This is a genomic window from Bacillus sp. FSL E2-8868, assembly GCF_038005505.1.
Classification (GTDB): domain Bacteria; phylum Bacillota; class Bacilli; order Bacillales; family Bacillaceae_G; genus Bacillus_A; species Bacillus_A mycoides.
On the sequence record NZ_JBBOTI010000002.1, the window covers coordinates 1,787,077 to 1,844,747 of the forward strand.

Sequence of the window (57,671 nt, forward strand, 5' to 3'; positions counted from 1 at the left end):
GGTTAACCGCGTTAAACACAATGTTGTTCTCTCTTCTTCATTTCCCATGTGGAACAACACTAGTTAACATATATAAAGAAACAAAAAGTGCAAAATGGACATTCTTATCGTTCGCAATCCCTACTGTTATTGCCATTGTTGTTACATTCCTCTCTACACAATTGGTACATTGGTTAGGACTTCTATAAAAAAACAAAGCATACATAGAAGGTATCCCCCTTCACATATGCTTTGCGCGAAAGAAACCTGAAATTATTCAGGTTTCTTTTTTTCTTTCCACGGCTGCGCTCCATACGTTGTGAGTTTTTTATGAATAAAGTATATGGCTCCCGGAAGAACCGCCATTAATATCGTGCAGCTAATTCCTAATCCAGTAAACAAATTTAATCACCCTTATTTCACTCTCTTTGGTAAAGCTGAACCTGAATGTGCAATCGTTGGATGAACATGAACAGTAATTTCAGCATTACTAAAGTATTTTTCACCTTGATCCCAATTCTTATCTATCTTCTTCCATTCTTTATAATTATGCCGCTTATATACTTCTCCTAACGCTAATACATCTACCTTATATTTTTTTTGAACAAGCTTAATCGATTTTTGGATACGCTTCTCCATTTCCTCCGCAATGGTTTTCTTTAATCGCTTTTCATTCATAATTTGTTTATGATCACTAAAATGCAACTCTGCTAAGGTCCCTTCCAAAGATAAATGGATATCAAACTTCGGTTTTGTAGCATTTTCCGTAGATACTTTAATCTTTCGGTGCATCTTATGAATTTCGTATGTAACAAGCTGACCTTGTTTACGGATAGTATAGAACCCTCCAATTTTTTTACCTATTACATAATTCATTCCTAATGTTTCTTCTCCATTCAAACTGCCTACACACTTATTATCTTTTCCACGAAACAACGCTGCCCCGTTCATTTGTACCCCCTGCTTTGTTAGTTCGAGAATAGGTAATACGAAACTTTGGTTAGCAATCATTTTTTGCTGTACCTCACCAATTCTTGCAGCTTCAATCATTTGAGCATTTTTCGGAGGATGCTCAGCTAACATATCAATATACTGCGCTGGCAAATTTTCAGGCTTGGCACTCTGCTTTAAAATAGCTTCTGCATTTTTCTTAGAAACGAACAAACGAATATTTCTTCTCATTTCATGATCGCGAATATATACATCTAACGTATTTTGTAAAACATATGGATTCGCTAGTAAATCTTTAGAAAAAATTATCACTTGTATATGCGGAAAGAATAATGAGCGACTAATTTTTTTAGCGATAATTCGTATTTGCTCAAAGACACTATCTGCTTTCGCACTAACATTAATATAATTTTCGCTATCTCCATCCCCTTGTCCACCTTGTTGCGACAATTTACTTGGGAGCACCATCTGATACGTCCCTTTCATAATTGGATTCGATTGTTTTTCCTTCACGATATCGTAAGCCGCCCCTACTACAAATCCCCTTTCTTCTATCTCCTCCAGCTCAGAGCACCCACTAATAGATCCAGCTAAAAACATAATTATTATAATTTTAAGAAGGTGTTTCATTTCCACCATTCCTTCTTTTTATTTTATATACAATAAAAACTAGCAAAGGTGCTGACACAACAAACCCCATATCTATCCAAGCTAAATAAGTCCCATAACTTGATAAATCATTCGAATTGCCAGGTATCATATTCACCATAAAAATAATAGGAGCACTCACAAAAATAAATACGTGTTTCTTCACTTTCGGAAACATAGCACAAAATAATAAAGATGCGACGTCATAATACATTGCTGTAGTGTTATAAATAGTAATAATCCAAGTAGTAAAAAAAATGGCATCAAATCTTTCTAAAAAACCTCCACCAATTTCAATTTCTTTACCCAATTCAATTGTTGGATACGTCAATCCACGGGTTGTCATATACGAAAAAACGCTAATACAAGTTACATAAATTAAAATGTATGACAGCACATTTACCATCACTGCTTTTGCAACTGCCATTGGCGCTTTTTTCGCTGTCTTATCGTTCAACATCACAGCATAAAACAGAGCTACCTCAAATCCGATAAATGTGAAAATGGAATTTTTAACTCCTACAGCATATTGACTTGCGTTCGTTTGAAAAGCTGGTAGTAAATTGTTTATTTCCATTAAATTCACATTCAATAAAGAAAGCAACACTATCGCAATGAACACGATAGGTAAGAATAGAACATTTAACCTTACTAAAGCCGCTCTCGATCCTGCTACTCCATAAATAACAACTAATAAGAAGAAGAAAGAGAGTAGCTGTATTGGTGTATCACTAAATAAATATGTTTGTGAAATAATTGCAATCATTCGCGATTCATATGCGGTCAAAGCAGCAAATGTTAATACTAAAATGCTACTAATTGTGTATGCAACAGGCTTCGTCAAATGTGCACTTGTATATTGAACAAAGTTTTGTTTTGGGAATAAAATAGCTATCCTCGTTACAAACCAACCTAAAATTGCACATATCAATCCACCCAAAAGCAAAATAATCCAACCATCCGAAAATAAAGTTTGGTCAGCAATATCTCGAGGCATAGATAATGCACCTATACCGATAATTGTTGACGATACCGCAAAACCAAGTTCCCGAGATCCAATTTCTTCATCCCCATATTCAAATGGTTTCAATTACTCTCGCTCCTTTGGACGTAGTGTAGAGTCTTTCGTTTGTAAATATTCTGGTCTCTCTTTTAACATTGATTTTGGTAGGCGAACCAATTCTTCTTCCCAATCTTTATAAAAAGCAGGAGCAATAGGTGTTGTATACGGTACCCCAACACTCTTTAAATTTGTAATATGGATCGCCAGTGCAATAAGAGCTAAAATGATTCCGTATAACCCAAAAGCAGTTGCAGCTAACACGAAGACGAAAAGTAAAATTCGAAATGTAATCGTAATGCTATATACAGGAAGTGAAAATGTAGCAATTGCGGTAACCGCAATAATAATTACTAAAAACGGATTTACAATCCCCGCATTTACTGCCGCTTCTCCAATTACAAGACCGCCTACGATGCCAATTGTTTGTCCCATCGGTTTCGGAAGCCTAATCCCGGCTTCTCGTATTAATTCCATCGTTAATGCCATCATTAACGTTTCTATATAAGCAGGAAACGGCACCCCTTCTCTCGCTCCCGCAATGGAATAAGCTAGTTTAGATGGAATAAGCCCTTGATGATACGACACAAGCGCTACGTACATGGCAGGTAATAAAACAGCAGCGATACCTGATCCCATACGTAATATTCTTAATAACGTTCCAATTACCCAACGCTCATAATGATCTTCTACAGATTGAAAAATATCAACAAACACTAGTGGAGCTATAAGAGCAAATGGTGACCCATCTACTAAAATGGCCGCTTTCCCTTTCGCCAATGCAGCCACTATATTATCTGGTCTTTCTGTATTTAAAAACTGCGGAAACGGCGATAAATTATTATCTTGAATTAATTGTTCAATCGTTCCTGTCTCAAAAATGACATCTGTCACTATTGATTGAAGACGCCGATCTAGCTCGTTTACGATGTAAGGGTTAATAATATCCTCTATATATACTAGGGTTACTTCTTTCTGCGATCGCTTCCCCATAATATAAGATTGAAACCGTAACTTCGGATCACGTAAACCACGGCGAATTAACATTTTATTCACATTAATATCTTCATTTAACCCAACCCTCGGTCCACGAATTAAATCTTCTGTCACTGGCGGTTCTAGACTTCTTTTCTCCCAAGCCCTACTGTTAACAACAATAGCCGTTTGAATATTATCAATTAATATGACTGTATCTCCTGCTAAAACCGCATTTATAATATCTGGAAAAGTCGTCTTCATACCGACTTCTGCAATAGAAATAAAACGATCCAATAATATCTGAACCACAGCTGCTTCATTTGGTATTTCTTCATATTGAAGTGTACGAACTACATATTTATAAACATTATCCTTATCTGTCAATCCACATAAGAAAACAACCGCACAACGTGTAAAACTACCAGCAAGAGCAACTTCTCTAATTGTTAAATCATTAGGTGAACCTAACTCATCTCTAATTTCCTTCATAACTTCAAACAAGTTACCTTTTAGCTCTAACAATTTCCCCACCTAACTTCCTTTTCAACAAGTTTTTAGTTAGATTCCGCTAATAGAAGAAAATATATACAAAAAAGAGCTATCTCTTTTCAAAGATAGCTCTAACACGCGAATTACTTTTCTACCATTATATTGTCTTGCTTTATAGATACACTTTTCGTGAATCCACTAACGATATACATCACAATCATATTCATTAACAATGCGACTATACCTACATTTAAATCCTTTATATATTGCGGAAAACTCGGAAACATCGTAGCTATAGTTGAACCAGATAAGGTAATATATGCAACAATTAACAACCCAATCCCCATTCCTGCAATCGCTCCTTGCTTCGTAATAATCTGCCGTGGAAACAAACTACATACAAGTGCAGGGAAAAGTTGCGTAACTATACTGTATCCCATTAAAAGAAGAGCACCTATCGTCTCTCCACCTTTAAAGGTAAATAATACGGCAATAAGCGTCACGACAGGTACAAATAGCTTAGCTGCTTTTGCAACTTGTTTATCAGAGGCGGATGGTACCATCGTTCCATAAATATTTTTTGCTAATAATGTAGAAGCGGCCATAACAAGCATGGAACCGGGAACTAGTGCTGTTAATACCCCCGCACTACCAATAATCCCAATAAACCAAGGATCAAAAGTTTGAAGAGCAAGACGGAATAATGAAAGGTCTACATCCGCTCCCTTTAACCCTGGAACTTGTAAAATAGCAGCAAAACCTGCAAAGAACACAAAAAGCAAAACTAAAGAATAGAGAGGCATAATTGCTGCATTTTTCCTAAATACTTTTTCACTTTTCGCTGAGAAAGCTGAGGCAAATGTATGAGGCCACATATAAAAACCGAGAGCCGTTAATATAATAGTAGAAACAAACCAAGAAATACTCATTCCCTTTTCAGGTAAAGATAAAAAACCTGGTTTTGCAGCTTCTACAGCTTCAAACATCGGTTGAAATCCTCCGTAATAGTGATACGGTAAATATATACCTAAAAACATAACGATAAATAGTATCATAATGTCCTTCAAAGCAGCTGTCCAAGCCGATCCATGTATACCTGAAACCATTACATAAATAGTTATAACAATAGCACCAATCCATACCGCAATAACAGGTGTCACTCTTCCATAGGAAGCTTCCGAAACGATAATTCCTAATCCCTTTAATTGCAAAACAAGATACGGGATAATCGAAATAACACCAATAATTGAAACAATTACCCCAAGCGTCTTACTCCTGTATTTCTTCGCAAAGAAATCTGATTGTGAAATGAGGTTATGTTCTTTTGCATACTTCCAAATTGGAGGCAATAAGAAATACGATAAAATATAAGCTAATGCACCATACCCTAAAATATAAAATGTAGGAGCTCCTTTACTATAAGCCCAGCCACTTCCTCCTAAAAATGTGAACGTCGTATAAATTTCCCCTGCCATAAGGAGAAAAACGAAAATAGTTCCAAATCCTCTTCCTCCAACTGACCATTGTTCTAAATTCATATCTTTTCCATGTTGTGCCCGAATTCCTAAAAATAGTGCGAGAAACAAAAATATAATAATGATAAATAATGCAGTCATTTTACGTCCCCCTTATTAGCAGGATCGAATACGTACACAAGACCCATACAAAGAGACGTAATGAGCACTGATAATAGTACCCAAAATAATAAAAATGGCATCCCCCATACGTAAGGAGTGACTGAATTTGCAAATACTGGTCCAACTACTAAACAAAGAACTGGAATAAGTGCTAGCACGTGTATTTTTTTCATCTCATTCTCCTTTACTTATAAAATTCATAATGGATGATACAAAGACTTCCACTCCAATTGGTAATGCGTCTTCGTCAATTGTAAAACGAGGGTGATGATGCGGATATATAATTCCCTTCTCTTCATTTCCTGCCCCTATAAAAAAGAACGTCCCTGGTGCCTTTTGTAAAAATGCTGAAAAATCTTCCCCTGCCATCGTTGGCTGTAAACGAACAACTCTTTCTCTTCCATACAGCTGTAATGCTGTATGTTCAATAAGCTCTGTAACTTCATAATCGTTCACAACTGGGCGATATCCATATTCATAAGAAAATGTATACTTAGCACCGTAGGATTCTGTAATATGTTTTACAATCCTTTCAAGCTTCTTCTTTGTTTCTTCTCTTAATTCATGCCTTAAACTTCTCACTGTCCCTTCAACCTCCGCTTGTTCCGGGATAACATTATGAGTTGTCCCAGAATGAAATTGCGTAACAGATACTACGAGAGAATCTAACGGATTCGTGAGGCGAGATACAATTTGCTGAATTTGCGAAACTACTTGCGCACCAATGGCGATACTATCAACTGTTTCATGCGGAATTCCAGCATGCCCACCTTTTCCCTCTATCGTAATTTTAAAAACGTCCGGCGCCGCCATCGCAGGACCATAAATTACACCTACTTTTCCAACCTCTAATGACGCCCAAAGATGAGCACCAATAATGTAATCCACACCTGTCATCACTCCCGCTGCGACCATTTCCTCTGCACCGCCCGGAAAGTTTTCTTCTGCATGTTGAAATAAAAAGCGAATCTCTCCTTTAACTTTCTCTCTTTCCTCTACCAACTTATGTACTACACCAAGCAATATTGCCATGTGACCATCGTGACCACACGCATGCATCACACCTGGATATATAGAAATAAAATCAAACTTATTTTCTTCATGAATAGGAAGAGCATCCATATCAGCACGAACCGCGATAGTTTTACCAGGCTGCCTACCAATTAACCTTGCCATTACACTATATTTAGTAGGCCTTGAGACTTCTAAATACGGGATTTCCCGAAGTATGTCGGATACAAATTGAGATGTTTTTTCCTCTTGAAAAGATAACTCTGGATACTTATGAAAATGCCTTCTCCACTCAATCAACTGATTCTTTGATAAAACAAGTTCCTTTGCGACATCCATTTCTCTTCTCCCCTTCTTTACCAAGTTAAATGTTATTATAGCGTGAATCGTTAACTTCTGAAAGAATTTTCAGAAGTTTCTATAATGAATATTCAAAAAGAAAAAGCCATCTCAAGATGACTTTTCATTTTATAAAATAGTAATTGCTTGTTTCCCCATTTGCTCCCATGCCTTTTCAAATTCAGCACGAGGAACAGCTTTTCGTGGATTGTTTGCAAGAGGATCATTTACGTATACAAAGTTTTGATCATATCCAATTACTACAACACTATGCTCATAATATGTAATTTTCACTTTACCTGAACTCGTATTCCATGTTTCAAAACTACTTTCGGCTAATGGTTTAAACGTTGTATTAATAATTACCCATACTGGAGAACCAGAACTAATTACTTTATATAGATCTTGCACGTCTCTACCCGTTAAATTAATTACTTTTTCAGGAACATACTTTTCTGCTAAATTAAAAATCGGTTGATTATATACACCGTATCCCGGCTCAGCTTTCGTGTAAATATTTCCAACGAATCCCTCATACGGATTTCCATGCAAACCATCTTGTTTAAATGGAACGCGATGAATTTCACTAGCAAGTTGCATCTTATCTACTTGTACACCTTTATGTTGTAGTAGCATAGTTAAACTTGTCACTTCACAACCTCTAGGTAATTCAGGTAACTGTCTAATAAACGGAACCTCTGTAATCATTGCACTTTCTTTCATCTCAGAGAAAAGGTCTAACCGAAATTCTTGTGCCTTTTTCATAATTTTATCTTTCTCGAAAAAGAACACGACAGCAAATATAATACCGAAAATAAAAATATATTTTAACTTTTTCATCATAAACCAAACTCCATTATATCAATTATTTTAAAGGCACAACTCCTATCATTGTACCTTTCTTCTTACTAGTTTGCTAGAAAGATTCTGTGAATTATTATTCACAAATACTTTTTAAAATTCCGATTGTTCGAAACAGAAAGAAAAAATTATATTTTTTCAGAATTTTTTACTAAAAAACAAAATTATTAACCTAGTGAAAGAATCACGTTTCCTTCACTAGGTTAATAAACATTCTAAGGTATTTAGTCATAGTTAGTTTTTCCTTTACATACTCAGTTCACAACAAAATAAACCAAGTATGTTTTTCACCCCCACTAATGATTAAAAGCACCGAATAAAATCTAGTTAAAACATACAAAAAAATATGGGGGGAGGGACATATGAATCAACAAGTAGAACAAGCAGAATTAAAATACCGCACACCACTTTATCCAATAGTTCCAATCGTAGCTTTCTCACTCAATTTCCTTACATTTGTTAGTTTAGCTTTCATTCCAGATCAGAGAATTGCTCTTTATTGCTGGGTTCCATTTATGATCATTTGTTACATTTTATACCGAGTTAAAGTTTCGGAAAGTTGTCACATTTGAGCAAAAAAGAAATATAACTTAGGTAACAAACTGAATATATTAAAAATTCAGTATTTTTCCTTATGATAAGATAATTTTTTTCTATTTATTGGGTATGTTGGTATAACTTTATTTATCTTAAAATTCCCACAATCACGTTTTTATCTGGAAAATAGTTTACAATGTTATCAAGTTACAAATGATATTCACCTTAAAAAGCGTGCATTTGTGTCTATTTTTTAACAATATAACAAAAACTATTGCCATCTATAAATTAATAGGTTTATATTGTTTTATTGGCATAGTTTCAATCCAAGGAGAAAGGAGATTTTCAATCGTGCAACTAAAGAAAGCATTTTGGAAGTTGGCTTCGCTTCTTCCGTTATCATTACTTCTGTTCCTCGGTGGCTGTGATAAAAAACTCGCAGTATTAAATCCGCAAGGACCTGTTGCAAAAGCACAGTATGATTTAATTGTTTGGTCATTCTTGCTTATGTCATTAATTATCGCAATTGTATTCATCTTGTTTACAGTCATCTTGATTCGTTATCGTGAAAAACCAGAGAATATGGACTATGAGCCACCTGATCAACATGGTAACACATTATTAGAAATCATTTGGACAATTATTCCTGTTATTATCGTTATCGCATTATCGATTCCAACAGTTAAAGCAACTTATGCTTCGGAAGAGGTTCCGCAAGAGTCCAAACATATTAAACCAGTTGAAATTTATGTTACATCTGCAAACTGGAAATGGTTATTTAGTTACCCGGAGGAAAAAATTGAAACCGTTAACTATTTAAACATCCCAGCTGGTGTACCAATTCAATTTAAACTGACTTCTGTAGGTCCAATGAATGCTTTCTGGGTACCAGAACTTGGTGGTATGAAGTATACAATGGATGGCATGATCATGGACTTATATTTACAAGCTGACAAACCAGGTTCTTACCTAGGTCGTAGCTCGAACTTCTCTGGTGAAGGATTTACTCACATGGAATTCGAAGTTGAAGCAAAAACTAAAGAGAAATATGATAAGTGGGTAAAAGAAGTACAAGAAACTGCCCCTAAATTATCAGAAAAGAAATATAACGAAATTATTAAACCTGGTGTAGTGGGGCGTATGACGTTCTCTAGTCACCACTTAAGTTATGTAGATCCAAAATCACTTGAATATTGTGATTACAACTACTACAAAAACAAAAAATAATAGCTATTATTCCAACAGATTGGAGTGAACACAGTGAAGCTTGATGAATTTTTTGTCACAGGTGACCCGATTATTTACGGAGCTGACGCTTCTATCGTTCTTGTGACATTAGCGATTCTTTTCGTACTAACAAAGTACAAAAAATGGAGATGGCTTTGGGATGAGTGGTTGACAACTGTTGACCATAAAAAAATAGGGACCATGTATATTATCTCTGCCGTTATAATGTTATTCCGTGGTGGTATGGATGGTTTAATGATTCGTGCCCAGTTAACATTCCCGGAAACAACTTATTTAAACGCTGAACACTATAACGGAATCTTTACAACACATGGTACGGTAATGATTCTTTTCATGGCAATGCCATTCGTTATGGGATTAATGAACCTTGTAGTACCATTACAAATTGGTGCTCGTGACGTTGCATATCCGTTCTTAAATGCTTTAAGTTTCTGGTTATTCTTTGTCGGAGCAATGTTATTCAACATCGCTTTCGTAATCGGTGGTTCTCCAGACGCTGGGTGGACTTCTTACTTCCCAATGGCAGGTACAGAGTTTACTTCTGGTGTAGGAAATAACTACTACGCAATTGCATTACAGATTTCAGGTCTCGGTACGCTGATGACGGGTATTAACTTCCTTGTTACTATCTTAAAAATGCGTACACCTGGTATGAAATTAATGAGAATGCCAATGTTTACTTGGTCAATCTTAATTACAACAATTATCATTATTTTCGCTTTCCCAGTATTAACAGTTGCTCTTGCATTAATGACATTTGACCGTCTATTCGATGCTCACTTCTTTACGATGGCGAGCGGCGGTATGCCAATGTTATGGGCCAACCTATTCTGGGTATGGGGTCACCCTGAAGTATATATTGTTATTTTACCGGCATTCGGTATTTTCTCTGAAATCATTAGTACATTCTCACGTAAACGTCTATTCGGTTACAGTGCGATGGTGTACTCGATGGTTGCAATTTCTTTACTAAGTTTCGTCGTATGGCTTCACCATTTCTTCACTATGGGTGCAGGTCCAGCGGTTAACTCATTCTTCTCGATTTCGACAATGGCGATTTCGATTCCAACCGGTGTTAAGATCTTTAACTGGTTGTTTACACTGTATAAAGGACGTATTCGTTTTACAGTTCCAATGCTTTGGTCATTGGCATTTATTCCAAACTTCGTAGTTGGTGGAGTTACAGGGGTTATGCTTGGAATGGCAGCAGCTGATTATCAATACCATAACAGCTACTTCCTAATTGCTCACTTCCACTACGTATTAATCGCAGGTACAGTATTCGCTATGCTTGCTGGATTCACATACTGGTATCCAAAAATGACAGGTCATATGTTAAATGAACGCCTAGGTAAATGGACATTCTGGATCTTTATGAGCGGATTTAACATCTGTTTCTTCCCAATGTACTTCTTAGGTTTAGACGGTATGACTCGTCGTATGTACACTTACTCTGAAAGTCTTGGATGGGGCTGGCTAAACCAAATCGCATCTGTTGGTGCTGTAATGATGGCTATTGGCTTCCTAATCCTTTGCTATAACGTAATTTGGAGTGCACGTCACGGTGAGCGTGACACAACTGGAGATCCATGGGACGGCCGTACACTTGAATGGGCAACTCAATCTCCTGTACAACATTACAACTTCGCGAAACTTCCTGAAATTAAAGAAGCTGATGCTTTCTGGTTCATGAAAAAACGTGGAGAAACAATTACACCAACAGCAGATGAATTAAAACCAATTCACATGCCAAGTAATTCTGGTGTGCCTATTATTGCGTCTTTATTCTTCGGTCTTGCAGGTTTTGCATTAGTATTTAGCTGGTTCTGGATTGCAGCAATCGGTGGTATTGGTATTTTAGGTTGCTTAATCTATCGTTCATTCGATTATGATGATGGCTACTACGTAAGCGTTGATGAAATTAAAGAAACAGAACATATAGCATGAGAGGTGAAATGACATGGCGGCTTTAGATAAAAGCTTACCTTTGGAATATCAATCCGAGCAAAGCAGATTGAATATCCTAGGATTCTGGATTTTTCTTGGGGCTGAAATTATGCTGTTCGCAACACTTTTCGCCTCTTATCTAGTCCTTGCTGGTCGTACGGCTGATGGCCCAACACCAGCGCAATTGTTTGAAGTTAAAACACTTTTAATTCAAACACTGTTACTTTTAACAAGTAGCTTTACATGTGGGATCGCAATTCACGAAATGCGTAAACACAATCAAAAAGGAATGTTAGCTTGGTTTATCCTGACTTTACTTTTAGGTGCAGGCTTCCTATTCTTTGAAATTGAAGAATTCATTTTGTACGTTGGTGAAGGTGCAACGATTCAAACAAGTGCTTTCTTATCGGCATTCTTCGTTCTTCTTGGAACGCATGGTGCCCACGTAACAGGTGGTATCATCTGGGCAACTTGTGTTATTATCCAAATTTTAAAACGAGGTTTAACACCAGTTACAGCTCGTAAAGTATTTATTATCAGCTTATACTGGCATTTCCTTGATCTTGTTTGGGTCTTTATTTACACACTAGTTTACTTGAACGGGATGGTGGCGTAAATGGGTCAAAATAACAACCAAGCAAACGGGCATGGGCATAGCGGATTCCCATGGTCACACGTTTTCGGATTTATTTTATCGCTTGCACTAACGTTTCTAGCGTTATACGTGGCACTTTACACAAACCTGCCACTTTCAACGATATTAACAACTATCATCATAATGGCAGTTGCGCAAGCGTTATTACAATTAATTATGTTCATGCACTTAAAAGAAGGAGAAGGAAGAATTCAAGTTCTTACAATGATATACAGTTTCTTCGTTGCAACTGCAACAGTTGGACTTACTGTATGGATCTTCTTCTCAATGTAATTTGCATGAAAAGACTGCTGGGATTCCTCAGCAGTCTTTTTTTATCCCCTATTAACGAGCAGTAAGACCCCCACTGATTAAAGTTTCACTTTATCCCCTCCCCCTATTACATCCACATTACGGAATTAACAACAAAATCATGAAAAATATACTTATTATGACAAATGTTAAGAAAACTCTTTCTTTATAAAATCGAAACCATATCCGTTGCTTTTCTTCCTATTATATGGCTAAATAGTTACTATATTTATTTGAAGGGAGAGAACGCAATGGAACATCATTCTTCTGTTCTATCACTTATGGTTGTCGTCGCAATCGCGTTTTTCGTTCCCCTTTTGTTACAGCGCTTTAAATTAAAAGCACTTCCTGTCGTTGTTGCAGAAATTATCGCAGGAATCTTTGTAGGTAAAAGTGGATTTAACATCATTGAGCCCGATATGTGGCTTCAAGTCTTATCAACACTAGGGTTTATCTTCCTAATGTTTTTAAGTGGTTTAGAAATTGACTTTTCGATCTTTAAACAAAAAGGGAAAAAGAATACGACAAACGAACCGAACACATTCCAAGCAGCAAGCATTATCTTCTTGTTTATTTTCATTTTATCTTATGCCCTATCATTAATATTCGTATGGCTAGGATTCGTAGACAATGCAATGTTCATGACTTTAATTATTTCAACTATTTCTTTAGGTGTTGTCGTACCAACATTGAAAGAAAATAACTTAGGAAAAACCGCAATCGGGCAAATCATTTTATTAGTCGCTGTTATTGCAGACTTAGTTACAATGATTTTACTCGCTATATTCGTCGGATTAAATTCCGAAAGTGGCCAAAGCATGTGGCTTCTACTTCTTCTATTCGGTGCTGGTATTGTAATTTACTTTGTCGCAAGACGGTTTAAAAATATTCCATACCTAGAAAGCTTAAAAGCCGGTAGTGTACAAATTGATACACGAGCTGTTTTCGCACTCATCTTAATATTAGTTGGATTATCTGAATCTGTTGGGGCAGAAAATATTTTGGGAGCCTTTTTAGCAGGTGTACTCGTATCTTTATTATCACCAAATGAAGATATGGTTGAAAAACTTGATTCCATCGGATATGGCTTCTTCATTCCTATTTTCTTCGTAATGGTTGGTGTAAATCTAGAAGTATGGTCTATTTTTAACGAGCCTTCTAGTATGCTAATGATCCCAATTCTAATTGTGGGACTCTTTATTTCAAAACTGTTGCCATCACTCGTCTTACGAAAATGGTACCCACGCAATATCGTACTCGGAAGTGCTATTTTGTTAACATCAACACTTTCTTTAGTTATTGCGGCTGCACAAATTGGTGAAAAGCTAGGCATCATTAGCCCAAGTTTATCAGCATCTCTTATTTTAAGTGCAGTTATTACTTGTATTTTTGCACCTATATTATTTAAAAAGATGTTTCCACAAGTGGAAACACCAAAACCGAAAGTATCTATTATTGGTGCAAGCAGAATTACCCTTCCGTTATCACTTGATTTAAAACGTGAAGATTATGACGTAACACTATATATGATACGTCAAAATAAAATAAATGATGAGGAAGCGAAATCTCATGACTTCCCTATTGTAAAATTAGATGAGATTACTATTCAATCTTTAATGGAGCAAAAAGCTTTCGAAGCAGACCGTGTTGTTGTTGCGACAAGTGATGATGAACAAAACTTATTATTAGCAGAACACGCAAAAGAATTAGGTGTTGAACACGTCATCGCAAGTGTAGAAGATCCCCTTCTACAAGAAAAAGCAACTCAAGAACATATCGCTGTATTCTCGACTATTAACTCTACACGTATTTTATTACGTGCACTTATTGATAAACCGAGTCTCGTTCGCTTGATTACAACAGCAAATGAAACGGTGCGTGAGGTTGAACTACGAAGTAATAAATATAACGGCTTAGCACTTCGTCGCCTTCCATTTTTAGGTGATGTACTGGTCATTCAAATTTACCGTGGTAATAAAGCATTAATACCACATGGTGATACGAAGTTACAGCATGGCGATACTTTACTTGTAACGGGTTCAAAAGAACATATTGATACAATGAAAAACATATTAGAGTAGAAAAACGCCCCTCACATAAATGAGGGGCATTTTTTCCCATTCCATATGGTAAAATGTTACTATCACATATTATGGGGATGGATCACATTATGTCTATTGTAACTTTAGCTCTATTATTATTAGCGGAAGTACTCGTTGCCATTATTCTCATCGGTGTTAGCATTGAAATTTGTAGTTACGGCTGGAAAAAATCAAATGGCGTCAAATACACTTGTCTTTTGCTTTCGCTCCTTATCGGAACTGCTAGCATACTCGGACTTTTCGCTGCACCTGCCTATTTCTTTATACAACTAACAGAAAAAGGATTATAAGAAAGGATGATATTATGATTACAGTGAAACATATTGATGCATCTGAAACATACTTATTACGTCAAAAGGTTTTGCGTCCCAATCAATCATTAGAAGATTGTAAATACGATTCAGATTACGAAACAGACGCCTTTCATTTAGGTGCATTTTTATATGATGAACTTGTTAGTATCGCCTCTTTCTCTAAAGAAATACATCCTGATTTACAAGCTGGTACCCACTATCGTCTACGAGGAATGGCAACATTACCTAATTTCCGAAACCAGCATGCTGGCAGCTCCTTAATCCGTAAAGCTGAACAAGTCCTCCAAGAACGCGAAGCAAATATTCTATGGTGTAATGCCCGAATTACCGTAGCGGATTATTACAAACGATTAGGCTTCTATGAGCATGGTGAAATCTTCGAGATTGATCCAATAGGACTACATAAAGTAATGTATAAAGAAATATAAGAAAAGCTTTCTGCATATTGCAGAAAGCTTTTCTTATATTTCATTTTCACTTTTTATTTTTTTCATATATATGTATATAAACAAACTAGGAATTAAAAAACAAGCAAACATAATAAGTCCTGTTATACCAATTTCCTTTATCGAAATATCCGGTGTTACAATGATACAAATAGCTAAAATCCCAATAACAATCCCTACTGGAATTAATAATAGTTTCATGAAATAACTACGAGATACTCCCCCTGTATGCTCATACACTTCCACCGAATTTTTTAAGTTTAAAAAGTTAATAACTATTATCCCGCCCATAAATACCATTAATAAATCCGAAACACTTTCATACCCTGCCCCTTGCAAGACGTAACGGTAAAAAACAATGCCTAGTATGACGACATTTTGTAAGATGAAAGCCAATCTAATATGTTTTAATCCCTCAATCATTAAACGTTCATCTTTCACGATTTTCACCCTATCACTCCTTTTCCTCCCAAAACAAATCATTCAATGTTTTATCTACTGCATAACAAATTTTCAAACATAAATCTAAAGATGGATTGTATTTCCCCTTCTCAATTAAACTAATTGTTTGCCTTGTGACGCCTACTTTTTCTGCTAATTGTTGTTGTGTTAAATCTAACTGAACACGTGCGACTTTTATTTTACTTACAGCCATTCATGTTCCTCCTCTGCCTTTATTGTAACATATATATTCCATTAAGTAATTTATATTTTACGTAATTGATTTGTTTTTTTCACTTTATTATACACAAAAAAGGAGCCTCTCATAAGAAGCCCCCTTCCCTATCTCTATACTATAAGAATAAATGACATCCAAATAAAATTGTAAATAAATATAGTAACGGATGTACTTCCATCCCTTTCCCCTTCACAATTTTTAATACTGGATACACTAAAAATCCAATTGCAATTCCATTTGCAATACTAGACGTTAACGGAATACCAACGAAAATTAAAAATGCTGGTAATGCATCTTCAAATTCATTCCAATTAATATCACGAATGCTTTGTGCCATTAAACTACCTACAATAATTAATGAAGGAGCTGTAATAGCAGCTACACTTGATAAAGACGCGATAACAGGGCTGAAAAATGCCGTTATAATCGTTAGACCAACAACTACAATACCTGTTAATCCAGTTTTACCACCTGCAGCAATGCCAGCTGACGATTCAATCGTTGCTGCTGTTGGGCTTGTTCCGAAGATAGAACCTGTCGTTCCGCCAATCGCATCTGCAATAAACGCTTTGCCAAAACGTTTCTCTGTATTATCTGTAATTAAACCAGCTTGTTTAATTAAACCGAGTAATGCACCTGTCGTATCAAATAAAAGTACAAGTAAAAATGAAAATACAACACCATATAATCCATACTGAATTACATCTGAAAAAGCATTGATTGGATTTGAAACGATAATACCCTCTGGTAAATGAGGCATCGCTACAATTTTATCCTCAAACTTCAGTTGCCCCGTAAAGAAGGCGATAATTCCTGTCACAATCATACTAATAAATAATGCACCACTCACACGTAATACCATTAATACTGCCGCTAAAATTAAACCAATTAAAGTTAAAATAACGGCTGGAGAATGAAAATCACCAATCGTAACTAAGTTAGATGGATGATCCACGATAATTCCAGATAGACGTAATCCAATAAAAGCAATAAATAGTCCAATTCCACCTGCAATTGCATGTTTTAAACTGTCAGGAATTGCGATAATTAGCTTTTGCCTAAATGAAGTGAAAGATAATAAAAGAAAAATAATGCCTGTTACAAAGACTGCTGAAAACGCAATGACATATGTAATCCCCTCTGCCTGTTGAACAACAGAATAAGCAAAATATGCATTCATTCCCATAGCTGGAGCAATAACAATTGGATAGTTAGCTAAAAACGCCATACATAGCGTCCCAATAACTGTCGCAATAATAGTTGCCGTAAACGCTTGATCAAATGGTACACCTGCATCAGATAATATTTTCGGATTGATGACAAGAATATACGCAAATGTAAAAAAAGTTGTGATGCCCGCTAAAAGCTCTTGCTTCACAGAAGTGTTATATTTTTGTAATTGAAACATGGCTATGTACCCTTCCTACACCTGAATTATTATCACACATTCTTTTCTTACTAGTATGTGAGAAAATATAATACTTAATCTTAACAATCAATAAAAAGAAGAGTCAATATATTCTCTAATAGTGAGAATTTTAAGTTTAAGTCTGACAAGTTCAGATGTAGTACAGTTCATTTTGATTATTTTTGTAGCATAACAGATAGAAATGTTTTATAATTTGAAATAGTTAAATATTTAGGTAGCTCATTCTACAAGGGGGATTCTTCTTATGCAGCACACAAACAAATCTGGAACTTTAAATCGAGGTTTAAAAGAACGACATATTACTTTAATGTCACTCGGTTCGGCTATTGGCGTTGGGCTATTTTTAGGATCTGCTTCTGCTATTAAACTAGCTGGTCCTTCCATCTTACTAGGTTATATGATCGCTGGACTCGTTATTTTTTTCATTATGCGAGCGCTCGGAGAAATGGCAATTGAACAACCGGTTGCCGGTTCTTTTAGTAAATATGCTAATGATTATATCGGTCCACTTGCTGGCTATATTACTGGTTGGAACTACTGGTTCTTATGGGTTGTTACTTGTATGGCTGAAATTACGGCGGCTGGAATTTACATGCAGTACTGGTTCCCAGATATCCCGCGCTGGACTTGGGCACTACTCGCTCTATTATTAATGAGCGCTTTCAACTTCTTATCAGTAAAAGTATTTGGAGAACTTGAGTTTTGGTTTGCTCTCATCAAAATTGTCACAATTATCTGTATGATAGTAATTGGCTTTGGTATTATTCTATTCGGATTTGGAAATGGCGGCGTTGCAACTGGTATTTCAAATCTTTGGGAACATGGGGGCTGGTTCCCAAATGGCTTCTCTGGATTATTGCTTTCCTTACAAATGGTATTATTCGCTTATTTAGGCGTTGAACTAATTGGTGTTACAGCTGGTGAAGCTCAAAACCCGAAGAAAACACTCGCAAAAGCTATCGATAACGTATTTTGGAGAATCCTAATCTTTTACGTCGGGGCATTATTCGTTATGATGGCAATTTATCCTTGGAACGAATTTGGTGAGAAAGGAAGTCCCTTCGTACTAACGTTCCAGCAAATCGGTATTGCAAAGGCAGCAGGTATTATTAACTTTGTCGTTTTAACAGCGGCTCTTTCATCTTGTAACGGTGGTTTGTTTAGTACAGGTCGTATGCTATTTACACTAGCAAAACAAAAGAAAGCACCTGAACGATTTGGACGTTTAAATAAAAATGGCATTCCAAGTCAAGGTATTGTAGCAACTGCGATTGTTTTACTCGTTGGCGTTATATTAAACTATCTCGTTCCTGCAAAAGTATTTACATGGTTAACTAGTATTTCAACTTTCGGGGCAATTTGGACTTGGGGTATTATATTAGTCGCTCAAATTAAATTCCGTAAAGGATTATCAACTGAGAAAAAAGACAAGCTCACGTATAAAATGCCTTTACATCCAGTAAGCTCTTACTTCTCACTTGGCTTCCTTGCACTTGTACTATGTATAATGGCGTATTCAGAAGATACACGAATTGCATTAATCGTTGGCCCAATTTGGCTTATTGGCTTAGCTATCGTGTATTACATGAAAGGATTTCATAAGATTGATGAAACACCTAATTCAAAGATTAGTTAAACAAGCTATCCCTTCCTTATTAATTGGAAGGGATTTTTTATTGTCTATATAAATATTTCTCAACAAAATTCACGGTATTTTTACAATTTTTTAATATTTTTTACGTTTTCTGTCTTTATTTTTTCAGAAAAATAAATTACATTATTAAAGCACATATATTTATTATTAGGGGGATTCTTCTATGAAGAATAAAAAATGGATTCAATTTTCTTTAGCAACAGCAATTACAATCAGTTTAGGAAGCGCTTATGTTCCATCTACTTATGCCGAAAGCTCTGTAGATCCAGCTCCTGAAATTGCTGCAAAGGTTGTAAATCAAAACAATGGGAAGAAAGTATTATTTGATAATACGCACGGTCAAACTGCAGGGACAGCTGACTGGGTTATTGATGGCGGCTTTTCTGATTTCGGAAACGGCATTGCCCAAAACGGATATCATGTAAAAGAACTTCGTAAATCAACACCTATTACATACGACGACTTAAAAAATTACAACGTGTTTATCGTTCCTGAGGCAAATATTCCTTACAAAAAATCTGAACAAGACGCAATGTTACAATACGTGAAAAATGGCGGCAGTATTTTCTTCATTGCCGATCATTATAATGCAGATCGTAATAAAAACCGCTGGGACTCCTCAGAAGTGTTCAATGGATATAGACGCGGGGCATGGGATAATCCAGCAAAGGGAATGTCTAATGAAGAAACAACTTCACAAGCTATGCAAGGAGTAGAAAGCTCTGATTGGCTATCCGATAATTTCGGTATTCGCTTCCGTTACAATGCACTTGGTGATGTTTCAGCTAAAAATATTGTCTCACCTGCGCAATCATTCGGAATTACAACTGGCGTTTCATCTGTAGCAATGCATGCCGGCTCTACCCTTGCGATTACAAATCCAAAACTAGCGAAAGGCCTTGTATATCTTCCAGAAAATCCATCAAAATGGAATAACGCTGTTGATAGCGGCGTTTATAACGGTGGTGGCGTTGCCGAGGGGCCTTATGCTGCTATTTCGAAAGTTGGTCTTGGAAAAGCTGCCTTTATTGGTGATTCTTCTCCTGTTGAAGATGCTACGCCAAAATATGTTCGCGAAGACTCAGGTCAAACAAAGAAAACTTATGATGGTTATAAAGAAGAAAACGATGCCGTTCTATTAGAAAACATCGTGAATTGGTTAGCGAAACAAGAAACATTTACAAGCTTAGATCAAGTGAGTGGTTTACAGCTTGATGCACCTACAGCTCTACAAACATTTGAACAACCAAGTTTATCAACAGAACCACAACCAGAACCTTGGAGCGCACCAACTCAAGGTTACCAGTGGTTCAATACAAATACTTTCAAATCTGGTTCATACGGCTATAACGGCGCCATGACAACGAGTGATTACGTAATTACGCACCCTAGCATTCTACCAAACAATGAAGTGTTCCAAATGACGATTCAAGTAAATAACTTATTACCAAATACAACGTACAATAATTATTCGTTAGGTATTTTCACAACTGGCGGAACACAAGTTGCAAAAGTTCAAAATACAAATGGTACTTGGCCATCTTCTTTCGGATATAGCAGTACATTCTCTTTCATAACAAATAACCAAGGATCTGCTGAAAAAATTGTGAACGTACAACTTGATCCAAATACAACTGGACAGGCAACACTTCGTCTACGTCAAAACACAACAGCGAAATATAATGAAACTGTAACGATTAATAAAAAATAATGAAAAAGGCAATCCACATATGGATTGCCTTCTTCTCACTTCTCACTTCTCTTCTTTTGAGAAAAACATTCTTGAAATAACGATACCTATACTACCTACGATTAAGAATAACACCGCTCTAATCATCATCGACACCTCTGGTAGGTCGAGAAGGAATAACTTCCCTACTGTTACTACTAATACGACTAATCCAGCATATAATATTTCGTTCATCTGTCTATAACGGCCAAACCAAACTGCAAATAAAGCATATACCATCCATAATAATGATACAGATACGCTAATTATACTTCCATCTGTAGAAAGAACTTCACCGATCCTAGTAATTGTAATAAATACAATAACCATTAACGAGTAGAGCGCTATAGAATAAACATATTTACCTAAACTCGCTAACACTTCTTTTGCTTGTATCATGCAATAATAGAACGTTCCTATTAAAATAATATGAGCGACAAATCCTGCTGAAATGAACTCATCAAACGGGCTAAAAATCGTCTGTACCATTCCAATCGCATAAATCGTTGCACCTACATACAACTTAATATTTTGCTTTACTTTAATAGCAGTAACCATACCGAGGAAACCTTGTAACAATAATACGATCGCTGCATTCACCAAACTATACTCGTATAAAATCGCTAAACTAAATGATCCCATTGCAAAGCCAAATATTAGATTTGAAAATACAGAATGTTTATTCTTCCTATATTCAAGTACAAACATAACAGCATGCACAAATGCACTTATAACTAATCCCCACGTTGTAAATTCAGGAATTTGAGAAATGGCTAAAATAAAGAAAACTGCATTCGCACTAAATATCGCCAATCGTGCTTCTTGTATAAACCTTCTCTCCGAAAACATATGCCAAAATAATAGTAAATGAATTGCACCGTATACAACTGTTAACTGTACTTGCACATTCTCTACTAATATTGACATAACAACAAAGAAGACAAATAGGACAATTGCCGCAACAACATAAGAAATCATATACAAGTACTTATAAAGGTTTCTCAATGCATACCATAATAGGCTAATTGTTAATATCGTCTCATAACTAAAGAAAATATACGTATTAGGAGTCGTACTATTTAACAAGAAAGGAACAAAAAATGCTCCCACCGCCACGAAAATAGCGAGATATTCCGATCTATATCTTTTCGCTAAATAAATCCCTAAAATAACCCATACAATATTACAGATAAACGCAATACTTGCAGGAATAAACTCATATAAATAATGTGCCGCAAACGTTGTTAAAACAATTCCCGTAATACTTCCTCCAGCTAATACTAACCCTAACGCTTGCCGCTCTCTTTTAATTTGTATATCTCCTACGTAATACAAACCGGCAGATAGTACTATACCAAATACAACCCGTATCGCTGGTGTCAATAATCCGGCATCTACCCCTGCTTTGAATAACCAAATAACGCCAAGTAGCATAATACCGACAAATATACGCGGCAACCATGTTTGGCAAAACTTAATAATATTGAATGGTTCCGGTTTAAAAACAGATATATTTACTTGTTTTTCCTCAACTTTTTGAACAGGCTCTTTGATTTTCACTACATCTTCTTGTAACTTTTCATTACTTACCGCTTCAATATATTCTTTCTTTTCCTTATTAACATTTTGTTGAACTTTATCTACTTCTATTTTTCTTTGTTTCGCTTTCAATTCATAAAGTGCCTCTTGCATCGTTTCAATTGCCGTTTCGAGTGCTTCTATTTTCTTATTCAAATCCTCCTTCATACGCTCCCCCCTCATCATTCATGTAAAACCTATATATTACCAATTACCTTTATCATACTCTTAGTCTATTCATTTTCAATACTATTTTTCCAAAAAAGAAAGGTGTTTTCCGAAATAGGAAAACACCTCTTACTTATTTATTCTTATTTATAGCAATACTAACAATTACACCGAGGCAGACACCTACAAATGCCGGAACGATCCAACCTACACCTTCTGAATAAAACGGAAGCATTTTTAGTAGTGGTGTCCATTTATTCATCAGTACACTTTTGTTTAAAATATCAATCGCACTAAATACCGCTACGAGTCCAATCGTTACCGAATATACGTATACATACTTTCCAATATACTTATGGAATAACCCTAAAATAATAAGCGTTAGTGCAACTGGATAAATAAATCCAAGAATCGGTACCGATACTTTTAAAATTTGCGTTAATCCTAAATTAGCTAAAACCATACTAACAAAACTTAATATAAATGCCCAAAATTTATAAGATACTTTCGGAAATACACTTGCAAAAAACTGACTACAAGACGTAACCAGCCCAATTGAAACACATAAACATGCGATAGTAAAAATAAGGCCTAATAATACTACTCCGCCTTGTCCAAATAATGTCGTCATAACTTGTGCTAACACTTTCGCACCGTTATCAAATGTACCCAATGAACCACTAATTGAACCAACATATCCAAGAATGACATAAATAATAGTTAGTAATAGTCCTGCTCCAATACCAGCAATACTCATATATTTCGCTAAACCTTTATCATCCGCTACACCTTTTGCACGCAGAGCATTTGCAATAACAATCCCAAATATTAAAGCTGCTAACGCATCCATCGTTAAATATCCATCTAAAAATCCTTGGAACATAGGAGCTTGTCCATAATTTCCTGCAGGCTCTTTCACACTGCCTACTGATGTAAACATACTTTTTATAAATATAATAGCAATCATACATAATAATAAAGGCGTTAACACCTTTCCAAACAAGCCCATTAATTTAGACGGTGATAAACTTAACCAGTAAACAATACTAAAGAAAATAGCCGTGTACAATAACAAAACTACGCTACCCGCTTCTGGGAACAACTGGCCTGGCCCCATTTCAAAAGCTAAACTTCCTGCACGTGGTATACCAAGACCTGGTCCAATAAATAAGTACACAATACACGGAAAAATAATTGCAAATGAAGAATGAACCCTGCCCGCTAACGTTTGAAAACTCCCTGCTTTCGCAATAGCGATAACACCTAATATAGGAAGCCCTGTTGCTGATATAATAAAACCTAACAATGCAATCCATACATGTTCTCCTGCTTCATATCCAAGGAAAGGTGGAAATATAAGATTTCCGGCCCCAAAGAACATAGAGAATAACATAAGACTAATAAGCAAAATTTCTTTTTTCTGTAACAATTTCATTTCTTTCTCCTTCTTCAATTTCACCTTACATGAAATCAATTCCACAAATAAAAAAATGCGGTAATCCGCTTCCTTACAAAGAAAACATAGTCCATAGTCTATCACAAAAGAAACACCCATTCTATAGCTATTTCCCTTTTCAAATTTCTTCTGAAAAATCAACCTTTATTGACTTATAATAGTTAATAAGGTAAAATATTAATCATACAATACTATTAACTTTGTTTTTTGCTTGTGTCAGGAGGAAAATATTATGGAATCAGCGATACAACTAGAAAGAGAACAACAAAGAAAAAAGAAACATCCTCCAGGTTTATACTTACTCTTCTTTACAGAAATGTGGGAAAGATTTAGTTACTATGGATTACGAGGATTATTAACATTATATTTAACAACAGCTTTAGTAAGTGGTGGTCTTGGGTTTAGTCCCGCTTGGGCACTCTCTATTTACGGATTTTATACTGGTGCTTGTTATTTCACACCATTGATCGGTGGATACTTAACGGACCGTTTTCTAGGCAAACGAAAAGCCATCACAATTGGTGGTATAACAATGGCAATCGGTAACCTTACACTATTCGCCTTGCAAAACCAAGTCGGTCTATACCTCGGATTAGCGCTTATTATTATCGGTAATGGATTCTTCAAACCGAATATCTCTACACTTGTTGGAGAATTATACGAAGAAAATGATCCAAAACGTGATAGTGCATTTACAATTTTCTATATGGGTATTAACGTCGGTTCATTTTTAGCTCCACTCGTTTGCGGGTTTTTATCAGAAAATTTATTCAAAACAACAATAGATGGCGTTGCTCATTTCGGATTCCGTTACGGTTTCTTAGCCGCTTCAATCGGAATGATCATTGGACAAATTTTATTTACAACACTATCAAATCGCTTCCTTGGTGATATCGGTAAAAAACCAACTCGCGATTTGCAAACGGATGCTGGACAACAAACAATAGGAAATACACCGTTAACAAAAAAAGAAAAACAACGTACAACAGTTATCGTCATTTTAACATGCTTTGTTGTCTTCTTCTGGGCTGGATTTGAACAAGCTGGTAGTTCGTTAACATTATATACAAACAAATTTGTAGACCGCTCTGTGTTCGGATGGGAAGTTCCAACATCTTGGTTCCAATCGGTCAATCCGTTATTTATTATTTTACTTGCACCAGCTATTTCAGCATTATGGGCGAAACTGGCAACTAGGAAAAATGGTGACATGAAAATCCCAACAAAAATGGGACTTGGTATGATCTTACTCGGTATCGGTTATATTGTTCTTGTTATCGCTACATTAAAAACAGGCAGTGACGAACATAACATTACAGAAAAAGCAAACTTACTATTTATCGTCTTTACGTATCTTTTCCATACGTTAGGTGAGCTATTCTTATCACCTGTCGGGCTATCAATGGTTAGTGCTCTCGCTCCAGTAAAACTAGCCTCTTTATTAATGGGCGTATGGTTAGCAAGCTCAGGTATTGCTAATATTTTAGGCGGACAGCTTGCAAGCTTCACAACTTCACTTGGATATGCTGAAGTATTCACAGTTATTGGCGCTGTGGCGATTGTTTTAGGTTGTGTTTTATTATCAATTTCTAAGAAATTAGTGAAATGGATGGATTAAAAAAAGATGAGGAAAATTCCTCATCTTTTTTTACGCTTTCTTTCCCTTTTCTATTGCTTGTTCATACAAGCCTTTATGTTCTTTATATTCACTTGGCACGAAACTCTTATAGAAGAACGAAAGCCAGCTGTCTCCTTTTTTATATCCTTCTTCTCGAATTTCCGCTGCCTTTTTATTTGATTTAAATCCTTCAGTAAACCATTTCTTTAATGTTTCATTCTTTTCATACTTAGCAGGAACTTTTAAGTCGTAGTTTTCAAATGCATATGTATATCCAGCTTTTTCCGCTGCCTTTTTAGCAGCCTTATATCCCTTTTCATACGCGGTTTCATATACTTTCACATATGTATCCTTTTCAGTATTTCCAGGTTTCTTTTCAGCTAATTCTTTACCAGCCTTTTCACCAAGTTCCGCTTGTTCTTTTTCAATCTTTTCGGTTCTCTCTTTATTACCTACTTGGAAACCTTCTGCAAAGTTCACCTTAAACTCAGGAGTAATTTGACTATCGTCCATTGCTTCTTGTGTTAACCCTTGCTCTTTACCTTTTTCAAAATGTGCTTTTTTCTGTTCTTCTAAAGACCATGCCGCAGCATACGCAGTTGTAAATGCTTGTTTATATGCGTCTGACTTTCCAGCTACATGTCCTTCTGCATTATTCTTTCCTGCTTTAAAATCTGTCTCTCCACTTTTTTGACCTTCAAGCTGCCCTTTTTCCATGTCAGCTTGACGCTGGGCTTCCTCTTGCTTACGTGCCTCTTCTGCTTTTCTTTGCTCTTCGGCTACACGTTGTCTCTCTTCTTCAGCTTTGCGTTGTTCTTCTGCAGCACGCTGTCTCTCTTCCTCTGCTTTACGCTGTGCTTCTGCAGCACGTTGTTTTTCAGCCTCAGCATTGCGCTGCGCTTCTGCTTGTCTTTCAGCTTCTACAGCACCATTATTATTTTGACTAGGCGCAGGGCTTGTTGTTCCGCCGCTAGAAGCTGGTTTATTGTGATAATGATATTCCCCGTACTGCAATCCCCATTTTTCACAATTTGTACGACACGTATGTCCACCATTAGCATCTGTACGTCCTGGATGTGCATAAGCAGAAATTGGCGCTACCAATAACGCTACACTTGTTGTTAAAAGAAGTCTTTTTACTTGCTGTTTCACTTTTGTTCCTCCCAAAATCTAGAATCATTACTTTATTATATAAAAATAGAAAAATATTTAAATACCAACTAAAATATTCTTTTATTTCTCAACATTGGATAAAAAAAGAAGGTTCACTCTTTAAAGAGTGAACCTTCTTTTTTCTTTATTTCTTAGCCTTTGTTCCTACTAAATCACCCGTAATAACAAAACGCTTAGAATTATCCTTAACAGATACACATGTAATAAGTGTTATCTCATCTTTCCCATGATCCTCTACAACTTCCCATTTATCAGGGGTCACTTCAGATACACCGGTAACAGTATACTCATACTCATTTGCATTGTCATACAAATAAATTTTATCGTTCTTCTTTAAAGTTGATACATCACTAAATAAAACACCTTTTTTTGACATATTATGCCCTGCAAGTGCATAATTCCCTTGTCCCATTACTTGATTTTCTCTTACAGTTGCCGCACCCGATAATAAATTCTTTTCAGTCGACGCTTTTAAAACAGGAAGTTCTAATGAGATGCCCGGAATTGAAATACGACCGATTACTTGTTTTTTATCTAACGATGCACTCGCTACTTCTGCCAAGTCTGGTTGATTAATTTTTGAAGCATCTACAAATTCTGTATCATGCTTTTCATATTCCATCTTTTGAACAGCTTGTACATTCGCTGTCTGCTTCTTCTCTGCATTATATCCATCATAAAATGGCTTTCCGATTAATACACCACCTACAACAAATAGAAGGATTGCTACTATACTATAAATTCTTTGCTTATTCATATACAATTCCTTTCCGTTACAAAATCTTACTCTATATAAAATGATAAGACAATATTGCTATATGTACAAGTGTAAGCTAAAAAAGAAACCTTCTTGCATCAGCAAGAAGGTTTTTTTTAGACTAATTTATTTCTGTACAGGGATACGTGAAAGACCGTCATTTGAATAAAGAAAATAGAGAATATAATATACAGTGGGTACCCAGGAAGATAGTCATTAATAATAGGCGAAAAAGTTAAAAATCCGACTGCACAAGGTAACACATACCATAACGAAACAAAAGTTGTTCGACAGGCTTTATCCGTAATCGCTTTTTCACGTTCATCTTCTAGTGGAAATAATAATGGATACATCCAAAAAGATAAATTCTTGTATTTTTTCTTTTGAATTCTATAAAAAATTGTAACTATAATAGCTCCAATAAATAATAAAATGAATGGTGCTCCATTAAACCATACTTCAAATGGGAACTTCTCATTTTTAATTATATCTGCTAACTCTGTAATAACACTATAAAATTCAACAAATGTCCAGCAGGCTAGCGCAGTATAAAGCACGTTTACGATATAAGAAACCCCAATTCTATTCATCCTCTTCCCCCTCCTTATTTAAAACAAATACATCTTCCATCTTTAACTCGAATACATCACAAATCGTCAATGCTAGTAACAATGAAGGAACGTAATCCCCTTTTTCAATTGCAGCGATCGTTTGTCTCGTCACTCCTACCTTTTCTGCTAATACACTTTGCGTAAAATTAAAGCGAGCTCTTAATTCCTTCACCTTATTGCAAATGGTCAAATTTACCACCTCTTACCATCATTGTATGCTGTCCTTAACAAAATGTAAACTCAACTTAACATTATTTTCACAAAAAAATCCAACTTTACGTTTTGTAAAGTTGGATTACGTTTTAGTTTAAAATTGTAACTTTAACACTTCTTCTGCCCCAATTATTAGCTGTAGCTGAATCTGGCATTAATAAATCAATTATATGACCTTTAATCGCACTACCAGTATCTCCAGCAATCGCCGTACCATAATTTTCCACATATACAGTAGAACCTAATGGAATCACAGCTGGATCTACAGCAATTAGTTTCATGTTTGGATTTGCAGTCAAATTATGTCCTAACTTAGACTTTACAGTTTCACCCGGTTTATAGCCATTTTCAGATGGATCAGCTGTATAAGCAGTTGCTGTTACATAAAATTCTTTTCCACCTTGAGCTGGTTTTGGATCCGGCTTAGCTGGTGTTGTATCTTTAGCTACAGGCTCTGCCGGCTTAGCTGCCTGTTCTTCTTTTTGCTTAGCTGCTGCTGCCTTCGCTTTTGCCAACTCTTCTTGCTCAGCCTTTGCAGCTGCTTCAGCTTTTGCGCGCTCTTCTGCTGCAATTCTTGCTGCTTCTTGTTCACGAGCAATTGTTTCTTGTACTGCTTTCATATTTGCTTCAACTTTTGCTTTCTCTTCCGCTGCTAAATTAAGTTGGCTTGCAATCTGATTATATTTAGCCTGAACCGTTTGTAAGTTATCTTGACGTTTTTTCAAGTTATCTTGCAAATCCGCTTGTGCTTTTGCTAATTTTTGCTTATCTACTACTAAAGATGCTTCTTTTTCGTCAATTGCTTTTTTATCTTCTTCAATTTGACGAAGATCTTGTTCTTGTAGACGTAAAATTTCTTTATCTGCTTCTAGAATAGTAGTAACTGCATTCATACGTTGTATGAAATCTGCAAAGTTTTTTGATTCTACAACAACTTCTACTACTAAACTCGTATTTGAGCTATTTTGAACAGAAACCATACGTTTTTTCATAATATCCTTACGAGCAAGGACTTTATCTTCTAAAACGATAATATCTGCTTTTTTTTGTTCAATCTGCTTATGTGTTTCATCGATTTTACGTTGAATAGCAGCTTGATCCTCTTTATTTTTTGCAATTGTATTATTTAAATTATGTAGTTCATTTTCGATACCTTGAATTTCTTTACTAACAGCTTGCTTCTCTTGCTCTTTCTTCTGCATATCTGCATCGTTTTGCTGCAATTGCTGTTGCATGTTGTTAAGTTTCTCGTCGTTTGACTCTGCTTTTACAGCGACTGTACTAGAAAGAACAATCATTCCTGCTAATACTAGACTACTGATTCGCTTAAAATAGTTCATAATCCGACTCCCTTCTTATACAGTTATACATGATTTATTTTACAGTTTGTTTACAGAACCATTAAATACAGTTTATTTTTCATGACAAAAAAAGAGAATTGTGAACAAAATGTAATAGATTCTTAAATATTTAACAATTCCTATATTTAAAAATTATAAAAGATGCTAAAATCCAAATATAGAGAAATTAAAAATCCTAAAGGCGGTTGAATTAAATAAAATGTTTACTCAAAAGAAATCACTCCAACATAAAATTGATCAACTAGAAGCTCATATACATGAACTAGAAGCAGAATTAAAACAAAAAGATGTGGAAAAACAAGAAATTATATCTTCTATCCATAATCGTGTAAAAAGCGTTATGCAAGAGCACGAACTTGTAAATAGCCAACATCATACACTCCAAAACTTAATTCAACAATTGAACGCATGCTTTGAAAATGTTTCTACGCGTACTACACATTCCAACGAATTAAATAACGAAATGCTACAAAAAGAGCAAAACTTAATTCAATCTATTGAAGAAATTATCGATTGCTCTAATGAAGGAAAAGAATCCGTTCATCGCTTACTCATTGTAATTAATAGATTAGGTGAACAATCTCAACGTACTTCTAATAGTATGAATCATTTAAGCGAACGCTCTAAAGAAATTGAACAAATTGTAGAAGTGATTCAAAACATTGCAGCACAAACAAATTTACTAGCGTTGAATGCAAGTATTGAAGCTGCACGTGCTGGAGAACACGGTAAAGGATTTGCTGTTGTTGCTAATGAAGTAAGAAAACTAGCTGAAAGTACAGCTGAAAGTACAAAAAACATCGGTAACTTAACGAAAAAAATTCAAGAAGAAATTGAAAAAGCATATGAAAATACAAAAGATAATTTGCATTTAGTTGATGAAGGTGTAGAAATGAGCGCTGATACTAACGCTAGAATTGAAAATATTTTAATGATGATTCAAACATTACAAAGTGGCGCTACAAATGTTATTAAAGCTATCGAAAACCAAAAATCTTGTAACGATGATATATTACGAGAATTTGCAAACACACAACAAATGTTCCACAAATTAAATACTACTATTATGAATCATATTAATGATGCTGAAAAAGTCGATGTTCAATTATCAAAAGGTATTCAAAAAATAGTAGGTTTTCAGTAATGTAAAAAATCCCCTATGACGTCATAGGGGATTTTTATTATATTTCGAATATTATTTTCTTCTCAATATTCGCTCTCTCTTTTGTTATAATAGAAAAGTTATTTCTTTCGACTAATACACAAGGAGGATGTTATGGAACAATTTTATTACATTTTAAAATATTTAATTCTTGGTCTATTCCAAGGACTAACAGAACCAATTCCGATTTCTTCAAGCGGTCACCTCGTTTTAGCACAGCATTTGCTAGGACTAAAAATAGAAGGGTTTAGCTTTGAGCTACTTGTTAATTCAGCTTCATTATTAGCTGTATTACTTATTTATAGAAATGACTTAATTCGTCTAACAAAGAATGGTCTATCTTATATATTCACAAGAGCAGAAGATGCAAAATCCGATTTCTTCTTTATTATTTACCTTGTTATTGCAACCATTCCAGCAGGTGTAATTGGAGTTTTATTTAAAGATTATATCGACCACTATTTAAAAGGTGTTAAAATGGTTGGGATTTCCCTTCTTATTACTGCTATCGGCCTTTGGATTATTCGAAACTTGCGTGGACGTAAAAATGATGGCGACCTTTCTATGAAAGATGCAATCATTATTGGTCTAGCACAAGCTTGTGCACTAATTCCTGGTATAAGCAGATCAGGTGCTACAATCGTGGCAGCGATGTTACTTGGTATGAAGCAAGAAACAGCTCTTCGCTTCTCATTCTTACTATACATTCCTGTTAGCTTAGGTGGTTTATTGTTAAGTATTACAGACATTGCAAACGATCCAAATTTAGATACATTATTTGTACCTTATATTGTTGCTTTCATCGCAACATTTGTCATGACATATATTTCATTAAAATGGTTTATGAACATTATGGCAAAAGGAAATTTAAAATACTTCTCTTTCTACTGTATTATCGTAGGTGTGCTAACTATCATTTTCTTATAAAATGAAACTTTAATCAGGGGGTTTTGTTCATCCCCCCTGATTATTAGCCCTCACCAATCGGGCTTTTACGGGCAGCAGGGCTCCCACCTAACTTCTTTGCTCCACCTGAATTTTGAGGTGGGAGTTTTACTGCCCACAAATAGCGGGATAAAAAACCACTTACTGCCCTCATACAGTAAGTGGTTTTTCCTTATGCATAAACTTTCTTTTCCTGACAATACAAGCGAATAACATGTGTATTTTTTTGAAATAAATCATGTGTTAAGCGAATAATAATAAAATTTCGTTTTGTATTATCATCATGAACAAAAATCTGTTCCCCCTCTTGAAAACGCCATGTGCTTTCAAAAGTTGTAATATGATCCCCGCTTACCGAAAAAAGCTCATATTGCATATCATGTACCCTCTTTCAACTTGTATAATCATAATATCTTTATATTAAACTTATTATAACTTAATCTATTTTAAATTTGTAATTTTTTCTATTTCGAGCTATTTCAACTTTGTTTTACATTCTTTTAAGCGCTATAATGATAAACGAAATTTCATTGAAAGGAGCTTCATTTTGACTGCATATTTATTTCCAGTAAAAACAGCTTTTATTTTATTTCCTATTTTAGCAATGTTTCTATTAATTCCTTTTTTAATATTTAATTATCGAAAATACGGTTATTTAAATAAATGGCGCTCATTTATTTTATACTCATTATTACTTTACTTATTAAATGCCTATTTTCTTGTTATTTTGCCGTTACCACAAACGTATGATACTTGTAGCCTACAACCCGCTAATACACAGCATATGCAACTCTCACCATTTTATTTCATACAAGAGATTAGTAATCATACATCGGCAATTTTAACGAAACCTACTACTTATTTCTTGTTATTAAAAGAATCTGCATTTTTACAAGTTGCTTTTAACGTTCTATTAACCGTTCCATTCGGTATTTACTTACGTTATTATTTCCGACGTAGTTTCTTCCAAACAGTGTGCATTTCTTTTTGCCTTTCACTGTTCTTTGAATTAACACAAGTAACTGGATTATATGGTATTTATAATTGTGCATATCGCTTATTCGATATCGACGATCTGTTTTTAAACACACTAGGCGGCGTAATCGGTTTTATCATTGCACCAATATTTACGTACTTCCTGCCAAAAACAAGCGAATTAGATAGTCATATTGATTTGGAAACGAAACCAGTCGGATTCGTTCGTCGTCTCATCGCTATGCAAATTGATTGGATCTTCTTATCTATCGTTGTACCTTTCATTAAAAACAAAGGAAACTCACTATTTATTTCTAACATCCAATCTTATACAAATGTATACGAACTCCTTTTCATCGCATGTTCAATCTTAATTTACTTTATTATCATCCCATACTTTACAAATGGAAGAACAATAGGGAAAGCGTTGCTTCGTATTTACATTAAAGGACAAGCAGAGCGTATTACACTAAAAGAATTATTCATTCGTTACGGTATATTCTATTTCATTTTAGGTGGAATCAATTACATTCTTTCTAGTAGCTCTATTTTAAATCATACAGAGCCTTTAGTATTACTAGTTATACTGTTATTCCAATTTGTAATTAACGGGCTATTTATTATTCATGTTTTATTACATGTATTTAGCAGTGATAAATTACTATTTTACGAGCGTATTAGTCATACAAGAAATGCAATTACACTTAAAAAAGCTGACAAATACTAATTTGTCAGCTTTTTTTCATAATCGTAAATAACTTTTCTGTATAAGGGCTTAAAAATATTCCTGTTTCATCTAGTGACTTCCTCACTTTTAGAAACGAATGCAATTCTGGATATATATTTTGCAATTTTTCGTACGTTAACGTATGCATTTTCCCCCAATGTGGGCGCCCTTCATACTTTAGAAAAATTTTCTCCACTTCACCAAAATAAGCGGCATACTTCATACCTTTATACATATGAACAGCTATATACGCTGAATCTCTTCCATATGCTGGACTGAGCCATATATCATCACCTCTCACGTAGCGGCATTCAATCGGGAAGTGCACCTTATACTTTTTCTTTTCAATAAGATTTGAAATTTCTTCTACAACAGCCCTCATATACTTTGAAGGGACACTGTACTCCATTTCATAAAATGGAACTGTACGTGATGTAGCGAATACTTCATAGCTTGGTCCAATTATTTTCGTGTTCAGTACAGCCTTAGCTGATAATCGGCTTACTCCTTTACTTATAGAAGGAAACCATTTACACCCTTTAGATAATAAAGAGAACATCCTATTTTCAAGTAACTCCACCTTTAGTTTATGCCATTTCAAATCACTTTCTTTACTCGTTGTTTCGTTTGTAAATTTCACTTGTACTTCATCTGAATAAGGAAAAACGAAAAATTCAAAATGACGATTCTTCTTATATTCTTCTAGTTTGTTCATTACAGTAGACAATGATTGTTTTTCACTTTCATAAACAAGCGAATACGCTGGGATAACCTTCAATTTTATCTTTACAATGATACCTAGCATTCCAAGCGACAACTGAAATGCTTTCCAATATTCGGCGTTCTCGGTTTCTGAACAAACTATACTCTCACCTGTTGATAAAACTGCCGTGATCTCTATAACTTGTGTTGATAAACTCCCAAATGTAACACCCGTCCCATGAGTCCCCGTACTAATCGCTCCTGCAATAGATTGTGAATCAATATCTCCTAAATTTTCTTGCGCATAACCTTTTTCCTGAAGTAACTTCCCTAAATCATGTAACTTTGTTCCCGCCCATACTTCGGCAACCATCTTCTCTGCATCAATATTCACAATGCCCTTCAATTCATCTAAAGAAACTAAAATTTCTTCCGTTTGCACAAGAGGTGTAAACGAATGACCTGAACCGACAACACGAATTTTCTTTCCTTTTTTTCGTGCAAGCCCCACAACTTCTACTACATCTTGTATACTTTTTGGATACATCGTATAATGCGGCGTTCCTTCTACATTCCCTGTCCAATTTCTCCATTTTTGTCCCTTTATAGAAAGCATTGTCCATCCCCCCGATATGTTGAATACTCTCCAACAATTTCCCCTTGTTTAATGCGATATAAAATAGGAAAACGCTCACATAACTCCCCAGCTTTACTATGGCGAAACAAGATAGAATCTCCTATATCCACTCGTTCCTCGCCGTTATAAAAAATTGGTGTTTGCACTTCACCAGCACCTTCTAAAGCTAATAGTTTTGCACCATGCGGCATCCAAACCTCAGGCTCTTTATCTTTACCAACTGCACCTGAGGCAATATATCCGCCACCTAGGCAAGTATAAATAAAAGGATCCGGTTTACGTACAACTGGTAAAGCAAATCCGGCAGCTGGCTGAAATTTTACTTCTTTATAATAGTCAAACAGTTTAGGAGAGTAAAAGGCGGATCCTACAGTAATCTCTGAAACTGAGTTATCTTGCTCAGTTGTTTTTATACTTCCTGTTCCTCCCCCATTTACAAATCTTAGTTCAATACCAAGGTTTTGTATTTCTTTTACGATACGTTCTCTTCTTTCTTTAACCTCTAACACTGATTTCTTCTTTAAATACGAAACAGCTTTACTTTTCATCCATTGATTCGGTATATGATCCCCCACCCCGGCAATTTGAGCTTCATATCCCATTACACCATCTAGTATTAAATATGATGAGCCCTTCACCTTTTCTACTATTTTCAAAGCGCTCTGCACATCTTTTACGGGGGATCTTTTTACACCAAAATGAAATTTCAAAAAACGACTACTCATATCAATATCCAAACAAACGCGAAAACACCCTTTAGACTTCTCAGCAATCTTTTCTAAATAAGTAATATGGTCTTCACAATCTACCATACAAGTTATAATGTGCCCTTGCTTTGTTAGCAAACTAATTTCATGTAAAGCTCTTTCATCATAAACAGGATATCCGAGCAATAAATCATTAAACCCTTGTTCAATTAAAAACAAAGCTTCTCTAGGAGAAAAACACATAATACCTTGAAACCGATTATTTGCAGCTAAAATCTTTTTCATAACTGGAACAGAGCGTAATGATTTACTCGCTATACGAATTTTCTTATCTCCACTTAACTCTATAATCGATTGAATATTCCTCTCTAAAGCCACTTCATCTAAAAATGCACACGGTAATGGAACTTCCTTAAAAATTCCTCTATCCACATTTTTCTCTCCTCTTCTATATATGTCTTATACATATTGGAAAGAAAAAATGATTTTCCTGTTTTCAAATAAAAAAAGTTTCTTCTTCACGAAGAAACTTTTTTAAGACTACTCTACTTCATAGAAATAGTCGCCTCTACTGGATAATGATCAGAATAATCATCATACGTATATTTTTTGAACCATGATGTAACAGACCACTTTGGAGATTTCACTTGTAATACGTTATTCTCTACGAATGATGGATTCGCATGATCTTTACTCGCAATAATATAATCTAAATGTTCAGCAGGTGCATCTGGATAATTGTATTTCGCAATACTGTTTGTCGTCGCATCCCAAGTTGCTGCATGTCCTGTATAAGATGGAACAGACGCATGTAATGTTTTAAACATCGATGCATACTCTGAATTGCTATTATTCTCAGCATTTATTTTATTTACATTCATATCACCACCAATTAACACATACTCGTTATTTGGTATATTTTTATTTTTAATAAACTCTTGAATTTCTTGTAGCTGTTTTGTACGTACAGATGCTGGCGAAGTATTTCCACACATACTATCTTCAGCTTGTAAATGAGTCCCAATCACATGTACAAAACGATCATTTTTCTTAACTTTTGTGTATACAAATCCTTTATTTGATAAGTTATCTGGTCCACAGCCTTTTTCAAATACATATTGAATCTTTTCAACAATTGGCCATTTACTCACAATCGCTACACCTCCATCTTCAGGAGTCGAAGATGAATAGTTTCCTAACGTCTTATCCCACTCGCTTCCACTACTACGACCTAATACTGCCGTTTGATTTGGATATTCTTTCTTCAAATTTCCTAATAAGCGATTTGAAGCACTATTATCAAACACTTCATTTAATATAACAACATCTTGATTCTTTATATAATCTGCCGCTCCAATTAAATCAGCACGCTGACTTTGTCCCCAGTTCGGATATAGGTTTGTTGATAGCATGTATACATTATGCGTCATAACTTTTAATGTATTATTTTGATTTATAGACATTTCTGCTTGAGCTGAAGATCCACTATATAAAGCTCCTAAACCAATACCAAAGCTTAGTACACCTTTTAGCAATTTACTTTTCACGTTTCATACCTCCATGTACTGTGTAGTGATAAAAAGGCCAAATACTCTATTCTGAGATTTGACCTTTTTCAAATATTTAACGATTTCCGTACGTATCAAACCAAAGCTGGATGTACCCAGCAGTAACACGTTGTGCATCCATTAATCGCGTACCTGTCATTGGTGTAACTTCAGCGCGCCATTTATCTGCATATTCTTGTGATACAGCTGCTTTCACGAACCAATCTTTCGTATTATCATTTACAATGCCAGAATAATCTTGTTTCGCAGCTACTGCCGCTCCATGAATCCAATCTTCTGGATTTGTACCTTTCCAGTTCCAATATCCATTTCCATCCGTTACTTTATAATTATCTTTTATCGTATCTACAAAGTTTTCATATTTAGAATGGAACCCTTGTGGATAAGAAAGATTTGTAAAGTTTGCCGCATGCATCGGTTGATTTACATCCCCTAAATAGTGAAGTGATAACCCTAAATAGAAGAATGCTTGTTTCATATCTTTATTTTTGTATGACTCACCTGCTAATTTAAAATATTTAGCTCCAGTTTCCTTTGCCTGCTTTGCAAATGGAATATAAGTTTTTCCATTGTCAGGGTCATAGAAGTGTGAAGCAAATGTGCTATTATCATAATAAGGATTTTCATAGTCAGCAGCATAAATACCGTTCTCTAACTCCGTACGCCATTCATTTAATAGTGCAACCTGATCTTGTTTTACAAGTGTTGTATTACGAGACATAATATCCATTGCACGGTTTACAATCCATAAATGAGAGTTTACGCCTTCTTTATGCTTATCTTCAGCAGACCAGCGGTGAACTATATTTATTCTACTTCCCCCATCATTTTCATGAGCAAATGCAACACTTTGTAACGGAGCTACTAATGTAATAGCCGCTGCTAAAGCAAGTACTTTCTTTTTCATATAAAATCCTCCATTTTTTAATTGAATTATTGTAAACTTTTTGTTAGGATCCTATGATATCGTCTGGTTAACCTATGACTAGAATATCCCACCTTTCATGAAATTTCTATCAATAAATTAAAATATGCAAATGTTCATATCATTATAACTTTATACATAGTGAATATAATGAATGAATACACTTACATTGTAATAAAGTATTGTTAAGCTACTGCAAATGATTGTCTAAACTAATGTAAAAAAAGAGTAAAGCATCCACATGCTTTACTCTTTTTTTCTTTTCGATAATATACTTGGCAGCTGTACATTAACTGCCAACTTATGAATAAATCCAAACACTAATCCAATCCCGATAAATATGTATAAGATCGTAAATACCTTTCCGAAATCAGTTTGCGGACTAAAATTCCCATCACCGACAGTCGTCAACGTGACCACACTAAAATATAGGGCGTCAAGAGGACGTAATCCTTCAACTGTACTATAAAAAATCGTACCAGATGTTAATGTTAAAAATGTTAATACGAATAATACTTGAAATTCTTTATCTTTCCACGCTCGTAAACAAGCTTTTAGCATCCGTTTCAATGTCAACATAAATGAAAGCATTAGACTTCCCCTTCCAAACAAAATACCTGTAGTTAAAGGAAAGTCTATCACCTTTCTGTATAGAAAAAAAGTAGCCCTCTTCTATTTCTAGAAAAGGGCTACTTTTTACTATTCTCTATTATTTAGGTGAAACAAGAATTTTCACTTGTGTTTTATCTTTTACAAGTGCTTCAAATCCTTCTTCAACAACTTGATCCACTGTGATTTTTTTCGTAATTAATTTCTCTGCTTGAATTTGGTCAGAGCTAATTAATTTAATAACAGCTGGGAAGATATGACGGTATCCAAGAATACCGATAACTTCTTTTTCTTTTAGTACAAGGTTGTTTGGCGTAATTGTCGCATCTTTTTCCCACACACTAACAATTACAGTTTGTCCTTCAAAACTTGTACTTTCAATCGCTTGACGAAGTACTACTTCGACACCTGTTACTTCAAAGCTCACATTTACACCTAAACCATTTGTTAAGTTACGAATTTCTGCTAGTACATCTTGAGTTGCTGGATTTAATACGTAATCAGCACCTGCTAATTTAGCTAGCTCTTGACGTTCTTTAGAAAGTTCCACTGCGATAACAGGAGTTGCTCCTGCTGCTTTTGCTGCTTGGATTACAAGAAGCCCAATCGGACCACAACCAAATACCGCTACAGCTTCTCCCTCTTTTAATTTACTTTGACGTACTGCATGAACTGCTACTGCTGCTGGTTCTACAAGTGCACCTTGTTCATACGTCATTTCATCAGGAATATGGTGGACCATATCTTCTGGTACTACTGTATATTCAGAGAAACCGCCGCCTTCTCCGCCAAGACCGTGGAAAACAAGTTGTTCACAAACATTGTAATGTCCGTGTTTACAAGCTTCACATTTACCACAAGAATAAATTGGTTCTACAACGACGCGATCTCCCACTTTATGAGAAGTAACGCCTTCACCGATTTCAACTACCTCACCACTAAACTCATGACCTAAAATAACCGGTGCTTTTACGTGTGTTAATGGGTGCTCTTCTGTTGGAATAAAAATAGGTCCTGCTAAATATTCATGCAAGTCTGTTCCGCAGATACCACACCATTTAACTTTAATCTTAACTGCTCCTGGTCTTACAGTTGGTTCTGGTACTTCTTCTACTCGTACATCACGTTGATTATGCCAAAGTAGTGCTTTCATTTTATACATCCCTCTCTACGTATATACTTAACCTGGTGAAGTTTACAATTCTATTATAATACTTCCATCCATATATTTCAAAAAAACAATCTCATTTCCACTAAATTTTAACAAATAACGTTCAATATTTTGTCACTTTGTACTTTTTTCCACATCTGTTAATGCTAATTTCATTGCGGTTGAAATTAGCATTATGCCATAATAGCATAGGAGAGGTGAATATCGCTTGAAATATTTTATTTACTTTATTGTTATCGTAGCGTTTTTAGATACATTTTCACAATTACCTATTATGAGTACTTTCGCTCAAAGTCTTGGAGGAACCCCTCTTGTTATCGGGCTAGTTATCGGTATGTACTCATTCGCTAATATGATCGGTAATATTATCGCTGGAGCCGCTGTCGATAAATTTGGTGCAAAAAAAATCCTTTATATAAGCATGGGAATTACGAGTTTCATAGTCTTGTTATACACCGTTGTTCAAAGTGGTGAACAACTATTAGTTGTGCGCTTTATGCACGGTTTTAGTGACGGATTTTTAATTCCTGCTGCCTTTACGTTTTTATCAAAGCAAACGAATTCAGCAAGGCAAGGTAAAGCAATGGCTCTATCTGGTGCCGCTGTTGGAACAGCTGCAATCGTAGGACCTGCTTTCAGCGGCATTATGAAAGCAACAGCTGGTATAGAGTGGGTGTTCATTACTATTTCTATTTTAATGGTCCTTGGTACAATCGTATCTCTATTCTTCTTACCAAATAACGTATCAAGAAAAGATACATCAAGAACACAAATGATGAACAAAGAAGATATGATTGAACTATTGAAATCAGAACCGTTATTACAAGCATATATTGGTGCTTTCACACTAATGTTTTCACAAGGGATTGTCACTTATATGTTACCAGTAAAAGTTGAGGCATTAGCACTTAAAGCATCTACAACAGGCATGATGTTAAGTGTATTCGGAATTACCGCTATCCTCTTCTTCTTACTGCCAACAAATCGCATTTACGATCGATTTAATCGTTCCAAACTAATGCTAATCGGGATTGCAGTAATGGCACTAGCGTTATCTTTACTCGGATTATTTGCAACAAAAGGCATGCTCTTTATCGTTATGATAATTTATGGAATTGGATTCGCTATCCTCTTCCCAGCAATTAATGCTTTACTTGTTGAAAATACAACAGATAGTAACCGAGGGAAAGCATTCGGATTGTTTTATGCATTCTTCTCGTTAGGAGTTGTTGCTGGCTCCTTTACAGTCGGAGCAATCGGAGCATCACCTAGCGCTAGCTTCGTTATCGGAACTGCATTCTTGTTAACATTTGCTGGAATGATTTTTGTAAGAAGCAAAGTAAAAAAGACAATGATGGGTTAATTCCATCATTGTCTTTTTTTCGCCTAATATATATTACTTTTGCATATAACCAAGTAATACTGTAAATAAACTTATGTATAAAAGCAATACTACATTCTTCCTTTAAAAAAGAAAGTCTATAAATACCAACGATACTTCGACAATTTCCTCGGAAATATTTCTTTTCCCCACATAATTTGCTACACTATATATGAACAGACGATTGTATTACATAAGCTGAAATAATAACTTACTGTACAAATATAAAAGCACACTCTTCATATGAAGAATGTGCTTTTACTTTATTAACGTCTAATCCAAACAGCGCCTGCTGACTTATCCTCTGCCTGTCCAACAACTTGGAATTTAAGTCCAAGGTTTGGAACTTTTCGTCCTGCGTCAGCAATTTGCTTATTACTGTATACCTTTGAATCATCAAACGTTGTAACACCTTGTAATCCAGTATAATTAAACTGTCCTCGTGTAAATGAATTTACACTCCATGAAGGTGTTTGATCAAATGAAAATGCAGCATCTGCAATTTGAATTCCAGTATTACCGTATGCTGGTTTCCCACCTAAATTTCCAACAATCGCTTCTGGATGAGAATCTACAACACCAAGGAAGCCTTCACCTGGATGTAACCCAACCCAGTTATCTTTGAAACTATCATCTGCATACCAAACGACAAGACCTGTATTATACACCGGCCCTTTTCCCGCTTTTAATCCATTATCTGATCCAGCATAGTTTCTCCACTCTAGATAATAATAATGGGGTTTCTGTTCTGTCCCATCAGAAACAACGAATCCATTTAACTTCATTTTAGACTGTCCTTCTGCGTCATCTGAAAATACTACTTGTCCATCAACTGTTACATTTACATTATCCATTGCGAAACCTTTATATGTTAAAGCTGGATCTGTAATATAGTCGAATTGTAGTTTAACTTTCTTCCCTTTAAATTGACTTAAATCGTATGATTTATCAATCCATTTTCCATCTGTTGTATCTTTATCTTCTTGGACTATGTTTTCTCCCAATCTATCAATTAATGTTTTCGTTCCATCTTCAGTTACAGCATGTACTTCGATGAAATCACACTCTGCTTCTAGTTCATAATTCGCTTTATAATCAAATTTCGCATTTGTTCCTTTTGTTAAATCAAAGAATGGTGTTTCTAATGTCGTATGCATATCATCTCCTCTTGTACTATAATATGCATGCTTTCCAAACTCCGGTTTAATTGTTTCAACACTTTTACCTGGTAAGTTAACACGTACAACGCCTGGACGATTGGATTTCGTAACACTTTGATCAATATATGTAGGAACGCCTACACCACTCTTAATTTTATCGTAATCTACTTCTAAAATTTTCGCCCAGTTTCCACCCATATTCTTTTGTAAGAAGTCTTTATTTTGTGGTGAAAAACTAGTTGGCTCTGTTCCTGCGATTTTTCCTGTCCAGCTACCTCCACTCATTAATGACCACGCTTCAACAGGTGAACCAGTTCCAGTATATTTCGTGTCATATTCATCCGGTAAGCCAAGGTCATGTCCAAATTCATGTGCAAACACACCTACTGCACCGTCTTCTGGTTCAATTGTGTAATCATGAGCCGCTACTTTTCCACCAAAGTAATCTACCTTTGATTTTGTACCTTCAATCGCTACTGGATCTGTTGCTAATTTTGAACGATGTGACCAAATCGCATCATCACCTAATTTACCGCCACCAGCTTCTTGACCAACACCAGCATGGATTACCATTAAATGATCAATTACACCGTCAGATTCATCTTGATTACCATCACCATTTGTATCATATCTGTCAAATTGATCAAATTGAGATAAATCTAATCCTTTATCCGCTGCAGCTTTTAATGCTTCTTTCACTAAATCACGCGCACCTTTTGGTCCTTTATTATCGTGACCGCTACTACCATCAGCACCATAATCAGCGGCTTTACCTGGAACAGTTAACCACTCTGTTACATATCCATCCGTCGTATAACTACCGCCAGACTGTTCTTCATAATATTGCTTAAATGTTTTTACTTTCGAACCATCAAATAATGTGTAAGGCTCATTACCAAATAACATTTTTTGATAATGTTCTCTACTAAAGTCTTTCGAATACATATAACCTGGTGTTTGCTCAATATTATTATGTTTATAATCACTAAATTCAACGAGTAACACTAACACTTTATCATTGCGGACAGGTCCACTATATGGAGCTTGTTTCGCCTTAGAAGTTGGAACTTTCCCATCTAATTGCTTTTTATTTGGCTCTGGCTTTTGCTCAGGGCTAACATTTTTTTCAGCTTTCTTTACTTTTTCCTTTTCTTCCATCTTCTTCTCTTTTACCTTTTTCACGAAATCAGATGCTTCTTGATTCGCATCGGGAAGAATTTCTTTATTCGCCTGATCCCCTTGTTTCTTTTCAATATATTGCTCTACGGCCTTTTTTGTCTCTTCTTTAGACGATGCTGGATTAATTGTTCCTCTTTCTTTCAGCGCTTCCGCTAAACGATCTTCTTGAATTAAGTTATGATCAATTGGCGTTGTAGACACACCTTCTTTTGCTGACGTTTCTGCATATGCTAACGGAGCACTCATTACAGCTGAGCATCCGATGAGTGTTGCGATCGTTAATGATGACAACACTTTAAATGGCGCTTTTTTTCTCATTTTAATCATCCCCTTGTATCAATCTTAAACTTCAGATAAAAATATGTAATCTATCCTCCCTTGTATAATAAAAGACATGATTCTATAAGAAATAAGCTTTCTGTTATAGAATCATGCCCTCCAGTTTTCTGGTCAGACCCTCTATCTTTTTATGTCGAAATGTGAAAAATAAAGAGTGATTTGTATATATTAAATAGCTTATATTAAAAATTTAAAAGACAATATGCACAATTGCATGAAAATTCTTTCAAATAAAAAAAGAACCCAAGTTAATTAAACTTGGGTTCTCCATTTCGTATTATTTCTCTTGTGTTTTTTCCCAATCAGCTAAGAATTTCTCAATTCCTTGATCTGTTAATGGGTGCTTCACTAATGAAGCGATTACGTTTGCTGGGATTGTTGCAATATGTGAACCGTTTAATGCAGCTTCTGTTACGTGAACACTGTGACGTACAGATGCTGCAATGATTTCTGTTTCAATGCCGTGAATTGCAAAGATTTCTGCGATTTGGCGAATTAAGTCCATACCATTATGACCGATATCATCTAGGCGACCTAAGAACGGTGAAACGTATGTCGCACCAGCGCGAGCTGCAAGTAATGCTTGCACTGCTGAGAATACTAATGTAACGTTTGTACGAATTCCTAAATCTGAGAATGCTTTTACTGCTTTTAAGCCTTCTGTTGTCATTGGAACTTTTACAACAACGTTTGGAGCGATTTTTGCTAACTCTTTTCCTTCTTCAATCATTTTGTCAGCTTCTAAGCTAATTACTTCTGCGCTTACAGGTCCTTCAATAAAGCTGCAAATTTCACGAATACGCTCATGGAAATCTACGCCTTCTTTTGCTACAAGTGATGGGTTTGTCGTTACTCCAGCTACTACGCCTAATGCATTTGCCTCTTTAATTTCGTTAATGTTTGCTGTATCAATAAAAAATTTCATTTGTTATTCTTCCTTCCTAATTTTCATTTTATATTTATTTATTTTTTCTTAATAAGCTCTAATTCAATCGGAATAAATTTGTCCACTTTTTTACCTTGTGTTATCTCTTTTGCTGTTTCCATCGCCTTCTCTCCGATTAATTCCGGTTTTTGAGCGACTGTTGCTGCCATACGCCCATCTTTAACCGCTTTTACAGCATCATCCGTTGCATCAAATCCAACAACGACTACATCCGTTTTACCAGCAGATTTTAATGCCTCAATTGCGCCTAATGCCATTTCATCATTATGAGCAAATACCGCTTTAATATCGCTATTTGCTTGCAAAATATTTTCCATAACGGATAACCCTTTTGCACGATCGAAATCAGCTGCTTGTTTTGCTACTACTTTTAAAGACTTATCAGCTACGTTATGGAATCCTTTCCCACGCTCACGAGCAGCAGACGATCCAGGTATTCCTTCTAACTCAGCGACATTTGTTCCTTCACCAACTACTTCCCGAATGTAATCACTAGCCATTTGACCACCTTCTACATTGTTGGAAGCTATGTGAGAAACAACTTTACCTGAATTTGCAACTCTGTCTACTGTAATAACAGGAACATTGGCTGCATTGGCTGCACTTACCGCTGAAGCAACAGCATCTGAGTCGGTTGGATTAATAACAATTACATCGACACCTTTTTGAATTAAATCTTCAACATCGTTTGTTTGCTTCGCTGCATCATTTTGTGCATCAACAGCAATTAATTCAATGCCGCTATCTTTTGCTTTCTTTTCTGCACCTTTTTTCAACGTGACGAAAAATGGATTATTTAAAGTTGAAACAGAAAATCCAACTTTAATAGTTTTATTTCGACCTTTATCGCTAGAATCCTTTGCCCATTCTGGTGGTTCCATTGAACAACCAGCAGTAACTACCATGATACATGCAACGAGTATCAGTAACCATTTTTTCATGAATTGCCCCTCCATTACGCTTCTTTTCGACGATCAATTAGTACAGCTAGTAAGATTACAAGTCCTTTTACAACTTGTTGGAAGAAAGAAGATACACCTAATAAATTTAAACCGTTATTTAGTACACCAATAATAAGCACACCGATGAATGTACCAACAATCCATCCTCTTCCACCTGAAAGACTCGTTCCTCCTAACACAACTGCAGCAATTGCATCCAATTCGTAAGAAGTACCAGCAGTCGGCTGTGCAGAATCTAACCTTGATGTTAACACAATACCTGCAAGCGCTGCCAAAATTCCGGAAAGACCGTAAATCATTACTTTAATTCTCGTAACATTAATACCTGATAAAGCTGCCGCTTCTTCATTTCCACCAATCGCAAACGTACGGCGACCAAACGTTGTTTTCTTTAAAATAAAGTACAGTACTGCAAAAGCGATCATCATTGTAACGGCTGGCACAGGAATACCAAGGAAATAACCACGGCCAAACATTTGGAACATTAAATGATCACCAAGACCAGTGATCGGACGTCCGTCCATATAAACAAGCGTCAACCCGCGAAAAATAGTCATTGTTGCTAAAGTTGCAATAAACGGAGCTACTTTTCCCTTCGCAATAATGATACCGTTTACAATCCCCATTGCAAGACCTGCTAATAATCCAACTGCCATTGCAAGGAACGGATCCATGCCACTTGCCATCATTCCGGCAACAAGTGCACTTGATAATGCTAAAATAGAACCTACCGATAAGTCAATACCCCCTGTTAAAATAACGAAGGTCATTCCAAATGCAATGAGTGCATTAATCGATACTTGGCGCAGTATATTAAATAAATTTGGAATTTCAATAAATGCTGGATTTAAAGCTGTAATTACTACGATAATTAATACTAATCCAATTAAAGAACCAAGTTGTTGTAATACATTCCCCTTCTTAGCCATATCTTACTCTCCCCCTGTAGCTAGTGCCATAATAGACTCTTGCGATGCCTGATCTTTCTCTAAAATACCACCGATTTTCCCTTCATGAATGACGAGAACTCGATCACTCATTCCTAAAACTTCTGGAAGCTCAGACGATACCATAATAACGGCATCTCCTTGCTCGGTAAGCTTATTCATAATAGAGTAAATTTCTTTTTTAGCCCCAACATCTACACCTCTCGTTGGTTCATCTAAAATGAGTAACTGCGGATGAATACCTAACCATTTTGCAATTACAATCTTTTGCTGATTTCCACCAGAAAGAGATTTGACAGCTTGCTCTCCGTTTGCTGCTTTCACATTAAGAAGCTTCATCATATCCTCTGTAAATTGCCGTTCTAAACCTTTATTAACCACGCTTCCCTTTGAAAGACTTTCTAAATTTGGTAAAGCTAAATTTTCACGAATCGAAAAATCTAACACAAGCCCTTCAGATTTTCTATCCTCTGTAATAAAGGCAATTCGTTGTCTAATCGCATCAATTGGACTATCAATTTTTACTTCTTGTCCATTCATGAAAATTTTTCCTGAATCGAGCGGTTCATATCCAAATATTGCTTTCATAATATCCGTGCGACCAGCTCCCATCAAGCCCGCAACACCAAGGATTTCACCTTTTCTAACTTGAAACGAAACATTTTCAAATTTTCCTTTTTTCGTTCCGTTTCGCATTTCAAAAATCACTTCGCCAATTTGACTATTTCGTTCTGGATAACGTTCACCAATACTGCGGCCCACCATCATGCTAACTACTTCATCAAATGACGTTTCTGGAATTAATCTTTTCCCTACATATTCTCCATCACGCAAAATCGTAATAGCATCACATATTGAAAAAATTTCTTCCATCCGGTGTGAAATATAAACGAATGAAACGCCCTCTTTACGCAATTTATTAATAACAATAAACAGAGTTTCAATTTCGCGATCTGTTAATGCCGCTGTAGGTTCATCCATAATAATAACGCTCGCCTTTGTCATTAATGCTTTAGCAATTTCAATAATTTGCTGTTGTCCAACTGATAATTCACCTGCTAGCATAGCACCTCTCACATGTAGACCAAGATCTGCTAATTGTTGCTGGGCAATCGCATTCATTTGACGCGTACGTAAAATGCCCGTTTTCCCATACATTAACTCTTTTCCAAGAAACATATTTTCAGCTACCGTTAAATTCGGTAATATGTTCAACTCTTGATGGATAAATGCAATACCATACTCTTCAGCTTCTTTCGCATTTTTAAAAGTTCGTTCTTTCCCATCAATCATGACTGTTCCACTGTCTTTTTTATATACACCTGTTAAAATCTTCATGAGCGTCGATTTCCCCGCTCCATTTTCCCCCATCAATGCATGGACTTCTCCTGTTTCAATCATAAACTGTGCGTTTTTTAGAACAGGATTACCACTGAACGCTTTTGAAATGTTCTTCATTTCAATATGCATTCTCATCACATCCCTTTATTAAAAAATCACGCCTGCATGTAAAATAACATTCGCATAAGGCGTTGCTTCTCCTGTACGAATAATCGCCTTCGCTCTCTTTGTATGCTCTTTAAATTCCTTATGAGACACATATTCAAATGCTGGCTCTATTAATCGCATCTCAACTTCTTTATTTACCTCTGCATTATTTATAATAACTTCTTCTGCTAACATCACTTTTTCAATTGCCATATCATCAGCAACTACTTGTAATACGTCTAAAAAACTAGGTTTTCCGATTTCAACTGCTAAATCAATTCGTTTTACTCCATCAGGAATAGGTAACCCGCAATCAGCAATTACAATCGTATCTGTATGTCCAAGTGAAGCAAGGACCGCCGCAATTTCACTATTTAATACACCGTGTTTCTTCATCCGACAATCACCTGCACTTCACGTACTCTATCTCTTGTTGGCATACCGCCCTGTGCCCCAAGTTTCGTTACAGAAAGACCACCAGCAATGTTCGCAAAACGAATTGCTTTTTGAAGTATTTCTCCTTCAGAAAGTGCAACTGCTAGCGCGCCGTTAAATGTATCACCAGCTCCAGTCGTATCTACTACGTCTACAGCAATACTTGGAACTTGAACAACTTCCGTTCCGTTATGGAAACGAACACCGTTAGACCCTTCCGTCATCAATAGCTTATTTGGATATTTCGCAAGTAACTCTTCAATTGGTGATGTGAAATCATTTAATACGATGCGACATTCATGTTCATTCGGCGTAATATAAGTCGCTTTTTCTAAAATATCTTCTGATAAGATTTGTGCTGGAGCCGGATTCAACATAACTGGAATGTTATGCTCCTCACAAATAGCCAGAACGTATTTTACTGTTTCAAGCGGAATCTCTAGTTGAAGAACAACCATATCTGCTTTTACAAGAAGGTCTTTTGAACGATCTACAATCGACTCATTTACAAGAGCATTTGCTCCTTGTACGACAACAATACTGTTATCCTCTTCTGCTAAAACGATATGAGCGATTCCTGTCGTCCTATCTGTAACCGGTACCACATAGTCGATAAAAATGCGTTCGTTCTCCAAATTTTTTCTAACTACTGTTCCGTAATCATCATTTCCTACTGCACCAACCATCGCTACATTTGCTCCTAATCTAGCTGCAGCAACTGCTTGGTTGGCCCCTTTTCCTCCTGGTATCGTATGAAACGCTTCACCAATTACTGTTTCTCCTGCTTTCGGCCGTATTTTTGAAACAGCCACTAAGTCCATTGAAATGCTACCTACTACTGCAATATTTGGCATCTGTCTCATCTCCTTACTTCGTTGTATTTCGTTCTATAATTTCAATCGGTAAACGATAGTGTTTTTCTTCTAATGGATTTCCTTCCATCTGCTCTAACAACAATTCTGTTGCAATTTTCCCCATTTCATAAATTGGCTGTGCAACAGTCGTAATAGATGGATACATCATTTCAGTTAAAGAAATTCCATCGAATCCAATAATTTGTAAATCGTTTGGAATAGAAATTCCCTTTTGAAGTGCAGCCTTTACAATACCAATTGCAATTAAATCATTCCCAGCAACAATTCCATCAATATGCGGATATTCTTCTAATAATTCCACCGCTACCTGTTCACTATTAGCTGGATCGAATGTACTCTCTGCAATCATATAAGAAAGATTATTTTGCGTAATAACGTCTACAAAACCTTCAAAACGTTCATTAGCTGTGCTCACATCACGCGGTCCACGAATATGTGCAATATGTTTACACCCTTTGTCTATTAATAACTTTGTCGCCGCCTGGCTCCCTGCATAGTTATCTGCATATACAGTAGGAATGCGCTCATTAAACATACGGTCAATCGCAACAACTGGAATAGACAAATTCATGTAATTAACACTATTTTGTGGATTCGTTGCTACAATAAATCCGTCCACATTATTTTGTCTAAGCACATCAATGTATTGCTTCTCTTTTTCTAAATTTTCATCAGAGTTACAAAGTACAACTGTGTAACCTTGCTTATGTGCTACATCTTCTACGGCACGTGCAACTTCTGGAAAGAATGGATTCACGATATTTGGAACAACTAATCCAATTAAACGAGATTTTTTATTGTATAAAGAACGTGCTACTGTACTAGGTTTATAATCTAGCATTTCAATTGCTCGCTCTACTTTTTTTAATGTATCCTCATGAACATATCCATTTTTATTTAACACTCTGGAAACGGTCGCAACAGATACCCCTGCTAATTTTGCAACGTCTTTAATCGTACTCATTCTCTTTTCTCCTCATTTCATGTAACCGTTTACAGAAAATAATATAACGCATTTATAAAAATACGTCAATCATTTCTCACTAAAAAGCTTTTAAGGTTATACTCAAAAAAGCATCGCCATAAGGCGATGCTTTTTTATTACGAATATGATACAGTTTTTTCCTTTTCTTCTACAGCAGGCTCTTCAGCACCTTTTTTACGATCAGACAGTTTAATTTTCTGTAAGAAAATCGTAAAGATAGCACCTACTACGATAAATACCAATCCTGTTAAGAATACAGTATGAAGTGAGTCCACTAAAGAGCTTTTCAAAATTGGTACGATGCTATTAGAAAATGCTTCTGGCATTTGTTTTAATGCCTCTGGACTAAATAGCATAGAATATAAACTTTGTGGATCTGTATGAATCATATCTTTAAATTTTGTTACCATTTGTCCCGCTTCTTTTGGGAATGTGTCTAATACAGGTACTAATTTATTTGTTAACGTTGTACCTGAAGTGTTATTCATAATTGATCCTAAAATTGTAATACCGAATGTTCCACCGATTTGACGGAAGAATTGACTTGATGATGTTACAACGCCAAGATCTTTTTTCGGGAAGCTTTCTTGTAATGCTAATGTTAATATCGGCATAACAAGACCCATTCCTAAACCGATAACCATCATATAAGAAGTAGCAGTAAGCTTAGTTGTGTGCATATCCATCGTTGTTAATAACCAGAAACCACTAGCCATAATAAGCATCCCTGTAATAATTTGTGGTTTCACACCAATTTTTAATACAAGCTGACCACCGATAATACTCATAACGATCATTGTAATCATCATCGGTGTCATAATCGTTCCTGATTCAGCAGCACTTACGCCTACAATTCCTTGCATAAAGAACGGTACGAACATAATTGCTCCAAACATTCCGATACTCATAAAGAAACCGATCGCATTCAGTAGTGTAAATGTACGGTTTTTAAAGAAGTGCATCGGTAAAATTGGTTCTTCAGCCTTCGTTTCAACGATAACAAAGCTAACAATACCAATGGCAGCTAGTGCAAATAACCCGATAATTTGCCAAGAACCCCATGCATAATCTTTCCCGCCAAACGTTAACGCAAGTAATAAACTTACAACACCGAGAATCATCGTGAAGATTCCAGCGATATCAATTTTAATTGGTCCTGTTTGTTTATGTGCTTTTAATCCCATTGCAATGAAGATTGTCGCTAAAATACCAACTGGTAAGTTAATATAGAATACCCATCTCCAGTTCACTGCGTCTACAATCCAACCACCAACTTGTGGTCCAATTACAGAGGCAAGACCGTATAGAGCTCCAAAAATACCTTGCCATTTAGCACGTTCTTTTCCCGTGAACATATCTCCGATAATAATCATAGCCATTGGCATCATAATACCGCCACCAAGACCTTGAATACCACGGAAAATAATTAATTCTGTCATACCGTTTGCCATACCACATAACGCTGAACCAACCATAAAGATAATTAATCCTGCTATATATACGTTACGACGCCCAAGTAAATCCGCTAATTTACCTGCAATCGGTACAACCGTTGTTGATGTTAACATGTACGCTGTTGTTAACCATGTCATTAAACTTAATCCACCTAGTTCACCGACGATACGCGGCATTGCTGTACCAACGATTGTTCCGTCCAATGCAGCAAATAGCATTGCGATTACTAAACCGATTAACAACAACTTTCTATTCTGATTTTCTTGTTGCTCCATGTAATCTCCTCAATTCCTCTTAGTTTTTCTCTTTTTTCTCTTTTTTCTCTGGTTTCCCACAAATAATTGTTTCTAGCTTTTCAAAGAGGCGCAACAAATCTTCCCTCTCTTGTAATTCTAAGTGTGAGAAGTATTTTGCAATATGCTCATTACGAGCCGCCATCGCTTCTTCTACTGTAGTTTTCCCCTTCTTCGTTAGCTCAATGACAACAACGCGGCGATCATTATCGTCGTGATAGCGCTCTACTAACCCATGATCAATTAAACGATCAGTCATTACTGTAATCGCGCTCGGTTTCACGTACATTTTCTCCGCCAATTGTGTCGCTCTTGAAGCTCCGTAATGATCTAAAATCTTTAAAATATAAAACTGCGGTGGTGTAAGTCCTGATGCTTGCATTTGTTCTAATAGCTCTGTTTGCATTTTCTTTCCTATAGCGAATGTAAGAGCTTGAATCTTATCAATATGAGTCATATCATTTGGCATGTTATCCACCTCTTATTTAAGCAATAAAATATTTAACGTATTTAAATATTAATCCCACAAACAAAATACGTCAACAACTTTCTTTATAAAAACGTTTACATTCTTGTCACAAAGTTGTATAATTTTCGTCGAAGTTAATATTGACAGTCACGGAGAATCGGAGTATATGGCTATGAAATATAAAAAAGGGAACTTTTTTATATTTCATAGCCTTTTTGTATTCTCTCTGTCTTAAAACGCTTCCAATTAATTAGGGGAGGATTTTCATTTTATGTTTTTCACACAATTATTTAAACCTGCGCCCCACGCAGAACGCTTACCAGCTGATCGCACTGATAGCGAATACCGCAAATTGCGTTTGCAAGTATTCTTAGGCATCTTCATCGGTTATGCGGGTTACTACTTTGTTCGAAAAAACTTTTCACTCGCAATGCCATACTTAATCGAACAAGGCTTTAGTAAAGGGGAACTTGGGGTTATCCTTTCAGCAGTATCTATCGCTTACGGATTAAGTAAATTTCTTATGGGTATCGTATCCGATCGTTGTAATCCTCGCTACTTTTTAGCAGCTGGGCTATTTTTATCCGGTATCATTAATATTATTTTCGGCTCATTTTCTTTCATTACAACGAGCATTATACTTATGTTTGTACTTCAGTTTTTAAATGGATGGGTACAAGGTATGGGATGGCCTCCTTGTGGTCGTACGATGGTTCACTGGTTCTCCGTTAGTGAACGTGGTACAAAAATGTCTATTTGGAACGTCGCTCATAATGTCGGCGGCGCGCTTATGCCTTCTCTCGTTACATTAGGCTTATATTTCTTTGCAAATGACTGGAAAAGTATATTTTACTTCCCAGGTATTCTTTCAATTTTGGTGGGGATTTATGTATTAATTACGATGAGAGATACACCTCAATCTTGCGGATTACCTTCTATTGAAGAACATACTGGGGAATATCCATCAGATGAAAAAGTAGCGGACCGTGAACGCGAACTTTCGGTAAAGGAAATTTTATTTACATACATATTAAACAATAAGTTTTTATGGTACATCGCTATCGCTAACGTCTTTGTTTATTTCGTTCGTTACGGCGTTGTAGACTGGGCTCCTACTTATTTAGTAGAAGAAAAAAGCTTTACTCACAGTAGCTCACGTACAGCTTATGCTCTATACGAATGGGCTGGTATTCCAGGTACACTTCTTTGCGGATGGATGAGTGATAAACTATTTAAAGGGCGCCGCGCACCTGCTGGCATTCTATTTATGGTCGGTGTATTCATTGCCGTTCTTGTTTACTGGCTAAATCCTGCTGGGCATCCAATCATTGATAGTATCGCACTTGTTTCCATTGGATTTTTAATTTACGGACCTGTTATGCTAATTGGTCTTCACGCGCTTGACTTAGCACCCAAAAAAGCTGCTGGAACTGCCGCTGGGTTAACTGGGTTCTTCGGTTACCTAGGGGGAGCTACTTTTGCTAGCGCAGCTATGGGCTTTATTGTAGATGGATTCGGATGGGACGGCGGATTCATTTTGCTCCTTGCTTCTTGTGTGCTTGCAATGTTCTTCCTTGCTCTTACTTTAAATACAGGATCTACAAAACAAAAACAAGCTTAAACACTAATATTATACTTACAAAAAAAAGAGAGACAGTTCTTTCCAGAACACCTCTCTTTTTTCTACATATAGTACTTTTTTATTACAAATAATTTATCAATCCAACCCATAATTGTGAGCGTTTTAAAAGGGTTTTTATCCTTATATTACTGCATCTCATCTCTATATAAAAAGATTTTTGAATATTTACTCTTGTCAAACATTGTCACTTTATATTAAAATAGCAACAACATACTAAATATTTAGTCTTTTCAGAAAAGATGGAGGGATAACCATGAAGAATCCACTTCTTCGCATTGAAAACTTACAGACTTCCTTTCGCATACAAGATCAATATCATGCAGCAGTTGATAACGTTTCGTTAACTGTCCATGAAAATGAAATTGTCGCGATAGTTGGTGAATCCGGTTGCGGAAAAAGTGCACTTGCCCTTTCCATTATGCGACTGCATAATGAAGCAAATACAAAATTACAAGGGCAACTTAACTATAGAGATAAGGATTTACTTACTATGTCGACCGCAGAGATGAATAAAGTACGCGGATCAAACATCGGTATGATTTTCCAGGAACCTCTTACAGCACTCGATCCTCTTATGACAGTTGGAAAACAAATCGAAGAAAACTTAGACTACCACACAAACCTTTCGAAAGCAGAAAAGAAAGAACGCACCTTAGAACTACTCCATCAAGTTGGTATTCCAAAACCAGAACTTACATATAAACAATACCCTCACGAATTATCTGGCGGAATGAGACAAAGAATTGTTATCGCGATTGCGATTGCTTGTAACCCAGCACTCATTATTGCGGATGAGCCAACAACGGCTCTTGACGTAACCATCCAAGCACAAATTTTAGACTTACTAAAATCTATTCAAGAACAAACGAAAATGGGCATCATTTTAATTACACATGATTTAAGCGTTGTTGCCGAAACAGCTGATCGTATTGTCGTTATGTATGCAGGACAAGTTGTAGAAACAGGAACAGTAGAAGAGATTTTTAATAACCCGCTTCACCCATATACTCGTTCTCTATTAAACTCAATTCCATCTGCGTATGCGGAAAAAGAAAAATTGCATGTAATTCAAGGCGTGGTTCCTTCGTTAGCGAAGCTTCCTCGCACTGGATGCCGATTCCAAGCCCGAATCCCTTGGGTTAGACCAGATCAACATGAGGAAAATCCTGTTTTACATGAAGTAAAACCAGACCATTGGGTACGTTGTACTTGCTATAAGCACTTCAACTTCCAACATAAGAAAGGAGATGGCGTAACTCATGGCACTGCTTAAAGTAGAAGATTTAAAAGTACACTTTCCAATTAAAGGCGGTTTCTTCGGACGTACATTAGATTATGTACGAGCTGTCGATGGCGTAAGCTTTGAATTACAACCTGGTGAAACATATGGAATCGTTGGTGAATCAGGTAGCGGCAAATCAACAACGGGTAAAGCAATTATGCACTTAACGAAAGCGACAGGCGGTAGCATTCATTTTAATAATAGGGATTTAACGAAATTAAGTCGCTCTGAGTTAAGAGAACAACGAAAAGATATCCAAATGATTTTCCAAGATCCGTATTCATCATTGAATCCAAAAAAACGTGTTATCGATATTATTGCCGAACCACTTCGGAATTTTGAAAAGCTCTCACCCGATGAAGAGCGTCGAGCAGTTCAAGAATACCTTGATAAAGTTGGGTTAAATCCAGAGTCTATTTATAAATACCCACATGAATTTTCCGGTGGACAAAGACAGCGAATTGGTATTGCACGCGCTCTTACATTAAAACCAAAACTTATTATCGCCGATGAACCAGTATCTGCACTTGACGTGTCGGTACAAGCGCAAGTTTTAAACTTCTTACAAGATTTACAATCTGAACTTGGATTAACGTACCTATTCATAAGTCACGATTTAGGCGTAATTCGTCATATGTGTGACCGCATCGGTGTAATGTATCGCGGGCGCATTGTCGAAGAAGCAACTAGTGCAGAAATTTATAATAATCCACAGCACATCTATACGAAACGCCTAATATCAGCTATTCCTGATATTCGTCCAGAAAACCGCGAACAACAACGTAAATTACGTCAACAAGTAAGTTCTGAGTACGAAAAATCATACGAAAAGTATTTCAATGAAAACGGTCGTGCTTACGATTTAAAACCAATCTCGCCAACTCACCGGGTGGCATTACCTTAAGGGAGTGATAAAACATGTGGAAATTTATATTACGGAGATTTTTAGTGATGATCCCGCAATTATTCGTGTTAAGTATACTAGTCTTTCTACTAGCTAAAGCAATGCCAGGCGATGCCTTAACCGGTAGAGCAATGAATAACCCAAAAGCAGATCCAAAAGTCATTGAAGAACAACGTGAAAAGCTAGGATTAAATGACCCGGTTACAACACAATATGTACGCTGGATTAAAAATGCCGTCCAAGGTGACTTCGGTATTTCCTATGCACATAAAATGAAAGTAACCGACTTAATTGGTGAACGACTTGGAAATACAGTATCTTTAGCACTTGTTATTCTTATTCTTACTTACTTAATTGCCATTCCACTGGGAGTTATAAGTGGGCGTTGGAATGACACCTGGGCTGATCGACTCATTACCATTTACAACTATCTAGGTTTTGCTACACCGCTATTTATATTTGCACTAATTATGCTCTTCCTTTTCGGATTTAAGTTTGCTCTGTTTCCGACTGGCGGTAGCGTAGATCCTCAAGTTGCAACAGGTACATTTGCTTACTATTTAAGCAAATTCAATCACATGCTATTACCAGCTTTATCCGGCGCATTAATTGCGACAGTTGGTACTGTTCAATATTTACGAAGCGAAATTATCGATACGAAACATAAAGATTTTGTACGTACAGTAAGAGCAAAAGGTGTTCCAGAATCAAAAGTCTATTCTAGACATATTTTACGAAATTCATTCTTACCAATTGCAGCCTTCTTAGGTTATGAAATTACAGGATTAGTTGGTGGTGCCATCTTCTTGGAAAGTATCTTTAGTTATCCAGGGATTGGACAACTATTTATACAATCTATCTCTCAACGCGATTTTAGTGTAA

53 protein-coding genes and 2 pseudogenes (2 of these 55 only partly in view) are annotated in these 57,671 nt (G+C 36.0%); 20 read left to right on the plus strand and 35 right to left on the minus strand.

Features of this window, described 5'->3' with window-relative positions; translation table 11 throughout:
* A protein-coding gene (locus NSS74_RS20195; RefSeq protein ID WP_063218673.1) for a nucleoside recognition domain-containing protein crosses the window boundary here: on the plus strand, positions 1-188 show its final stretch. It extends 1,213 nt beyond the left edge of the window; only the last 188 of its 1,401 coding nucleotides appear in the window; the start codon falls outside the window, past its left edge; the stop codon is at positions 186-188.
* Between the two features lie 64 nt (positions 189-252).
* Here the strand turns inward: NSS74_RS20195 and NSS74_RS20200 are convergent, their stop codons facing one another.
* The 8 genes from NSS74_RS20200 to NSS74_RS20235 form a co-directional block, all read right to left on the minus strand.
* Positions 253-381, minus strand: coding sequence for a hypothetical protein (locus tag NSS74_RS20200; protein WP_000493988.1), 129 nt, complete (start codon positions 379-381; stop codon positions 253-255).
* Between the two features lie 12 nt (positions 382-393).
* Positions 394-1,560 carry a Ger(x)C family spore germination protein gene (locus NSS74_RS20205; RefSeq protein WP_002125306.1) on the minus strand — a complete coding sequence of 389 codons (1,167 nt, stop codon included), beginning with the start codon at positions 1,558-1,560 and terminating at the stop codon, positions 394-396.
* Positions 1,544-2,668 (minus strand): endospore germination permease, encoded by a 1,125-nt coding sequence (locus tag NSS74_RS20210; protein WP_002029832.1) that lies wholly within the window; start codon positions 2,666-2,668, stop codon positions 1,544-1,546. The genes NSS74_RS20205 and NSS74_RS20210 overlap by 17 nt, the downstream gene beginning before the upstream one ends.
* Positions 2,669-4,147 carry a spore germination protein GerLA gene (gerLA, locus tag NSS74_RS20215; RefSeq protein ID WP_080019353.1) on the minus strand — a complete coding sequence of 493 codons (1,479 nt, stop codon included), beginning with the start codon at positions 4,145-4,147 and terminating at the stop codon, positions 2,669-2,671.
* Between the two features lie 101 nt (positions 4,148-4,248).
* Positions 4,249-5,721 carry a sodium:solute symporter family protein gene (locus NSS74_RS20220; RefSeq protein ID WP_002140417.1) on the minus strand — a complete coding sequence of 491 codons (1,473 nt, stop codon included), beginning with the start codon at positions 5,719-5,721 and terminating at the stop codon, positions 4,249-4,251.
* On the minus strand, positions 5,718-5,915 hold the full coding sequence (locus NSS74_RS20225) for a DUF3311 domain-containing protein (protein ID WP_002029838.1): 198 nt from the start codon (positions 5,913-5,915) through the stop codon (positions 5,718-5,720). The genes NSS74_RS20220 and NSS74_RS20225 overlap by 4 nt, the downstream gene beginning before the upstream one ends.
* A 1-nt stretch (position 5,916) precedes the next feature.
* Positions 5,917-7,092: an amidohydrolase gene (locus tag NSS74_RS20230; RefSeq protein ID WP_340814169.1), complete on the minus strand. Its 1,176-nt coding sequence runs from the start codon at positions 7,090-7,092 to the stop codon at positions 5,917-5,919.
* A gap of 129 nt (positions 7,093-7,221) precedes the next feature.
* A complete protein-coding gene (locus tag NSS74_RS20235) occupies positions 7,222-7,932 on the minus strand; it encodes a C39 family peptidase (RefSeq protein ID WP_033708232.1) in 711 nt (236 codons plus the stop codon).
* A gap of 407 nt (positions 7,933-8,339) precedes the next feature.
* Between NSS74_RS20235 and NSS74_RS20240 the strand changes: the two are divergent.
* The 8 genes and pseudogenes from NSS74_RS20240 to NSS74_RS20275 form a co-directional block, all read left to right on the plus strand.
* Positions 8,340-8,547: pseudogene (locus NSS74_RS20240) on the plus strand (amino acid permease); the annotation flags it as partial.
* Positions 8,548-8,841: 294 nt separating this feature from the next.
* A complete protein-coding gene (locus NSS74_RS20245) occupies positions 8,842-9,717 on the plus strand; it encodes a cytochrome aa3 quinol oxidase subunit II (protein ID WP_002010605.1) in 876 nt (291 codons plus the stop codon).
* A gap of 33 nt (positions 9,718-9,750) precedes the next feature.
* Entirely contained in the window at positions 9,751-11,685 is a 1,935-nt protein-coding gene (qoxB, locus tag NSS74_RS20250; protein WP_002063826.1) for a cytochrome aa3 quinol oxidase subunit I, read from the plus strand.
* Positions 11,686-11,698: 13 nt separating this feature from the next.
* A complete protein-coding gene (gene qoxC, locus NSS74_RS20255; protein WP_002029841.1) occupies positions 11,699-12,301 on the plus strand; it encodes a cytochrome aa3 quinol oxidase subunit III in 603 nt (200 codons plus the stop codon).
* Positions 12,302-12,613 carry a cytochrome aa3 quinol oxidase subunit IV gene (qoxD, locus tag NSS74_RS20260; protein WP_002029843.1) on the plus strand — a complete coding sequence of 104 codons (312 nt, stop codon included), beginning with the start codon at positions 12,302-12,304 and terminating at the stop codon, positions 12,611-12,613.
* Positions 12,614-12,882: 269 nt separating this feature from the next.
* A complete protein-coding gene (locus NSS74_RS20265) occupies positions 12,883-14,712 on the plus strand; it encodes a monovalent cation:proton antiporter family protein (protein ID WP_340814170.1) in 1,830 nt (609 codons plus the stop codon).
* A 53-nt stretch (positions 14,713-14,765) separates the two neighbouring features.
* Complete coding sequence (locus NSS74_RS20270; protein ID WP_080019745.1) at positions 14,766-15,023, plus strand: DUF4022 family protein; 258 nt, start codon at positions 14,766-14,768, stop codon at positions 15,021-15,023.
* A gap of 14 nt (positions 15,024-15,037) precedes the next feature.
* Positions 15,038-15,475, plus strand: a complete 438-nt coding sequence (locus NSS74_RS20275; protein ID WP_002140412.1) for a GNAT family N-acetyltransferase — start codon at positions 15,038-15,040, stop codon at positions 15,473-15,475.
* Positions 15,476-15,508: 33 nt separating this feature from the next.
* On the opposite strand, the gene NSS74_RS20280 is transcribed toward NSS74_RS20275, so the two are convergent.
* From NSS74_RS20280 to NSS74_RS20290, 3 genes are all read right to left on the minus strand, one after another.
* Complete coding sequence (locus NSS74_RS20280) at positions 15,509-15,943, minus strand: hypothetical protein (protein ID WP_002140411.1); 435 nt, start codon at positions 15,941-15,943, stop codon at positions 15,509-15,511.
* Between the two features lie 4 nt (positions 15,944-15,947).
* On the minus strand, positions 15,948-16,148 hold the full coding sequence (locus NSS74_RS20285) for a helix-turn-helix transcriptional regulator (protein WP_000301182.1): 201 nt from the start codon (positions 16,146-16,148) through the stop codon (positions 15,948-15,950).
* A 139-nt stretch (positions 16,149-16,287) separates the two neighbouring features.
* Positions 16,288-17,580, minus strand: a complete 1,293-nt coding sequence (locus NSS74_RS20290; RefSeq protein WP_002029772.1) for an NCS2 family permease — start codon at positions 17,578-17,580, stop codon at positions 16,288-16,290.
* Between the two features lie 265 nt (positions 17,581-17,845).
* On the opposite strand from NSS74_RS20290, the gene NSS74_RS20295 reads away from it, so the two are divergent.
* Both NSS74_RS20295 and NSS74_RS20300 read left to right on the plus strand, forming a co-directional pair.
* Entirely contained in the window at positions 17,846-19,237 is a 1,392-nt protein-coding gene (locus NSS74_RS20295) for an amino acid permease (RefSeq protein ID WP_002140410.1), read from the plus strand.
* Positions 19,238-19,418: 181 nt separating this feature from the next.
* A complete protein-coding gene (locus tag NSS74_RS20300; RefSeq protein ID WP_002140409.1) occupies positions 19,419-20,966 on the plus strand; it encodes a hypothetical protein in 1,548 nt (515 codons plus the stop codon).
* Positions 20,967-21,008: 42 nt separating this feature from the next.
* Here NSS74_RS20300 and NSS74_RS20305 read toward each other — a convergent pair whose 3' ends face one another.
* Together NSS74_RS20305 and brnQ1 are read right to left on the minus strand one after the other, a co-directional pair.
* Entirely contained in the window at positions 21,009-22,730 is a 1,722-nt protein-coding gene (locus tag NSS74_RS20305; RefSeq protein ID WP_002140408.1) for a DUF2339 domain-containing protein, read from the minus strand.
* A gap of 133 nt (positions 22,731-22,863) precedes the next feature.
* Positions 22,864-24,165 carry a branched-chain amino acid transport system II carrier protein BrnQ1 gene (brnQ1, locus tag NSS74_RS20310; protein WP_012260323.1) on the minus strand — a complete coding sequence of 434 codons (1,302 nt, stop codon included), beginning with the start codon at positions 24,163-24,165 and terminating at the stop codon, positions 22,864-22,866.
* 253 nt (positions 24,166-24,418) lie between these two features.
* On the opposite strand from brnQ1, the gene NSS74_RS20315 reads away from it, so the two are divergent.
* A complete protein-coding gene (locus tag NSS74_RS20315) occupies positions 24,419-25,804 on the plus strand; it encodes a peptide MFS transporter (protein ID WP_002029777.1) in 1,386 nt (461 codons plus the stop codon).
* Positions 25,805-25,834: 30 nt separating this feature from the next.
* Here the strand turns inward: NSS74_RS20315 and NSS74_RS20320 are convergent, their stop codons facing one another.
* From NSS74_RS20320 to NSS74_RS20340, 5 genes are all read right to left on the minus strand, one after another.
* Positions 25,835-26,956: a YHYH domain-containing protein gene (locus NSS74_RS20320; RefSeq protein ID WP_012260322.1), complete on the minus strand. Its 1,122-nt coding sequence runs from the start codon at positions 26,954-26,956 to the stop codon at positions 25,835-25,837.
* 145 nt (positions 26,957-27,101) lie between these two features.
* Complete coding sequence (locus NSS74_RS20325) at positions 27,102-27,734, minus strand: class A sortase (protein ID WP_002029779.1); 633 nt, start codon at positions 27,732-27,734, stop codon at positions 27,102-27,104.
* A gap of 116 nt (positions 27,735-27,850) precedes the next feature.
* On the minus strand, positions 27,851-28,324 hold the full coding sequence (locus tag NSS74_RS20330; RefSeq protein WP_002090909.1) for a hypothetical protein: 474 nt from the start codon (positions 28,322-28,324) through the stop codon (positions 27,851-27,853).
* On the minus strand, positions 28,317-28,544 hold the full coding sequence (locus tag NSS74_RS20335) for a helix-turn-helix transcriptional regulator (RefSeq protein WP_078185072.1): 228 nt from the start codon (positions 28,542-28,544) through the stop codon (positions 28,317-28,319). Before NSS74_RS20335 ends, NSS74_RS20330 begins: the two co-directional genes overlap by 8 nt.
* 103 nt (positions 28,545-28,647) lie before the next feature.
* On the minus strand, positions 28,648-29,898 hold the full coding sequence (locus NSS74_RS20340) for a 3D domain-containing protein (protein ID WP_002140404.1): 1,251 nt from the start codon (positions 29,896-29,898) through the stop codon (positions 28,648-28,650).
* Between the two features lie 661 nt (positions 29,899-30,559).
* On the opposite strand from NSS74_RS20340, the pseudogene NSS74_RS27975 reads away from it, so the two are divergent.
* Together NSS74_RS27975 and NSS74_RS20350 are read left to right on the plus strand one after the other, a co-directional pair.
* Positions 30,560-31,063, plus strand: a pseudogene (locus NSS74_RS27975) (methyl-accepting chemotaxis protein); the annotation flags it as partial.
* A 132-nt stretch (positions 31,064-31,195) separates the two neighbouring features.
* Positions 31,196-32,008, plus strand: a complete 813-nt coding sequence (locus NSS74_RS20350; protein ID WP_002010553.1) for an undecaprenyl-diphosphate phosphatase — start codon at positions 31,196-31,198, stop codon at positions 32,006-32,008.
* A 190-nt stretch (positions 32,009-32,198) separates the two neighbouring features.
* Here the strand turns inward: NSS74_RS20350 and NSS74_RS20355 are convergent, their stop codons facing one another.
* Positions 32,199-32,402: a hypothetical protein gene (locus NSS74_RS20355; protein ID WP_002010557.1), complete on the minus strand. Its 204-nt coding sequence runs from the start codon at positions 32,400-32,402 to the stop codon at positions 32,199-32,201.
* Positions 32,403-32,573: 171 nt separating this feature from the next.
* Here NSS74_RS20355 and NSS74_RS20360 point away from each other — a divergent pair, with 171 nt between their 5' ends.
* The gene (locus NSS74_RS20360) at positions 32,574-33,728 is read left to right on the plus strand and encodes a VanZ family protein (protein ID WP_002140400.1); all 1,155 of its coding nucleotides are present in this window, start codon (positions 32,574-32,576) and stop codon (positions 33,726-33,728) included.
* Positions 33,729-33,732: 4 nt separating this feature from the next.
* Here the strand turns inward: NSS74_RS20360 and NSS74_RS20365 are convergent, their stop codons facing one another.
* The 6 genes from NSS74_RS20365 to bdhA form a co-directional block, all read right to left on the minus strand.
* Entirely contained in the window at positions 33,733-35,046 is a 1,314-nt protein-coding gene (locus NSS74_RS20365) for a D-arabinono-1,4-lactone oxidase (protein ID WP_002140394.1), read from the minus strand.
* The gene (locus tag NSS74_RS20370) at positions 35,034-36,206 is read right to left on the minus strand and encodes an amino acid deaminase/aldolase (RefSeq protein ID WP_002140393.1); all 1,173 of its coding nucleotides are present in this window, start codon (positions 36,204-36,206) and stop codon (positions 35,034-35,036) included. Before NSS74_RS20370 ends, NSS74_RS20365 begins: the two co-directional genes overlap by 13 nt.
* Before the next feature lie 113 nt (positions 36,207-36,319).
* Entirely contained in the window at positions 36,320-37,321 is a 1,002-nt protein-coding gene (gene sph, locus NSS74_RS20375) for a sphingomyelin phosphodiesterase (protein WP_002140392.1), read from the minus strand.
* A gap of 76 nt (positions 37,322-37,397) precedes the next feature.
* Positions 37,398-38,249: a phospholipase CerA gene (cerA, locus tag NSS74_RS20380; protein WP_002029789.1), complete on the minus strand. Its 852-nt coding sequence runs from the start codon at positions 38,247-38,249 to the stop codon at positions 37,398-37,400.
* Between the two features lie 264 nt (positions 38,250-38,513).
* Positions 38,514-38,858 carry a potassium channel family protein gene (locus NSS74_RS20385; RefSeq protein WP_000948238.1) on the minus strand — a complete coding sequence of 115 codons (345 nt, stop codon included), beginning with the start codon at positions 38,856-38,858 and terminating at the stop codon, positions 38,514-38,516.
* Positions 38,859-38,976: 118 nt separating this feature from the next.
* Positions 38,977-40,029 carry a (R,R)-butanediol dehydrogenase gene (gene bdhA, locus NSS74_RS20390; RefSeq protein ID WP_340814173.1) on the minus strand — a complete coding sequence of 351 codons (1,053 nt, stop codon included), beginning with the start codon at positions 40,027-40,029 and terminating at the stop codon, positions 38,977-38,979.
* A gap of 226 nt (positions 40,030-40,255) precedes the next feature.
* Here bdhA and NSS74_RS20395 point away from each other — a divergent pair, with 226 nt between their 5' ends.
* The gene (locus tag NSS74_RS20395) at positions 40,256-41,410 is read left to right on the plus strand and encodes an MFS transporter (protein ID WP_002140391.1); all 1,155 of its coding nucleotides are present in this window, start codon (positions 40,256-40,258) and stop codon (positions 41,408-41,410) included.
* Between the two features lie 284 nt (positions 41,411-41,694).
* Here NSS74_RS20395 and inhA2 read toward each other — a convergent pair whose 3' ends face one another.
* The 10 genes from inhA2 to NSS74_RS20445 all read right to left on the minus strand — a co-directional run bounded on the left by inhA2 (position 41,695) and on the right by NSS74_RS20445 (position 52,961).
* Positions 41,695-44,085 carry a M6 family metalloprotease immune inhibitor InhA2 gene (gene inhA2, locus NSS74_RS20400; protein ID WP_002140388.1) on the minus strand — a complete coding sequence of 797 codons (2,391 nt, stop codon included), beginning with the start codon at positions 44,083-44,085 and terminating at the stop codon, positions 41,695-41,697.
* A gap of 298 nt (positions 44,086-44,383) precedes the next feature.
* On the minus strand, positions 44,384-45,031 hold the full coding sequence (gene fsa / locus NSS74_RS20405; RefSeq protein ID WP_000667669.1) for a fructose-6-phosphate aldolase: 648 nt from the start codon (positions 45,029-45,031) through the stop codon (positions 44,384-44,386).
* A gap of 38 nt (positions 45,032-45,069) precedes the next feature.
* Positions 45,070-45,993: a ribose ABC transporter substrate-binding protein RbsB gene (gene rbsB, locus NSS74_RS20410; protein WP_002090926.1), complete on the minus strand. Its 924-nt coding sequence runs from the start codon at positions 45,991-45,993 to the stop codon at positions 45,070-45,072.
* A 14-nt stretch (positions 45,994-46,007) separates the two neighbouring features.
* Entirely contained in the window at positions 46,008-46,943 is a 936-nt protein-coding gene (locus tag NSS74_RS20415; RefSeq protein WP_001074640.1) for an ABC transporter permease subunit, read from the minus strand.
* Positions 46,944-46,946: 3 nt separating this feature from the next.
* Positions 46,947-48,431, minus strand: a complete 1,485-nt coding sequence (gene rbsA / locus NSS74_RS20420) for a ribose ABC transporter ATP-binding protein RbsA (RefSeq protein ID WP_002140387.1) — start codon at positions 48,429-48,431, stop codon at positions 46,947-46,949.
* A gap of 18 nt (positions 48,432-48,449) precedes the next feature.
* On the minus strand, positions 48,450-48,845 hold the full coding sequence (gene rbsD, locus NSS74_RS20425) for a D-ribose pyranase (RefSeq protein WP_002125248.1): 396 nt from the start codon (positions 48,843-48,845) through the stop codon (positions 48,450-48,452).
* Positions 48,842-49,738, minus strand: a complete 897-nt coding sequence (gene rbsK, locus NSS74_RS20430; protein WP_002140386.1) for a ribokinase — start codon at positions 49,736-49,738, stop codon at positions 48,842-48,844. The genes rbsD and rbsK overlap by 4 nt, the downstream gene beginning before the upstream one ends.
* Positions 49,739-49,751: 13 nt before the next feature.
* Complete coding sequence (gene rbsR, locus NSS74_RS20435) at positions 49,752-50,723, minus strand: ribose operon transcriptional repressor RbsR (protein WP_002029805.1); 972 nt, start codon at positions 50,721-50,723, stop codon at positions 49,752-49,754.
* A gap of 137 nt (positions 50,724-50,860) precedes the next feature.
* Positions 50,861-52,474, minus strand: a complete 1,614-nt coding sequence (locus tag NSS74_RS20440) for an MDR family MFS transporter (protein WP_002090931.1) — start codon at positions 52,472-52,474, stop codon at positions 50,861-50,863.
* Between the two features lie 19 nt (positions 52,475-52,493).
* A complete protein-coding gene (locus tag NSS74_RS20445; protein ID WP_002140385.1) occupies positions 52,494-52,961 on the minus strand; it encodes a MarR family winged helix-turn-helix transcriptional regulator in 468 nt (155 codons plus the stop codon).
* Between the two features lie 271 nt (positions 52,962-53,232).
* Here NSS74_RS20445 and glpT point away from each other — a divergent pair, with 271 nt between their 5' ends.
* The 4 genes from glpT to opp4B all read left to right on the plus strand — a co-directional run.
* On the plus strand, positions 53,233-54,582 hold the full coding sequence (glpT, locus tag NSS74_RS20450; protein ID WP_002090935.1) for a glycerol-3-phosphate transporter: 1,350 nt from the start codon (positions 53,233-53,235) through the stop codon (positions 54,580-54,582).
* Positions 54,583-54,856: 274 nt separating this feature from the next.
* Positions 54,857-55,876, plus strand: coding sequence for an ABC transporter ATP-binding protein (locus NSS74_RS20455; protein ID WP_002140384.1), 1,020 nt, complete (start codon positions 54,857-54,859; stop codon positions 55,874-55,876).
* The gene (locus NSS74_RS20460) at positions 55,863-56,789 is read left to right on the plus strand and encodes an ABC transporter ATP-binding protein (RefSeq protein ID WP_002140382.1); all 927 of its coding nucleotides are present in this window, start codon (positions 55,863-55,865) and stop codon (positions 56,787-56,789) included. Before NSS74_RS20455 ends, NSS74_RS20460 begins: the two co-directional genes overlap by 14 nt.
* Before the next feature lie 14 nt (positions 56,790-56,803).
* A protein-coding gene (gene opp4B, locus NSS74_RS20465; RefSeq protein ID WP_012260312.1) for an oligopeptide ABC transporter permease crosses the window boundary here: on the plus strand, positions 56,804-57,671 show its 5' portion. Its footprint extends 101 nt past the window's final position; 868 of the gene's 969 nt are visible here — the first part of the coding sequence; it begins with the start codon at positions 56,804-56,806; its stop codon lies off the right edge, out of view.

Bases quoted from the DNA above. Each gene is read 5' to 3' on its own strand.
- qoxC (WP_002029841.1), top strand. From the start codon at position 11,699: ATGGCGGCTTTAGATAAAAGCTTACCTTTGGAATATCAATCCGAGCAA.
- NSS74_RS20365 (WP_002140394.1), bottom strand. From the start codon at position 35,046: ATGCTTTCTATAAAGGGACAAAAATGGAGAAATTGGACAGGGAATGTA.
- NSS74_RS20415 (WP_001074640.1), bottom strand. From the start codon at position 46,943: ATGGCTAAGAAGGGGAATGTATTACAACAACTTGGTTCTTTAATTGGA.
- bdhA (WP_340814173.1), bottom strand. From the start codon at position 40,029: ATGAAAGCACTACTTTGGCATAATCAACGTGATGTACGAGTAGAAGAA.
- NSS74_RS20440 (WP_002090931.1), bottom strand. From the start codon at position 52,474: ATGGAGCAACAAGAAAATCAGAATAGAAAGTTGTTGTTAATCGGTTTA.
- rbsR (WP_002029805.1), bottom strand. From the start codon at position 50,723: ATGAGTACGATTAAAGACGTTGCAAAATTAGCAGGGGTATCTGTTGCG.
- NSS74_RS20285 (WP_000301182.1), bottom strand. From the start codon at position 16,148: ATGGCTGTAAGTAAAATAAAAGTCGCACGTGTTCAGTTAGATTTAACA.
- qoxD (WP_002029843.1), top strand. From the start codon at position 12,302: ATGGGTCAAAATAACAACCAAGCAAACGGGCATGGGCATAGCGGATTC.
- NSS74_RS20205 (WP_002125306.1), bottom strand. From the start codon at position 1,560: ATGAAACACCTTCTTAAAATTATAATAATTATGTTTTTAGCTGGATCT.
- rbsB (WP_002090926.1), bottom strand. From the start codon at position 45,993: ATGAAAAAATGGTTACTGATACTCGTTGCATGTATCATGGTAGTTACT.
- fsa (WP_000667669.1), bottom strand. From the start codon at position 45,031: ATGAAATTTTTTATTGATACAGCAAACATTAACGAAATTAAAGAGGCA.
- glpT (WP_002090935.1), top strand. From the start codon at position 53,233: ATGTTTTTCACACAATTATTTAAACCTGCGCCCCACGCAGAACGCTTA.
- NSS74_RS20295 (WP_002140410.1), top strand. From the start codon at position 17,846: ATGCAGCACACAAACAAATCTGGAACTTTAAATCGAGGTTTAAAAGAA.
- NSS74_RS20355 (WP_002010557.1), bottom strand. From the start codon at position 32,402: ATGCAATATGAGCTTTTTTCGGTAAGCGGGGATCATATTACAACTTTT.
- inhA2 (WP_002140388.1), bottom strand. From the start codon at position 44,085: ATGAGAAAAAAAGCGCCATTTAAAGTGTTGTCATCATTAACGATCGCA.
- rbsK (WP_002140386.1), bottom strand. From the start codon at position 49,738: ATGCCAAATATTGCAGTAGTAGGTAGCATTTCAATGGACTTAGTGGCT.
- NSS74_RS20325 (WP_002029779.1), bottom strand. From the start codon at position 27,734: ATGAATAAGCAAAGAATTTATAGTATAGTAGCAATCCTTCTATTTGTT.
- NSS74_RS20230 (WP_340814169.1), bottom strand. From the start codon at position 7,092: ATGGATGTCGCAAAGGAACTTGTTTTATCAAAGAATCAGTTGATTGAG.
- NSS74_RS20460 (WP_002140382.1), top strand. From the start codon at position 55,863: ATGGCACTGCTTAAAGTAGAAGATTTAAAAGTACACTTTCCAATTAAA.
- NSS74_RS20270 (WP_080019745.1), top strand. From the start codon at position 14,766: ATGTTACTATCACATATTATGGGGATGGATCACATTATGTCTATTGTA.
- rbsD (WP_002125248.1), bottom strand. From the start codon at position 48,845: ATGAAGAAACACGGTGTATTAAATAGTGAAATTGCGGCGGTCCTTGCT.
- NSS74_RS20265 (WP_340814170.1), top strand. From the start codon at position 12,883: ATGGAACATCATTCTTCTGTTCTATCACTTATGGTTGTCGTCGCAATC.
- cerA (WP_002029789.1), bottom strand. From the start codon at position 38,249: ATGAAAAAGAAAGTACTTGCTTTAGCAGCGGCTATTACATTAGTAGCT.
- NSS74_RS20235 (WP_033708232.1), bottom strand. From the start codon at position 7,932: ATGAAAAAGTTAAAATATATTTTTATTTTCGGTATTATATTTGCTGTC.
- rbsA (WP_002140387.1), bottom strand. From the start codon at position 48,431: ATGCATATTGAAATGAAGAACATTTCAAAAGCGTTCAGTGGTAATCCT.
- NSS74_RS20455 (WP_002140384.1), top strand. From the start codon at position 54,857: ATGAAGAATCCACTTCTTCGCATTGAAAACTTACAGACTTCCTTTCGC.
- NSS74_RS20290 (WP_002029772.1), bottom strand. From the start codon at position 17,580: ATGTTTCAATTACAAAAATATAACACTTCTGTGAAGCAAGAGCTTTTA.
- NSS74_RS20315 (WP_002029777.1), top strand. From the start codon at position 24,419: ATGGAATCAGCGATACAACTAGAAAGAGAACAACAAAGAAAAAAGAAA.
- NSS74_RS20305 (WP_002140408.1), bottom strand. From the start codon at position 22,730: ATGAAGGAGGATTTGAATAAGAAAATAGAAGCACTCGAAACGGCAATT.
- NSS74_RS20220 (WP_002140417.1), bottom strand. From the start codon at position 5,721: ATGACTGCATTATTTATCATTATTATATTTTTGTTTCTCGCACTATTT.
- NSS74_RS20340 (WP_002140404.1), bottom strand. From the start codon at position 29,898: ATGAACTATTTTAAGCGAATCAGTAGTCTAGTATTAGCAGGAATGATT.
- NSS74_RS20445 (WP_002140385.1), bottom strand. From the start codon at position 52,961: ATGCCAAATGATATGACTCATATTGATAAGATTCAAGCTCTTACATTC.
- NSS74_RS20385 (WP_000948238.1), bottom strand. From the start codon at position 38,858: ATGCTTTCATTTATGTTGACATTGAAACGGATGCTAAAAGCTTGTTTA.
- NSS74_RS20300 (WP_002140409.1), top strand. From the start codon at position 19,419: ATGAAGAATAAAAAATGGATTCAATTTTCTTTAGCAACAGCAATTACA.
- NSS74_RS20225 (WP_002029838.1), bottom strand. From the start codon at position 5,915: ATGAAAAAAATACACGTGCTAGCACTTATTCCAGTTCTTTGTTTAGTA.
- NSS74_RS20350 (WP_002010553.1), top strand. From the start codon at position 31,196: ATGGAACAATTTTATTACATTTTAAAATATTTAATTCTTGGTCTATTC.
- NSS74_RS20275 (WP_002140412.1), top strand. From the start codon at position 15,038: ATGATTACAGTGAAACATATTGATGCATCTGAAACATACTTATTACGT.
- NSS74_RS20330 (WP_002090909.1), bottom strand. From the start codon at position 28,324: ATGAATAGAATTGGGGTTTCTTATATCGTAAACGTGCTTTATACTGCG.
- brnQ1 (WP_012260323.1), bottom strand. From the start codon at position 24,165: ATGAAATTGTTACAGAAAAAAGAAATTTTGCTTATTAGTCTTATGTTA.